The organism is Verruconatronum alginivorum (genome assembly GCF_056590205.1).
Map to the genome: position 1 here is coordinate 1153428 of NZ_JBWPVQ010000001.1, position 57671 is coordinate 1211098.

At 56.9% G+C, this 57671-nt stretch carries 49 protein-coding genes (2 of these 49 cut by a window edge); 8 read left to right on the plus strand and 41 right to left on the minus strand.

Annotated features, from left to right (window positions below):
* The 4 genes from ACWUI2_RS03920 to ACWUI2_RS03935 all read left to right on the plus strand — a co-directional run.
* Window positions 1–33 carry the 3' portion of a sodium-dependent transporter gene (locus ACWUI2_RS03920; protein ID WP_486981558.1) on the plus strand. Its footprint begins 1338 nt before the window's first position, so the window shows 33 of its 1371 coding nt (coding positions 1339–1371); its start codon lies off the left edge, out of view; its stop codon occupies window positions 31–33.
* Between the two features lie 343 nt (window positions 34–376).
* The gene (gene htpG, locus ACWUI2_RS03925; RefSeq protein ID WP_486981559.1) at window positions 377–2233 is read left to right on the plus strand and encodes a molecular chaperone HtpG; all 1857 of its coding nucleotides are present in this window, start codon (window positions 377–379) and stop codon (window positions 2231–2233) included.
* A 301-nt stretch (window positions 2234–2534) separates the two neighbouring features.
* Window positions 2535–4565, plus strand: a complete 2031-nt coding sequence (locus tag ACWUI2_RS03930) for a sodium-translocating pyrophosphatase (RefSeq protein WP_486981560.1) — start codon at window positions 2535–2537, stop codon at window positions 4563–4565.
* A gap of 111 nt (window positions 4566–4676) precedes the next feature.
* Complete coding sequence (locus ACWUI2_RS03935; protein ID WP_486981561.1) at window positions 4677–4865, plus strand: hypothetical protein; 189 nt, start codon at window positions 4677–4679, stop codon at window positions 4863–4865.
* A 3-nt stretch (window positions 4866–4868) separates the two neighbouring features.
* On the opposite strand, the gene ACWUI2_RS03940 is transcribed toward ACWUI2_RS03935, so the two are convergent.
* Window positions 4869–5573 (minus strand): glycosyltransferase, encoded by a 705-nt coding sequence (locus tag ACWUI2_RS03940; RefSeq protein ID WP_486981562.1) that lies wholly within the window; start codon window positions 5571–5573, stop codon window positions 4869–4871.
* 1576 nt (window positions 5574–7149) lie between these two features.
* Here ACWUI2_RS03940 and glpK point away from each other — a divergent pair.
* Both glpK and ACWUI2_RS03950 read left to right on the plus strand, forming a co-directional pair.
* Entirely contained in the window at window positions 7150–8640 is a 1491-nt protein-coding gene (glpK, locus tag ACWUI2_RS03945) for a glycerol kinase GlpK (RefSeq protein ID WP_486981563.1), read from the plus strand.
* Window positions 8641–8742: 102 nt separating this feature from the next.
* Window positions 8743–9036 (plus strand): Dabb family protein, encoded by a 294-nt coding sequence (locus ACWUI2_RS03950; protein WP_486981564.1) that lies wholly within the window; start codon window positions 8743–8745, stop codon window positions 9034–9036.
* Between the two features lie 284 nt (window positions 9037–9320).
* On the opposite strand, the gene ACWUI2_RS03955 is transcribed toward ACWUI2_RS03950, so the two are convergent.
* The 4 genes from ACWUI2_RS03955 to ACWUI2_RS03970 form a co-directional block, all read right to left on the minus strand.
* A complete protein-coding gene (locus tag ACWUI2_RS03955) occupies window positions 9321–11282 on the minus strand; it encodes a polysaccharide biosynthesis protein (RefSeq protein WP_486981565.1) in 1962 nt (653 codons plus the stop codon).
* 279 nt (window positions 11283–11561) lie between these two features.
* The gene (locus ACWUI2_RS03960) at window positions 11562–14147 is read right to left on the minus strand and encodes a DUF4838 domain-containing protein (RefSeq protein ID WP_486981566.1); all 2586 of its coding nucleotides are present in this window, start codon (window positions 14145–14147) and stop codon (window positions 11562–11564) included.
* A gap of 121 nt (window positions 14148–14268) precedes the next feature.
* A complete protein-coding gene (locus tag ACWUI2_RS03965) occupies window positions 14269–15339 on the minus strand; it encodes an IS630 family transposase (protein ID WP_486981567.1) in 1071 nt (356 codons plus the stop codon).
* Between the two features lie 291 nt (window positions 15340–15630).
* Window positions 15631–16794, minus strand: coding sequence for a DegT/DnrJ/EryC1/StrS family aminotransferase (locus ACWUI2_RS03970; protein ID WP_486981568.1), 1164 nt, complete (start codon window positions 16792–16794; stop codon window positions 15631–15633).
* A gap of 203 nt (window positions 16795–16997) precedes the next feature.
* Here ACWUI2_RS03970 and ACWUI2_RS03975 point away from each other — a divergent pair, with 203 nt between their 5' ends.
* Window positions 16998–17714 (plus strand): exosortase-associated EpsI family protein, encoded by a 717-nt coding sequence (locus ACWUI2_RS03975; protein ID WP_486981569.1) that lies wholly within the window; start codon window positions 16998–17000, stop codon window positions 17712–17714.
* A 392-nt stretch (window positions 17715–18106) separates the two neighbouring features.
* On the opposite strand, the gene ACWUI2_RS03980 is transcribed toward ACWUI2_RS03975, so the two are convergent.
* The 4 genes from ACWUI2_RS03980 to ACWUI2_RS03995 all read right to left on the minus strand — a co-directional run bounded on the left by ACWUI2_RS03980 (window position 18107) and on the right by ACWUI2_RS03995 (window position 21298).
* Window positions 18107–18751, minus strand: coding sequence for an acetyltransferase (locus tag ACWUI2_RS03980; RefSeq protein WP_486981570.1), 645 nt, complete (start codon window positions 18749–18751; stop codon window positions 18107–18109).
* A 92-nt stretch (window positions 18752–18843) separates the two neighbouring features.
* Complete coding sequence (locus tag ACWUI2_RS03985) at window positions 18844–19590, minus strand: SDR family NAD(P)-dependent oxidoreductase (protein WP_486981571.1); 747 nt, start codon at window positions 19588–19590, stop codon at window positions 18844–18846.
* A gap of 20 nt (window positions 19591–19610) precedes the next feature.
* Window positions 19611–19850 carry a phosphopantetheine-binding protein gene (locus tag ACWUI2_RS03990; RefSeq protein ID WP_486981572.1) on the minus strand — a complete coding sequence of 80 codons (240 nt, stop codon included), beginning with the start codon at window positions 19848–19850 and terminating at the stop codon, window positions 19611–19613.
* A gap of 422 nt (window positions 19851–20272) precedes the next feature.
* Window positions 20273–21298, minus strand: a complete 1026-nt coding sequence (locus ACWUI2_RS03995) for a 3-oxoacyl-ACP synthase III family protein (protein WP_486981573.1) — start codon at window positions 21296–21298, stop codon at window positions 20273–20275.
* 64 nt (window positions 21299–21362) lie between these two features.
* Here ACWUI2_RS03995 and ACWUI2_RS04000 point away from each other — a divergent pair, with 64 nt between their 5' ends.
* Complete coding sequence (locus ACWUI2_RS04000; RefSeq protein ID WP_486981574.1) at window positions 21363–21575, plus strand: hypothetical protein; 213 nt, start codon at window positions 21363–21365, stop codon at window positions 21573–21575.
* A 148-nt stretch (window positions 21576–21723) separates the two neighbouring features.
* On the opposite strand, the gene ACWUI2_RS04005 is transcribed toward ACWUI2_RS04000, so the two are convergent.
* The 32 genes from ACWUI2_RS04005 to ACWUI2_RS04160 all read right to left on the minus strand — a co-directional run.
* Window positions 21724–23133, minus strand: a complete 1410-nt coding sequence (locus ACWUI2_RS04005; RefSeq protein ID WP_486981575.1) for an ANL family adenylate-forming protein — start codon at window positions 23131–23133, stop codon at window positions 21724–21726.
* Between the two features lie 228 nt (window positions 23134–23361).
* Window positions 23362–24195, minus strand: a complete 834-nt coding sequence (locus tag ACWUI2_RS04010) for an SDR family NAD(P)-dependent oxidoreductase (protein ID WP_486981576.1) — start codon at window positions 24193–24195, stop codon at window positions 23362–23364.
* Complete coding sequence (locus ACWUI2_RS04015; RefSeq protein WP_486981577.1) at window positions 24192–24617, minus strand: four helix bundle protein; 426 nt, start codon at window positions 24615–24617, stop codon at window positions 24192–24194. Before ACWUI2_RS04015 ends, ACWUI2_RS04010 begins: the two co-directional genes overlap by 4 nt.
* 184 nt (window positions 24618–24801) lie before the next feature.
* Complete coding sequence (locus tag ACWUI2_RS04020; protein ID WP_486981578.1) at window positions 24802–25104, minus strand: hypothetical protein; 303 nt, start codon at window positions 25102–25104, stop codon at window positions 24802–24804.
* 235 nt (window positions 25105–25339) lie between these two features.
* Complete coding sequence (locus ACWUI2_RS04025; protein ID WP_486981579.1) at window positions 25340–25957, minus strand: sugar transferase; 618 nt, start codon at window positions 25955–25957, stop codon at window positions 25340–25342.
* 216 nt (window positions 25958–26173) lie between these two features.
* The gene (wecB, locus tag ACWUI2_RS04030) at window positions 26174–27271 is read right to left on the minus strand and encodes a non-hydrolyzing UDP-N-acetylglucosamine 2-epimerase (RefSeq protein WP_486981580.1); all 1098 of its coding nucleotides are present in this window, start codon (window positions 27269–27271) and stop codon (window positions 26174–26176) included.
* 303 nt (window positions 27272–27574) lie between these two features.
* Window positions 27575–27874 (minus strand): type II toxin-antitoxin system RelE/ParE family toxin, encoded by a 300-nt coding sequence (locus tag ACWUI2_RS04035; RefSeq protein WP_486981581.1) that lies wholly within the window; start codon window positions 27872–27874, stop codon window positions 27575–27577.
* On the minus strand, window positions 27871–28089 hold the full coding sequence (locus tag ACWUI2_RS04040; RefSeq protein WP_486981582.1) for an addiction module protein: 219 nt from the start codon (window positions 28087–28089) through the stop codon (window positions 27871–27873). Before ACWUI2_RS04040 ends, ACWUI2_RS04035 begins: the two co-directional genes overlap by 4 nt.
* A 453-nt stretch (window positions 28090–28542) precedes the next feature.
* Window positions 28543–28977, minus strand: a complete 435-nt coding sequence (locus tag ACWUI2_RS04045; RefSeq protein WP_486981583.1) for a type II toxin-antitoxin system VapC family toxin — start codon at window positions 28975–28977, stop codon at window positions 28543–28545.
* The gene (locus tag ACWUI2_RS04050) at window positions 28974–29210 is read right to left on the minus strand and encodes a type II toxin-antitoxin system Phd/YefM family antitoxin (protein WP_486981584.1); all 237 of its coding nucleotides are present in this window, start codon (window positions 29208–29210) and stop codon (window positions 28974–28976) included. Before ACWUI2_RS04050 ends, ACWUI2_RS04045 begins: the two co-directional genes overlap by 4 nt.
* 248 nt (window positions 29211–29458) lie before the next feature.
* The gene (locus ACWUI2_RS04055) at window positions 29459–29758 is read right to left on the minus strand and encodes a type II toxin-antitoxin system RelE/ParE family toxin (RefSeq protein WP_486981585.1); all 300 of its coding nucleotides are present in this window, start codon (window positions 29756–29758) and stop codon (window positions 29459–29461) included.
* Window positions 29755–29985: an addiction module protein gene (locus tag ACWUI2_RS04060; protein WP_486981586.1), complete on the minus strand. Its 231-nt coding sequence runs from the start codon at window positions 29983–29985 to the stop codon at window positions 29755–29757. Before ACWUI2_RS04060 ends, ACWUI2_RS04055 begins: the two co-directional genes overlap by 4 nt.
* 598 nt (window positions 29986–30583) lie before the next feature.
* A complete protein-coding gene (locus ACWUI2_RS04065; RefSeq protein ID WP_486981587.1) occupies window positions 30584–30865 on the minus strand; it encodes a nucleotidyltransferase family protein in 282 nt (93 codons plus the stop codon).
* Window positions 30866–31518: 653 nt separating this feature from the next.
* Complete coding sequence (locus ACWUI2_RS04070; RefSeq protein ID WP_486981588.1) at window positions 31519–31785, minus strand: type II toxin-antitoxin system RelE/ParE family toxin; 267 nt, start codon at window positions 31783–31785, stop codon at window positions 31519–31521.
* A gap of 27 nt (window positions 31786–31812) precedes the next feature.
* Complete coding sequence (locus ACWUI2_RS04075; RefSeq protein WP_486981589.1) at window positions 31813–32163, minus strand: addiction module protein; 351 nt, start codon at window positions 32161–32163, stop codon at window positions 31813–31815.
* 421 nt (window positions 32164–32584) lie between these two features.
* Complete coding sequence (locus ACWUI2_RS04080) at window positions 32585–33181, minus strand: glycosyltransferase (protein ID WP_486981590.1); 597 nt, start codon at window positions 33179–33181, stop codon at window positions 32585–32587.
* Between the two features lie 145 nt (window positions 33182–33326).
* Window positions 33327–33608 (minus strand): hypothetical protein, encoded by a 282-nt coding sequence (locus ACWUI2_RS04085; protein ID WP_486981591.1) that lies wholly within the window; start codon window positions 33606–33608, stop codon window positions 33327–33329.
* Window positions 33609–33909: 301 nt separating this feature from the next.
* Complete coding sequence (locus ACWUI2_RS04090) at window positions 33910–34059, minus strand: hypothetical protein (protein ID WP_486981592.1); 150 nt, start codon at window positions 34057–34059, stop codon at window positions 33910–33912.
* Window positions 34060–34102: 43 nt separating this feature from the next.
* On the minus strand, window positions 34103–35131 hold the full coding sequence (locus ACWUI2_RS04095) for an HlyD family secretion protein (RefSeq protein WP_486981593.1): 1029 nt from the start codon (window positions 35129–35131) through the stop codon (window positions 34103–34105).
* A 43-nt stretch (window positions 35132–35174) separates the two neighbouring features.
* Window positions 35175–35747 carry a four helix bundle protein gene (locus tag ACWUI2_RS04100; RefSeq protein WP_486981594.1) on the minus strand — a complete coding sequence of 191 codons (573 nt, stop codon included), beginning with the start codon at window positions 35745–35747 and terminating at the stop codon, window positions 35175–35177.
* Window positions 35748–35985: 238 nt separating this feature from the next.
* The gene (locus tag ACWUI2_RS04105; RefSeq protein ID WP_486981595.1) at window positions 35986–36672 is read right to left on the minus strand and encodes a DUF4956 domain-containing protein; all 687 of its coding nucleotides are present in this window, start codon (window positions 36670–36672) and stop codon (window positions 35986–35988) included.
* Complete coding sequence (locus ACWUI2_RS04110; RefSeq protein ID WP_486981596.1) at window positions 36669–37547, minus strand: VTC domain-containing protein; 879 nt, start codon at window positions 37545–37547, stop codon at window positions 36669–36671. The genes ACWUI2_RS04105 and ACWUI2_RS04110 overlap by 4 nt, the downstream gene beginning before the upstream one ends.
* 336 nt (window positions 37548–37883) lie before the next feature.
* The gene (locus tag ACWUI2_RS04115; protein WP_486981597.1) at window positions 37884–45320 is read right to left on the minus strand and encodes a CotH kinase family protein; all 7437 of its coding nucleotides are present in this window, start codon (window positions 45318–45320) and stop codon (window positions 37884–37886) included.
* A 47-nt stretch (window positions 45321–45367) separates the two neighbouring features.
* A complete protein-coding gene (locus ACWUI2_RS04120; protein ID WP_486981598.1) occupies window positions 45368–50296 on the minus strand; it encodes a CotH kinase family protein in 4929 nt (1642 codons plus the stop codon).
* 344 nt (window positions 50297–50640) lie between these two features.
* Complete coding sequence (locus ACWUI2_RS04125) at window positions 50641–51243, minus strand: acetyltransferase (RefSeq protein WP_486985038.1); 603 nt, start codon at window positions 51241–51243, stop codon at window positions 50641–50643.
* Between the two features lie 38 nt (window positions 51244–51281).
* Window positions 51282–51941, minus strand: coding sequence for a sugar transferase (locus ACWUI2_RS04130; RefSeq protein WP_486981599.1), 660 nt, complete (start codon window positions 51939–51941; stop codon window positions 51282–51284).
* A gap of 8 nt (window positions 51942–51949) precedes the next feature.
* Window positions 51950–53209, minus strand: coding sequence for a glycosyltransferase family 4 protein (locus tag ACWUI2_RS04135; RefSeq protein WP_486981600.1), 1260 nt, complete (start codon window positions 53207–53209; stop codon window positions 51950–51952).
* Window positions 53210–53242: 33 nt separating this feature from the next.
* A complete protein-coding gene (locus ACWUI2_RS04140; RefSeq protein ID WP_486981601.1) occupies window positions 53243–55426 on the minus strand; it encodes an alginate lyase family protein in 2184 nt (727 codons plus the stop codon).
* 157 nt (window positions 55427–55583) lie between these two features.
* The gene (locus ACWUI2_RS04145) at window positions 55584–55979 is read right to left on the minus strand and encodes a type II toxin-antitoxin system VapC family toxin (RefSeq protein WP_486981602.1); all 396 of its coding nucleotides are present in this window, start codon (window positions 55977–55979) and stop codon (window positions 55584–55586) included.
* Entirely contained in the window at window positions 55976–56335 is a 360-nt protein-coding gene (locus ACWUI2_RS04150; protein ID WP_486981603.1) for an AbrB/MazE/SpoVT family DNA-binding domain-containing protein, read from the minus strand. Before ACWUI2_RS04150 ends, ACWUI2_RS04145 begins: the two co-directional genes overlap by 4 nt.
* 2 nt (window positions 56336–56337) lie before the next feature.
* Complete coding sequence (locus tag ACWUI2_RS04155) at window positions 56338–56616, minus strand: four helix bundle protein (RefSeq protein ID WP_486981604.1); 279 nt, start codon at window positions 56614–56616, stop codon at window positions 56338–56340.
* Between the two features lie 140 nt (window positions 56617–56756).
* Window positions 56757–57671, minus strand: the end of a protein-coding gene (locus tag ACWUI2_RS04160; protein ID WP_486981605.1) for a bi-domain-containing oxidoreductase. The gene runs 1365 nt beyond the window's last position; the window shows 915 of its 2280 coding nt (coding positions 1366–2280); its start codon lies beyond the right edge, outside the window; it ends in the stop codon at window positions 56757–56759.

The following is a 57671-nucleotide window of genomic DNA, read 5'->3' on the forward strand; positions in this document are numbered from 1 at the left end:
CTAATCGTCCTCTTGACCCAGCTCTTCGGGTGACTTCGTTGGGAAAAAATGGTCCAATCGGCTCGTAGCCCCGTCTCCGCTCTCCTCCGCTTCGGGTGTAATCAGAAAATGGTGGGATCACCGGCGTGTCATTGCGAGGAGGCTCCGCCGACGAAGCAATCCACGCAACAGCGACCCGCGCCCCCTTTCCCGGAACGTGGATTGCCGCGTCAGTCGTTTCTCCTTCCTCGCAATGACAGACGGTTGTCTGTTTCTCCCACCACTTTCAATCGCGCTCTCCGCTTCTCCGAGCCCCCCTTCGCCCTTGAATTTCCCTCGCCGGGGAGCTATTCTTGTCGGCTTTTATTGATTGATGTATCGATCCTAAGAACAAGACATGTCCATATCACAAACCGAAAAACATTCGTTCCAAGCGGAAGTCCAGCAATTGCTGGATATCGTCGTCCATTCCCTCTACACGGATCGTGAGATCTTCATCCGCGAACTCGTCTCCAACGCCTCCGACGCCTTGGAGAAGTTGCGCCACACCCAGATCACCGAAAAGGAGGTCTTCGACGACAAGTTGCCGCTGGAAATCACCATCTCCACCGATGAAAACGCTGGCACCGTCACCATCCAGGACTTCGGCATCGGCATGACCCGCGACGAGTTGGTGCAAAACCTCGGCACCATCGCCCACTCCGGTTCCCGGGCCTTCCTCAAGGCATTGAGCGAAGGCGGTCAACAAAACGCCAACCTGATCGGTAAATTCGGGGTCGGTTTTTACAGCGTGTTCATGGTGGCCAAACGGGTCCGCGTCTTCACCCGTTCCTGGCAGCCCGACGCCCGGGGGTATTGCTGGACCAGCGAAGGCCAGGGGAATTACGAAATCGAAGAGGTCGATGGCCAGCGCCGCGGGTCGAAAATCATCGTCGAACTCCGCGACGACCAAAAGGAGTTCGCCAAGGAATTCCGGGTCAAAGGAATCCTCGAACGTTACTCCAGCTTCGTTCAATTCCCGATCCAACTCAACGGCGAGCAAACCAACAAGGTCCAGGCGCTTTGGGCTCGGAGCAAAAGCGAAATCAAGGAAGAGGAATACGAGGAATTCTACAAATTCTTCTGCAAGGCCTTCGACAAACCGCGCCACCGGCTCCACTTCAGCGCCGACGCCCCCCTGGCAATCAATTGCCTCCTTTTCGTTCCCCAGGAAAACCGCGAAAAGTTCGGCTTCGGTCGGCTCGAACCGGAAGTTTCGCTCTATTGCCGGAAAATCCTGATCGATTCCCAACCGAAGGAGCTGCTCCCCGACTGGCTTCGTTTTCTAAAAGGTGTGATCGACAGCGAAGACCTGCCGCTGAACATCTCTCGCGAAACCATGCAGGACAGCGCCCTGGTCCAAAAACTCAACCGGCTGATTACCCGTCGCTTCCTCAAGTTTTTGGAAGAAGAAAGCACCCGCAACCCGGATGATTACCAGAAGTTTTTCACCGAATTCGGCTTCTTCCTGAAAGAAGGGGCCGCCACCGACTTTTCCCACAAGGAACAACTGACCAAACTCCTCCGCTTCGAATCGAGCCTGACCGAGCCGGGCAAATTCACCAGCCTCGCGGACTACGTCTCGCGGATGAAGGACGGGCAAACCGAGATCTATTACCTGATCGCACCTTCCCGCGAAGCGATCGAGAACGGTCCCTACCTCGAAGCCTTCAAATTGCGCAACCTCGAAGTCCTCTTTTTATACGAGCCGGTCGATGAGTTCGTGATGAACAGCATCCACGAGTTCGACGGAAAAAAAATGGTTTCGGCCGACCGCGAGGATTTGAAGCTCGAGGACATTCCGCTCCCGGATGACGACGAGCCACTGCCGGAAAAGGCGGTCACCGAGATCAGCCGTTGGCTCCGCGAGGTCCTCGGCGACCGGGTCGGCGAGGTCAGCGCCAGCAACCGCCTCGTCGAGAGCCCCGCCCTGGTCCTCAACACCGACCAATCGGTCTCGCCGATGATGCGGCGGATGATGCGCTCAATGAACCCGGAAGGCCCTCCGGCGGTCAAAGTGAACTTGCAAATCAACCCGCGCCACCGTCTGACCAAGAACCTGGTCGCCCTGCGCGAAACGAACGAATCCTTGGCCAAACTGGTCGCGGAACAGGTCTTCGACAACGCGATGATCGCAGCCGGTCTCCTCGACGACCCCCGCCAAATGGTCTCCCGTATCCAGCGGATCCTCGAATCGGTGACCAGGAAGGACTGAAGCAGAAACGTCGTCCTCCAGGTGAAAGCCGGAGCCCGCCGGCCACGGCCGGGCGGGCTCCTCGCTCCTGGAACTCCGGAGCCAACCGCGACCGCGGCTGAAGCGCGCGGCTCCTTTCGAGCGTCGTCCTTCAGGCGAAGGGGTTGGAGTGTGCGGCTTCTTCATGATCGGCGCATAATCGGCGCCACCCGCGGAAATAAGATTGCCTTAACGGCTTCATTCAATCAGCCTCTAATCGCGTAGGCGGGTGGTGTTCCGTCGCTTCGGACAACCCGCGGATCGTCAACTCTCCTAAAAAACCATGGAAACTGGACTTCCGCTGATCACTCCCCTTATTGGCCTTTTCGGCCTCGGGGTCGCTTTCTTCATCTTCACCCGCATCATGAAACTCCCGGGAGGGGATGGCCGGGTCGCCGAGATCGCCCACATGATCCACCGGGGAGCTCTCGTTTTCATGCAACGGGAGTTCAAACTCCTCGTGATCTTCATGATCGTCATCGGGATCCTGATCGGAGTCCTCCTCGATTGGTTCGAGGCTTTCGCCTTCTTCCTCGGGGCCGCCTGTTCCTTCGTCGCCGGTTTCGTCGGCATGTACGCCGCAACCAAGGCCAACGTCCGGACCGCCGTCGCCGCCCATTCCCACGGAGGCGCCGCCGCCCTCACCACCGCCTTCTTCGGCGGCGCGGTCATGGGTCTGACCATCGCCGCGATGGGATTGATCGGCATCGGCATTCTCTTCGTCTTTTTCGGCACGCCGGAAAAAGCCTACGTCATCCACGCCTTCGCCATGGGCGCATCGCTGGTGGCGATTTTCTTCCGCGTCGGGGGGGGGATTTTCACCAAAGCCGCCGACGTCGGGGCCGATCTGGTCGGTAAAGTCGAGGCCGGAATCCCCGAAGACGACCCCCGCAACCCCGGGGTGATCGCCGACAACGTGGGGGACAACGTCGGCGACGTCGCCGGGATGGGCTCCGATTTGTTCGAATCCTACTGCAACGCGATGATCGCCACCCTGGCCATCGCCGCGACCTTCGCCTCAGTCGAGGTCCAAGCCTTGACCCGCCGGACCGTTGAAGACCTTCCCGCCTTCCAAAACAACCTGATGTATCTCCCGCTCGCCCTCGCCACCGCAGGTATTCTCTGCGCGATGGTCGGCATCCTGGTGGTCAAAACTTTTTCCGGCAAGGAACCGGCCCGAGCCCTCCGCACCGGCACCATGGGAGCCGCCGCGCTGCTGGTCGCGGTCTCGTTTTTCGTGATCCATTTCCTCGGAGGTATCTGGCAGATCTGGGCCTGCGTTTTCGCCGGATCCCTCGGCGGAATCATCGTCGGTCTCGTCACCGAATACTACACCGGCGGCAAACCGGTCCGGGTCATCGCCGAATCCTCCGAAACCGGCGTCGCCACCGTCATGATCACCGGACTCGCGGTCGGATTGCAATCGGTCGCGATCCCATTGCTGACCATCGCCGGAATCATTTTCGTGGCCAACGCCTTCGCCGGACTTTACGGGGTCGGCATCGCCGCGGTAGGGATGTTGGCCACCATCGGGATCACCATGGCGATCGACGCCTACGGGCCGGTGGCCGACAACGCCGGGGGCATCGCCGAGATGTCCGGCATGGGGAAAGAAACCCGGGCAATCACCGACCGCCTCGACGAAGTCGGCAACACCACCGCCGCCATCGGCAAAGGGTTCGCGGTCAGCGCCGCCGGCCTCGCCGCCCTCGCCTTGATCGCCGCTTACGTCAATATCGTCCAGGAACACCACGAAGGATTCATTCTCGATCTCTCCGAACCGCTGGTCCTGATCGGTATTTTCATCGGCGGCATGACCGCTTTTCTCAACGGCTCGATCACCATGAACGCGGTCGGCTCGGCCGCCCACGACATGATCGAGGAGATCCGCCGTCAATTCCGCGAGATCCCGGGCCTGCTCGAGGGAACCGGCAAACCGGACTCCGCCCGTTGCGTCGACATCGCGACCAGCGCCGCCTTGAAGAAGATGATGCTTCCCGCCAGCCTCGCGGTTTTCACCCCGGCCATCGTCGGCTTCGTGCTCGGCCCCGCCGCCCTCGGGGGTCTATTGGTCGGCGGCCTGATCAGTTGCATCGCTCTCGCCCTCTTCATGGCAAATTCCGGAGGCGCTTGGGACAACGCCAAGAAATACGTCGAACACGGCTACCACGGGGGCAAAGGCTCCGCCTCCCACAAAGCGTGTGTGGTCGGTGACACCGTTGGCGATCCCTTGAAAGACACATCGGGCCCGTCGATGAACATTCTCATCAACACCATGGCCATCGTCAGCCTCGTCATCGCCCCGATCCTTTGAAGAAAATTATGAATCATGGGTTATGAGTTATGAAGGAGATGCGGAAAGAAAGGGTGCGAAAGAGCGTTCCCCGTTTCATCATTCATAATTCCTGATCCATAATTCTCGTCCATGCGTATCCCTTGGAAACCGTTTCTTCTGACCGTCTTTTGGGTCTTGATCCTCCTGAAATGCATCTGGGCCCACTGGGCGGTGGCTCGCTGGGAGATGCCGTTCAATTCCGCCTGGGTCTGGGCTCCGACCCTTTTCGCCGCACTGGTCTGCACTTATTTCTTTATCAAGGGCGGCGAGACGGAATGATTCCTATCCCTCCCGCCGATACCAATAGGCACAGCGCTCCCGATTTTTGAGAGAACCGGGTAACGCGAGCAGGATCAAGAGGCGGACCATCTGCCAGAAATTATAGTTGTCGATCTTCCGCGAAGAGGTCCGCAAGCGGGCCTCGGTGATCACCTTGAACCGCAGTTTATGCTTCCGGCACCATCGTTTCAACCGCTGGGAAAAAGCGATCTCCTCCCCGGCATACCACTCCTCGTCGAATCCTCCGGTTTCGCGCCAGGCTTCCCGGCGGCAATAAACATACGATCCGGCCGCCCACCCCATCCTCCGCGAAATCGTGTTCCAAAACCCGAGCCCCAATGTCACGTGCCAATCAAGATCGCTCCGGTCAAACTCGACCAAGGCACCGCCCGCGCCGGTCCTTCCCGCGGCGATCTCCCGCAAGGTCGCCGCCAGCAGCGCGACAGGTAACTCGCTGTCGGCATCAATGAAGACAAACCAATCTCCGATGGCCGCCCCGGCCGCCGCGTTCCGGGCCCGGGCGATTTGGTTGTGCGGCTCGAACACCACCTTGGCCCCCACCGCTTCCGCCCGCTCGGCGGTGGCATCCGCGGAATTATTATCGCAGACGACGATCTCATACCGGACGATCCCCGCCCCCTCCGCCGCCGCCCGGATCGAGGCAACCGCTCGCTCGATATTCCGCGCTTCGTTGAACGCGGGAATCAAAAAACTAAGATGATGATCGGTTCTCAATTTCAAAAACGGATAGCATGGCGGCAGGCCGGTGAAAAGACGGAAGGAAAGAATTTGAACCGCGGATGGGCGCTGATCGACGCAGATGGGGAACAGGGAAGGAACTAGACTAACCGCAAACGGAGGGCACTTCGTGCATGGAGAATGGTACGATCGACGATGCTGAATTGGAACCACGGAAAGAAAGGCATAATACACAGAAAGGGGAGGTTCTGTTGCGAATCTTCCACGACGATTCAACCGGCTCCGAAATCTCGATGAAGGATGCGCTTCATGCGCTTTTACGCCAACGGCGTTTCGCCCTCCAGCCCAGGGTTGCCGCGCACATGCGGGGCTACCCTGGGTCTTGGTGGTGCGGGTCGATCTACCCCGAAGGGGTTGCGCCCGGGATCGCGTGCGATGGCGGATTGATTGCGGGCGAAACCGCATTGCGGTTCGTGGCGTCGGGGTATCAATTCCCAGGGTAGGCCTCGTTTCACTCGGCTCAACCCTGGGCTGGAGGACGTAAGCCCGTTGGGCTATGGAAATCCGGTTCTGGAGTGGGTCGCCGCAAAGTGGGTGAGGCGTCTCGCCTCAGTGTGTGGTGCTCGTGCTGTGGCTGCGGATCGGGTGGCTGATGAACCGCCCGCCGCCGGAACGCCCCCGCCACTTTGAGGAAAGATCCGACGCCTACGCCAACGGCGTTTCGCCCTCCAGCCCAGGGTTGCCGCGCATGGGCTGGAGGACGTAAGCCCGTTGGGCTATGGAAATCCGGTTCTGGAGTGGGTCGCCGCAAAGTGGGTGAGGCGTCTCGCCTCAGTGTATGGTGCTCCTGCTGTGGCTGCGGATCGGGTGGCTGATGAACCGCACGGAGCCGGAACGGCCCCGCAACTTTGAGGAAAGATCCGACGCCTACGCCAACGGCGTTTCGCCCTCCAGCCCAGGGTTGCCGCGCGCATGCGGGGCTACCCTGGGTCTTGGTGGTGCGGGTCGATCTACCCCGAAGGGGTTGCGCCCGGGATCGCGTGCGATGGCGGATTGATTCCGGGCGGAACCGCATTGCGGTTCGTGGCGTCGGGGTATCAATTCCCAGGGTAGGCCTCGTTTCACTCGGCTCAACCCTGGGCTGGAGGACGTAAGCCCGTTGGGCTATGGAAATCCGGTTCTAAAGTGGGTCGCCGCAAAGTGGGTGAGGCGTTTCGCCTCAGTGTGTGGTGCTCCTGCTGTGGCTGCGGATCGGGTGGCTGATGAACCGCCCGCCGCCGGGACGGCCCCGCCACCTTGAGGAAAGATCCGACGCCTACGCCAACGGCGTTTCGCCCTCCAGCCCAGGGTTGCCGCGCAAGGGCTGGAGGACGTAAGCCCGTTGGGCTATGGAAATCCGGTTCTGGAGTGGGTCGCCGCAAAGTGGGTGAGGCGTCCCGCCTCAGTGTGTAGTGCCGTGCTTCGGCTGTGCATCGGGTGGCTGAAGAACCGCACGGAGCCGGGACGGCCCCACTTATCGCCCTCCATCTTCATCCGTGACTATCCGTGCCATCCGTGCTTCAATTATTCCGATCTTCTTTCGCCTATGATTCTCGCACTCGACCAAGGAACCAGCAGCTCCCGGGCGCTTTTGTTCGATCATGCCGGCAACATCGTCGCCCTCGCCCAAAAGGAATTCCCCCAATACTTCCCGAAATCCGGTTGGGTCGAACACGATCCCGAAGAGATTTGGAAGTCGCAATCCGAGGTCGCCCTCGAAGTCCTCGAAATGGCCGGCGTTGATCCCGCCGGGATCGCGGCGGTCGGTCTCACCAACCAGCGGGAAACCGCCGTGCTCTGGGATCGGACCACCGGGCGACCGGTCCACCGGGCGATCGTCTGGCAGGACCGGCGCACCTCCGCTTTATGCGATCAGCTGAAAGCCGCCGGTTTGGAGGATTTATTCCGGCAAAAGACCGGACTCCTGATCGACCCGTATTTCTCGGGGACAAAAATCCGTTGGATGCTCGATCAAGTGCCCGGCCTCCGGGATAAAGCGGCGTCCGGCGACCTTGCCTTCGGAACCGTCGATTCGTGGCTCGCCTGGAAATTGACCGGAGGCAAACTACACATCACCGACGCCACCAATGCCTCCCGCACCCTCCTTTACAACATCCATTCCCGGGAATGGGATGACGAACTTCTCGCCGCCCTCGACATTCCCCGGGCCATCCTCCCCGAAGTCCGTTCCAGCAGCGAAGTCTACGCCCAAATTTCCGGCTTGGATCCACTTAATGGCATCCCCCTGGCCGGAATGGCCGGCGATCAACACGCCGCCCTTTTCGGCCAAGCGTGCACCCGATCGGGCATGGCCAAGAACACCTATGGCACGGGCTGTTTCGTCTTAATGAACACCGGCAACCAGCCGGTCCTTTCCCGGCACGGTCTCGTCACCACGGTCGCCTGGCAGATCGGAAACGAAACCGAATACGCCCTTGAAGGAAGTATATTTATCGCCGGAGCCTTGGTGCAATGGCTGCGGGACGGGCTCGGAATCATCCAGACCGCCCCGGAGGTCGAGACGTTGGCCCGCCAGGTCGACGATACCGGCGGGGTCTCCGTGGTGCCCGCCTTCGCCGGATTGGGGGCTCCCCATTGGGATCCCTACGCCCGCGGCCTGATCATCGGCATCACCCGCGGCACCGGCCGGGCCCACATCGCGCGGGCCTCGCTCGAAGCGATCGCCTGGCAGGTCGCGGAAGTCCTCGAAGCGATGCAGGCCGATTCGGGCATCACGCTCACCGAGCTGCGCGTCGACGGCGGGGCTTGCGCCAATGACCTCCTCATGCAATTCCAAGCCGATTTCCTCGGCCATCCGGTTCTCCGCCCCACCACCACCGAGACCACCGCCCTTGGCGCCGCCTTTCTCGCCGGCCTGGCGGTCGGTTTCTGGAAAAACCGCGACGAAATCGCCGCCCAATGGACGCTTGACCGCCGCTTCGAACCATCCCGACCGCCCGAAACCGTCGAAGCCGACCGCCGTCGCTGGCTCGCCGCCGTGGAACGGTCGAAGAGAATTATGAATGATGAAGTATGAATGATGAAAGGAGGAGACACCCACTGACTGGACCATTTCCAGACCAAACTTCTTCCTCATTTTCCTTCATAATTCATCATTCCTGATTCATAATTCTCTTCAATGATCACACATGTCGTTGTTTTCTGGACGGATGGGGATAAGCAGAAGCAGCAGAAGCTTCTAGAAGGCGCCGCGATGCTGGCGGAGATTCCCGGCATGATCGAATACCGTCGCGGGGTGGCGATTCCGAGCGAACGTCCCGTCGTCGATGGCAGTTTCGCGGTCGCGATCTCAATGACGTTCGCCGACCAGGAAGCGGCCGACACTTATCAAAAGCATCCGCTTCATCAAGCGTTCGTAAACGATTATGTGAAGCCCCTGACCTCCCGTTTGATCGTCTACGACTTCGGGTAAGCCGGGATGGCTATCCGAAGAGGCTTCGAACGCCGGAGTTGCCCGGGGAACAACATGGAATGAAACTTCCTCGCCACTGGGAGGGATGGCATCCTGCCGTCCGCCGTCGGCGTCGTTTCAAGATAAGGTCGGCTGGAAGCCAACCCTCCGATTTAACACTGCGACCCGCATGAACAGTGAATTTTCTTCCAGAGGGGATCGGTGTGAAAAAGTTCTCCTCTTGGGAGGAAGGTGCGTCGTCGTGCGGATGCAGCAACAGACAGGAATGTCTGTTTCACGATGGACTACGACTTCGCCAGCGCCGCCGCTTTTTCGGCGGTTACGTCCATGGTCGGAGTCGCAGCCGCCACGCCGGACTTCTCCGCCGAGGTCGTGAAATACGGCATATATTCCGGCACCGCTTGCTGAAGCATTAGCTTCAATTCGGTGACATCCGCCATGGAAAGCTGGGATTCAATTTTCCCCATTAGCTTCCGAACATTGGAAAGAGAGCTCGGAGTCGATTTCAACCGCATCACTTTGGCGTGATGGGTGCGGTCCATGTTCTCCGAATTATACGACAACTCCTCGAACATTTTTTCGCCCGGGCGGAGCCCGACGAACTCGATCGCGATATCTTCGTCCGGCTGGAAACCGCTCAATTCGATCATCTGGCGGGCCAAATCGACGATCTTGATCGGTTCCCCCATATCGAGGACGAAAATCTCGCCCCCTTCCCCTTGGGTGGCGCTTTGCAACACCAAACCGACCGCCTCCGGAATCGTCATGAAATACCGGGTCACATCGGGATGGGTGACCCGGACCGGACCGCCCGCCGCGATCTGTTTTTTGAACGTCGGAATGACGCTGCCGGACGATCCGAGCACATTACCGAACCGGACCGCCATGAATTTGGTCGCCCCGGGATTCGCCGCCTGGAACGATTGAAGAAAAATTTCCGCCAACCTCTTGGTCGCCCCCATCACGTTGGTCGGGTTGATCGCCTTGTCGGTCGAGATCAGGACGAACCGCTCGACCCGGAATTCGACGGCCAACTCGGCGACGGCCATCGTCCCCATCACGTTGTTGCGGATCGCCTCCCCCGGCTGACTCTCCATCAGCGGCACGTGTTTGTGGGCCGCCGCGTGGAAAATGACCTCCGGCCGGTGGTCCCGGAAGATCAGGGCCATACGAGAACGATCGGTCACGTCGGCGACCAGCGGCACGATCAAATCACCATATCCGAGCTCGACCAACTCCTGCTCGATCTGAAACATCTGCACTTCCGACTGTTCGACCAACAACAGTTTTGACGGCCCGTATTGGGCGATCTGACGACACAATTCGCTGCCGATGCTTCCGCCGGCGCCGGTCACCATCACCGCCTTGCCGCGAATCAGCTCCTGGATCTGATCGGTCTCCAATTTCACCGACTCGCGTCCCAGAAGGTCCTGAATTTCCACCGAACGCAGCTGGGTGAGCCGGACTTTTCCGGTCGCCAATTGATCGAGCGAAGGAACGGTTTCGAACTTGATCCGCGCTTCCTGGAGGAATTTCACCACCTCGTTCATCCGGGATCCGCTTGCACTCGGCATGGCGATGATTGCCTCGTCGAGATGGAGCGATTTCTTCCGCTCGGCCAACACTTCAAGCGGACCAACCACCGGAATCCCATGAATCCGCGAATGCCATTTCGCGGGATTGTCGTCGAAAAACGCGACCGGCTTCAACCCGAGCCCCCGCTTCACCATCAATTCCTGCGCCAACCGGGCTCCGACATCACCGGCCCCGATGATCCCGACCCGACAGGCGTTCCGGCTGGTGGAGGTGACGTTCATCCGTAACAACTCCTGCCGATACAACCGGAAACCGAGGCGCAACCCGGCCACCCCGAGGAACGAAACCAGGAAATCGGCCAGGATCACTCCGCGCGGCGGCGCCACCGGGACCCCTTCGGTCCATCGGACCAATCCGACCACCACCGAAGCCGAGGCGAGCGCCAGGAAGACCCGTTGCAAATCCGGCGTGCTAAAATAAGTCAACAAGCCGGCGAATTGACGGAAAACGAAGAGAAAAACCAACTTCAACAGGACGACCCAACAAATGATAAAGGGAATGCTCGCCCGGATTTCCGCGGGAACCGAGAAATCGAACCGAAGTTGAAACGCCAGCCAAAGAGACCCACTCAATACCAAGGTATAAGAGATCGCCAGGACCGCGAATCGCGATCCAGAGACTGCGCGCAACTGGGATAGGAGGTGGGCCATCGAACCAGGTAGGACTTATTCGCTGCCTCAATGTGCGGACCTGCGCACGTCGGACGGGAGAAAAATCGACTGGGAGTGTAAAAAATCCATTAAGTGTGGGTTGACTGTTTTCCTACCGGTTCCCCTCAAATGCAAGGAAAAACCTTACTGAGGCAGGTTCCCAGACAGCCGCCCGCTCGACTTGGTTTCAAAGATTTCGAAACTTTTTCCCCGTAGCGATGAAGCCACGCCTTCATCGACCTCCCGGAGCCACCGGATCGAATCTTCGGGGAAGATTCGCTACAGACGCCGGACCTCGACCAAATCAAAGAAAACTTCATCCCCGGGCGCCTGGTCCCACACGGCCAGCGTCACCTGGCCGCGAACTGCCCCTTCCGGTGCGTTCGCCATCACCAACAACTCCTGCCATTCCGCATTTTCCCCCGGCATCAACTGGTCGATCCAGAGATATCTTCCGTCGAGTCGCCGACCCGACCCATCCCGCCAGACCAATTCGATCTCCACCCGACTCCCGGCACTCACCTTTCCTTTCGCCCATACGGACACCCGATAGACCGTCCCGCCAGACGCCAGAAACGGTTGCGACAACGCTTCATACATTTGCCCACTGGCCCGCACACTGAACTCTCCGGCGCGCACCTCACTCGCGTTCAGGGCAAACCCCGACGGCGCAGCCCCCGGCGTCGCCGGTTCGTCGCCGGTCAGATACGTCCCGACCGGCGCGTCATCACTGAAGTGACGGGTCCAAAAAAACGGCGTGTATTCATCCTCCCCATCGAGCTCCTCCGCCGTCAGCCCACTCCACTCCAAATCTTCCCGGAAATCACCGTTCATCATCAGGTTCTCCAGTAAATTCTCCCGTAGCATCGGGCTTTCGCCCGATGAATCTTCATTCGACGAGCTCGCCGAGCGCCCCGCCGCCGCCAAGGCCAATGCCGCCCGGCTTTCCGGAAACCAGCGTTCCACTTCGGCCGTCAATCGCTGAAACCCTTCCTCAACATTGGGATCCCCTTCTTCCACCGCCAATCGCCCGCCTCGCTCGACCCATCGGGCCAATTTCATCCCCGGGATAAACCGGGCCCCGACCTCCATCCGCCCGCGCGGCCGATGAATCGGCTTAGCCAGGATCACGTCCTCGTAATGTCGCTCCAACTCCTCCCGCAACCGGACCAATGCCGACAATTGCTCCACGACTTCCTCCAATCCCGCCTCCTCCAAGACCACCGCCCCATCCCGAATCCGGTGATACAGTTCGCTGTAAAGCTCGGTCACCCGGAACGCTTCCGACACCAACGCCACCCGCTCCCGGACCCGCTCGTCCCTCGCCAATCGCCCGGCCTCCGCCAGGATCTCCCGCAATTCGGCGCAGACTTCCGGCGGAAAAAGCTCCAACTGACCGAAATCGTAATAAAACTTCAGCCAAAACACCGGTTTTCCCTGCTCCATCCAGATCGCCTCGCAACGGTCAAAAAAGCGCCGCATCGGTTCCGCCGCTTCCCCGAAGAAATCCCGGTAGAACGTCGCCAACAATTCCTCCCGATCAATCGCCGGATTCCACAACAGCTGCGACGCGAGCCAGGCTTTCGGACCATCCAGGGTCCAGTTCGAATAAATTTCCGCGTAAAACCCGTCGATCCCCGCATCGGCCGCATGCGCCAGCGACTCCGCCGTCACCGCCGTGAAGATTCTCGGGATCACAAAACTGGTGCCGTAATAATAGTCGTAGATCCCCAGCCGCTCCGGACCGGCCTCCGCCCAACGAGTCATCAAATCCCGATCCTGCTCCCGGAATGGTTCGTGAAACCACATCCCCCGGTCGGCGGTCAGATACGGCAGCACCTGCCGATGAACTGGAAACGAAGGCACGTTTTCCGCCCAATGGTAGGCGAGCGTCCCAATGAACTTGTCCGGATGGGTCTTTTCCAACTCCTCCGCCACCCGGTTCATAAAGACGAACACCAGGTCCGAGTAATCGGGCCGTCCCCGGAAGCGGCGCTCCGGATCGACCCATTGTTGGCAATCGGGGCACTGGCAAATGTGATGGGTGTCGGTCATTCCGAGGGCAAAGGTGATCCGGTCGGGGTTCTCGTCGAAAAACTCCGCCGCCTTCCGGGCCGCGAACTTCGCCGCGTCCGGATTGCCGAAACAGGGCTGGTGGTTCAATCCCCGCAATCCAGCCTCCGGACGCACCCGCTCGCCACCGAGCAGAATGAAAAAATCGGGACGCAGATCGTAGACCGCCTCGGTGAAGATTCGGTGCATGCTGTGGTGAAACCGATAACGCTCCCGCATCAGATTGCGGGTATCCCATTCGCTTTCGGTGAACCGGGTGGCATTGCTCCAGCGGCGCGACCGAAACGCCGGTTCCTCCACCCGGTCGATCCGGGGCAAAGGCCCCCTCCACTCCGGGACATGTTCCCCGATCTCCGTCGGCCAAAACCATTGCACGCCCCCGTATTCCTGGAGAAACCGGGCCACGGCGAAGCGCGAACCGGCCGGCGATGCCCCGCGCAGGAACACCCGTTTACCATCGCCCCTCAAAAGGAATCCGTCCGGATCAAGTCCCTCGGGCAACGGCGCCTTCCGCTCCGCCGCCCGGGTTTCACCCACAAAAAAAGTCACCTCCGGCCGGACGGGATCAACCGGCCACGGTCGCCACGCTCCGAACCGGTGGTAACGCAACCGCGGCCCAACCACCGTCGGCTCGGCCGAAACCGCGACCTCCCCGCCGGTCATTTTCCCCCAATAATGAGCCAGCTCCTCCGCCGCCCACACCTCCTCCGGCGCCGGATCCGTCGGAACAAATACCACCGCGGAAAGGGAAGAAAGAAAAGAAAGAGAGAAAATCTGCAAAACGGAAATCATGTCACGGAGCATTTAACCACGGAAAGGAAGCCAAAATACACGGAAAAAAGAAGTCTAACCGCAAAGGCGGCGTTCTTGCGCCTTCATCGAAATTCCCGGCGAGGAAGACTAGTATTTAAAATTATAAGTTCACGTATTTACTCTCTGGGGTTTTCTGGCTGACGCGGACCTTTGTCCAAACGAAAGGCATTGCGTCCTGATTGTAAGCAGCGATAAATCGCTCAATTGCTTCGCTGAGGCTGCGGACGTTCCGGAAACTGGCTCCCCTCAAGGCGCCTCGGCTCAAAATACTGAACCAAGCTTCAATCTGATTGATCCAAGAGGCATGGGTCGGAGTGAAGTGAAAATGGACATGGGGGTGTTTCTGACGCCAAGGATGATCCTCTTTGAGCTTGTGGACGCTGAGGTTGTCGAGAACCAGATGGATCTCCTTTCCCGGATACTGCGCCACGGCCATGTCGAGAAAGTGCAGGAACTCGTCCCTTCTTTTCTTCGGAAAGCATTTGCCCAAGACTTGGCCCGTGGCGACGTCCAGGGCGGCGAACAAGTTTGTGGTCCCGTGCCGCTTGTATTCGTGGGCAAATCCCGTGAGGGAACGGCCGTCGGGCATTTTCAGCCAGCCCTGCTGTCTTTCAAGCGCCTGAATGCACGGCTTTTCGTCGATTGACAAGACGACCGCATTGACTGGAGGGCCGAGGTAAAGACCAATGATATCGGCGCTCTTCGCGGCAAATTCCGGATCGGTCGAAACGCACCAAGAGCGGCGGCGCTGCAGGTTGATTCCAAGCGCACGCAGTTCTTTCCACACCGCATCCGGCCTTATTCCCAGCGACTCTCCCAGCAACCGCCCGTTCCAACGGGCATAACCCGACGGAGGGTCTTCATCCAGCTTGGCGAGAATCTTCGTCCGTATTTCTTCGCGCCTATGTGGTCCAGGCGGCCGACCCGGCCTGAAGTCATCATGCAGCCCCTCCATGCCTTCGCTCTCGAAACGGACTCGCCATTTGCTCACCGTGGCCGGCCGAATCTCCAGCTCCGAAGCGATTTGCAGGTTGCTCTTCCCGGCACTGGCCTTCAACACGATTCGAGCGCGATCCGCATATCTACGCTGGACACGGGGGCCACTCACCAGTGATTCCAGCTCCTTGCGCTCGGAATCCGATAAGGTAATTTTCGCCGATGGTCTTGCCATGGCGCAATTGGTAGTTAATTCGCTGACTTTTTCAAGTAAATACTAGCTCCGACGCAGTCGAATCTCCGTGGAAGATTCGCTACGGAGAAAGTTTCAACGTTCAACTTCCAGCGAAATACCAAAACTCTCCCCTTCCCCCCTTTGAACGTTGAAAGTTGAACGTTGGACGTTTCCCCTTCCCCCCTTTTCCCGTGTATTATGCCTTTCTTTCCGTGGTGAAAACACAGAGCGCCAGTTTCCATCTGCGCCTATCTGCGCCCATCTGCGGTCCCCTCTTCCTCCCTATCCGAATCAACCGCTCTTCCCCGCCGCTTCGCGGATCCGGTCGATGACGAATTGCTGCTCATCCGATGTCATCAAGGTCGAACTCGGCAAACAGAGACCATTCCGGTTGAGGTCCTCCGCGACGGAACCACCAACGACTTCGCAGTCGCGGAAAAGCTTTTGAGTATGGAGCGGCTTCCAGACCGGACGCGCCTCCACATTGGCCGAATCGAGATAACCGATCAGTTCCCTCGCCGACATCCCGAATTTTTCCTCGTCGACCAAAAAACAGCTCAACCAGTTGGTGTGCCGTCCCCAAGGCGCCTGCGGCATCAATGAAATCCCCGGCAGATCCGCCAACCCATCCCGGTAACGGAACGCAATCGCCCGCCGCTGCTCCACCCGCTCCTCCAACACCTCCAACTGCCCCCGGGCAATCCCCGCCAAAACATTGCTCATCCGGTAGTTGTAGCCAACCTCGGAGTGAAGGTAATCCAAGCCCGGATCGCGTGCCTGGGTGCTCCAATACCGTGCCTTATCGGCCAACTCCTTTTTCCGCGCAATCAGCACGCCCCCCCCGGTGCAGGTGATGATTTTATTGCCGTTCAACGAGAACACTCCGATATCTCCGAACGTGCCGGGAATGCCGTCTTTATAGGTCGCTCCAAGCGATTCCGCAGCGTCTTCCAAAAGAGGGACCCCGTATCGCCGGCAGACTTCGACAATCGGATCGAGATCAGCGCTCTGCCCGAACAGATGGACGACCGTCACCACCTGCGGCATCGGCACCCCCCGCCTGACGCGATCCTGCAACAACTCTTCCAACAGGTTCGGATCCATGTTCCAGGACCCCCGCTCGCTGTCGACGAAGACCGGGAGCCCGTGCTCGTAAAGCACCGGATTGCACCCCGCCGCGAAGGTCAAGGTCGGGACGACCACCTCTCCACCCGGCTTCAACCCAAGTAACTTAAGGCCGAGGTGGATCGCCGCCGTCCCGCTGGCCAACGCCACCGCGTAACGCCCGGTATAGCGTTGGACTTCCTCTTCAAGCGCCGTCAGATTCGGGCCGACCGTCGACATCCAGTTGGTGTCGAAAGCCTCCTGAACATAGGCCATCTCGCCTCCTCCCATGTGGGGTACGGAAAGCAGGATACGGGTCGGATTTCGCGGCGGAGCAGAAATTGATCGCATGGCAAAGCGGAAATAAACCACAGAAATTTGCTTAAAACACAAAGGAAATCGAGAGACGTAGCGAATCTTCCACGAAGATCCGACGGTGCTTCGGAGTGACCGTCCCCTTTTGCTCAGAATCGATGAAGGCGTGGCTTCATCGCTACGTTGGATCGATTTTTCTTGGAACATTTCGGCTGCCGGGCAGACTGAAACCGATTGTGATGAAGAAAACCGCTCTTTACCTCGTCTCCTCGATCCTGCTGATCGCCGTGCTTTTGCAGGCTTACTCCCTGACGCTCCACTCAGAGATCAGGAAGAGCGGCGATTTGGAGGACCTCATTTCCCGCCATCTTCCCGGATGGACCGTAGAAGACCTTCCACTGGGCCAAACGGAAGAGGTGATCAACGCAGTGGAGGGGCGCCTCCGATTCGACGATGTCATCTCCCGCATCTACACCCAAGGAAACACCCAGGTCGGAGTCTACATCGCCTATTGGGAACCGGGAAAGATACCCGTAAGATTAGTCGGAGTTCACACCCCGGATACTTGCTGGGTGCAAAATGGCTGGACCTGCACCGCCCGAGAATCCAACGTCGCGAAAAATGTCGGAGGCTCTCTTCTGAAACCAGGGGAATGGGGAATTTTCGAAACTGAATATCACCTCCAACACGTCCTCTTCTGGCACTTGGTCGGCTCTCGCGTCCACACCTACGAGCAACAGGGAATGCACTCGTTGACTGCAGCGTTCCAGGACATCGCCCAATACGGTCTGAATCAGCGCCAAGAACAATTCTTCATCCGCATTTCCAGCAACCGCCCTTTCACTGAATTCTGGGACGACCCCGGTTTCGAACGACTGATGAAGGATATCGCCGCCCTCGGACTCAAAATCGAGGAACCTGAATCGGCGGAAACAGTGGCACAACTCGGTTCTTAACCGCAGATTGCGCAGATAACCGCAAATGGGGACAGGAGGCACTGTGGGTTTAACCACGGAAAGAAAGGCATAAAACACGGAAGGGGGAGAGAGGAGGGGAAAACTTCCAACGTTCAACTTCCAACGCTCAACGCTCAACGCTCAATGGGGGAGAGAGAAGGGATTTGGGTTTTTCTCTAGACGTTTCGTCGTAGCGAATCTTCCACAAGGATTCGACCGGTATCTGAGGGAAAATCGATGAAGGCGCGGCTTCATCGCTACGGGTTTCCCAACCAAGAACCAGGAACGCCGAATGCCTCTTCATCGCTACCGGAATCCAGCCATCCAGTATCCAGTATCCAGTATCCAGCATCCTTCTTCCTTCGCGTTCTTCGCGTCCTTTGCGGTTAAACTCACCTGACCTTCAGGGGCACCGCCGGAGCGCCGAAGACGGTTTGACCGGCCTCGACATCCCGTACCACCACGCTCCCGGCCCCAATTACCGCTCCGTCGCCGACCGTAATTCCCGGTAACAGACTGGCCCGACTTCCGAAAAAAACTTCGCTCCCGATCTTGGAGGCCCCCGTCAAATCGCAAAACGCACTCGTTTGCGACCAGTCTCCCACCACCGAATCATGACCCACGGCAGTCGCCACGTTCAACGTCACAAAACGGCCCAAGGCAATGTCGCAGGTCAGAACCACGTTCGGACATAAAATCGATCCTTCCCCGATTTCCACTTTCCGGCCGATAACCACGGATGGATGAATCAAAGTAGCTGGACGCAACCCTTTCCGCAAAAGCGCCGTGGCCAATTCCGCCTTCAGATGCGGCTTCCCCACGGCACATAAAAAATACTCCTCCCCCTCCGGTTGATAATCGCGGATTCCGCTGATCACTGGTTTCGGATGCAACTCGGGATCGTAGATATCAAGATTGTCATCCAAGAAACCTTTAAAACGCCACTCGCCGTGAAACCCCCACGTTTGACGCGCCCACGTAAAAACTTCCCGGCCGAATCCCCCTGCTCCGGCAATAATTAGGTTCTTTATCGGCATTCAGAAAAGAATTTACCAAATCCTCTTTCACGACGCACGCAGAAAGGTGTCAATGAATTGTGAGATTCTCTCAGCGCCACACTGTTAGCAAGTTACCTGACCGTGAACCCGCCGTCCACCACCAATGTCGTTCCGGTGATCCAGCGCGCATCGTTCGACAGCAAAAAAATAACTGCAGAGGCCACGTCCTCCGGTCGTCCGAATCCAAGCGGATACTCCTCCTCATGCTTCCGCATCGACTCATCTCCTACCGCCTCTCCAGCCTCGGCCGCCATCGCAGTTCGCACCATGCCCGGTGCCACGCAATTTACCCGGATCCGCTGGCCGGCGACCTCCAACGCGAGACAACGAGCGCTCGCCTCCAACGCCCCTTTGGTCGCGCTATAAACCGCGTGGGCTTTGGTCCCGCACCGTGCCGCGATCGACGATATAAATACAATCGATCCTCCCCGGGACAGCCGCTTCTTCCGAAGAATCCCCTGTGTCAACAAGACTGGAGCCTCGTAATTGAGGGCATTCGACTCCCTCAAAGTCTCCTCCCGGATAAACGAGAACGGCTGCAAACGAAGCATCCCGGCTCCGTGCACCACCCCGTCGCAAGTTTCCAACGAATCAATTAATGCGGTCCGCTCCTCCGCCAGGGTCAAGTCCGCCACTTGCCGCCGATGCCCGGATCCGTTCAACTCCGCCAGCAACCCATCGAGAGCGTTGGCCCGTCGGCCAACCGCCACCACGACGGCCCCCTGCTTCGCTGCCAGAATCGCCGTCGCCCGCCCCAGGCCGGACGAGGCCCCGGTGACCAAAATCGTTTTCCCGGACAAATCAGCGAACGTTCCCATCGAACAAACCGGACGCCCGGTCAACCGGCCTTCTTTTCCGCCACCACCAAGGCGAACAAATCACCAAGGGTCCGCTGCTCCGCAAGAGCGTTGGCCGAAATTGAAACCTCATATTCGGCGTCGATCATCGCCAAAGTGGTCAACACCGCCAATGAGTCCCACTGCGGCAAATCCTTTATCACCGTATCCGCCCTCATTGTTCCTGGCTCCAATCCTTCGATCGACTCTTCGAAATTCGAAATAAAATCCTCTATCGACATAAGTTTCTCAGTATTGAACACCTTAATTCCAAAATGTTCTAAAATCGATGGGAAAAAGTAGCCTCACCGCAAAGTGCGCGAAGGAAAGACTCAGGCACCGGATTTTGAACCGCAGATGGGCGCAGATTAACACAGATGAAGCAGGGGAACTGGTTTTTTGACCACGGAAAGAAAGGCCAAAGACACGGAAGATTCGTGTGAATTAGTAGTGGATTCTGGGGGCTCGGAATGGATTTAACCGCGAAGGGCGCAAAGGTAGCGATGAAGCCACGCCTTCATCGACCTTTTCTCCCGGCACGGTCGAATCTTCGGGGAAGATTCGCTACAGACCCCGTGTCTGATGCCTTTCTTTCCATGGTTAATATTTTCCCGAGCATCCGCGCCCATCTGCGCACATCTGCGGTTCAACTCTCCTTTTCCCCTCAAACTTCCACAATTTCACAACACTCAAGCCGCTCCAAGGTTACGTAACTCGAGGCCCACGACAACCCGACGCCGAAGCCGGACAACACCAAATCAACCTTTCCCTCCTTCAATCGATCGCTCAAACAATCGCAGAGGGTTCCGGGGATTGAGGCACAACTCTGATTCCCGAAACGTTCCACCGTGGCGCACGGCGCCTTCTCCAACGGCACCTTCAACCGCCGGGCGATATTAGAAATGATGTATTTGTTTGCCTGATGAAACACGAGGAAGTCGACTTCCTCCACCGTTTTCCCCGCATACTCCAGGATCTCCCGGATCGCCGGGGGCTCCACCTTGATCGAGAAATTAAAGACCTCCGCTCCATTCATCCGCAACTGCTCCCGCGAACGGACGTTTCCTTCCGCATCGGCCTCCTCCCGACGGGTCTCCTCGGTCGACGGCTCCCGGAAGGCCCCGGCGGGTACGATCAGATGCTGGTACCCCTTTCCATCACTCTTCAGGCTGAACCAACTCTCCCGCCCCTCTTCAACCCGTTCCACCAAAGTTGCGCTCCCGGCGTCCCCGAACAAAGGGGCCAACGCCCGGTCCCGCGGATTGACGCAACGGCTGATCGTGTCACCCGCCAGGACCAACACCTTCCGGCAACCCCCGGTCTCGATCATCATCCCGGCTAGCCAGAGAGCATAGACATACCCGGAACATCCCAAATTGACATCGAACGCCGCGCAGTCTTCCTTCAATCCCAGCCGCCCGTGCAACACACAGGCGGTCGCCGGCTGAAAGTAATCGGGTGTCTGCGTGACCATGATCACTGCATCAATCTCCTCCCGGTCAATCCCGCAGCCTTCGAGCAACCGCTCCGCCGCCCGCTGGCAAAGATCCCCGGCGGTGACCTCCCCCGACACCACCCGCCGCTCATTCAGGCCGATCGTCTTCTTAATCCGTTCAATTTGTTCGACGTTTCCGCCGTAAAGATCGACCTCATCATCGATCGACTTCCGTGTCGCGGGAACCGCTGTCACGATCCCCCGGATACAACTTTTCCTAAAATGAGCTCTTGGCATACGCTGAACAGACTAACCACAAATGGACACTAATAAACACGAATCGGGGGAAGAAGAAGTTACTGGATCCTGGATTCTGGATGCCGGATTCGTAGCGATGAAGCCACGCCTTCATCGAAACTTCTGGATGCTGGATGCGGGGGAGGGATTCTGGATGGCGGATGCCGGTGTAGCGAATCTTCCTCGAAGATTCGACGACGGCAGAGTCAGCCTACTGACCCGGGGTTTTCGATGAAGGCGTGGCTTCATCGCTACGAGACCACCATCCCTTCCCCCTTCTGTGTTTTATGCCTTCTTTCCGTGGTTTAAAATCCGGTGCCTCAGCCATTATCTGCGCCAATCTGCGCCCATCTGCGGTTAAATCTCATCTGCGGTTCGTTTAGCTAGATCTTTCGCTTAAACCTTCCGGTCATTTCAATCTCCTTCACCACCCGGACTTTGACCGGCACCTTGAAGACGGGCAACCGCTGCCGGCAATATTTCTTCACCGCCCGCACCATCTCCCTCTCATCCGCACCTTGCGCGATCACGAACTCGGCCGCCACCACCTGCCCCAGGATCGGATTCGCCTCCCCGAAGACCCGGCAATCGCGCACGTCCTCCAACTCACCGATCACCCCCTCCACTTCGCCCGGAATCACCTTTTCACCGCCAACATTGATCATCGACTCTCGCCGCCCCACCACGCGAAAGAAGCCTTCGCCATCCTCTTCCACCCAATCTCCGGTCCGATACCAGCCGTCGGCGGTCAACTGGTCCGACTCATGATTGATGTATCCGAGGATTCGTGACGGCGTCTTCAGCCACAACTCCCCATCGACGATCTTCGACTCGACCTTCGGGTCATCGATCCGGATCCAGAGCGGATCCCCCACCTTGTTCACCGTCCGGACCGCGTTGGTCTCGCTGGTCCCGAATTTTTGCTGAAAATCGACGCCAGGCAATGCCTCCTTCAACCGCCCCAAAACCGCCGCCGGCATCCGCTCCGCCCCGAAACCGACGATCTTCAAACTACTCAAATCCCGATCGCGGTGCGCTCCCGAAAGCAGCATCAGGTTCAGGAAACTCGGCGTCGCCGGAAGCACCTCGACCCTCGCCTCCTCGATCAACCGGCAAACCGCCTCCGGCGTCCGCTCTCCAGGCACCACCAAACAGGAGCCGGAGGCGATCCCCCGCAGGAAAATGTCGATTCCCCCGATGTGATCCAACCCCATGAACGCTAAAACCCGCAACCCCCTGGTCGGCCCGATCCGGTACGATCTCATCAATGTATCCAAATCATGGATCATTCCCTTCGCCCGCCCGGTCGATCCGCTGCTAAAAAGAACCAAGCCCGCTCGCTCGCGAAGCAAACTTCGAATGGCGAAGTTCGATTTCCGAACTTCTCTTCCATCTTCGCACGTTAAACCTTCTCCCTCTTCTCTCTCAACTCTGAACGTTGAACGTTGAACGTTGAACGTTGAACGTTCTCCCTCTTCCCCCCGCTCCCCCTTCCCTCGCACTTCAAATTCCGCCCCCGCCTCGGTCATCCGGGCTTCGACCTCCTTCGGATCGGTTCCGGTCAGCGGCACGACGACATTTCGATTCGCCGCCAGGGCCAAAAACCACGTTGTCGCCTCGAACCCGTAATTGCCGGTGATCGCGACCACCGCCCCGGAACCGATCCCTTCCTTCCGCAACAGCTCCCGGCACTGCTCGATCGCGGCCCGCAGCTCCGCGTAACTCCGGGTCCGGCCCTCCCGGATCATGAACGGGGCATCGCCTCGCCCCGTGATCGACTCAAGCAAACTCATGGATGCTGGATTCTCGGGAAAGATCTGACCGCAAAGGGCGCGAAGGGGATTTCTGGAAAAAGCGGGACACACCCCACCGCTCTGGCGAGCGGTCCCCCCCTCTCAAGAGGGGAACGGTAGAAAAGATCCCCTCTTGAGAGGGGGGGACCATGCGCAAGCATGGTGGGGTGTGTGAGTTTCGGGAAAGAAGAGCCTTCATCATTCATCCCTCATCATTCATACTTCTCTTCACGCCCCCCCGAGGTAGATGACTTGGCCGGTGACGAAGTCGCTCCGTTCACTCACGAAGAAATCGACCACGTTCACCACGTCCTCAAAGGTGCCAAACCGCCGGACCGCCTGGCGCTGCAACAGGGCGTCCATCTTCTCTTTCGGCACGCTTCGGATCAGGTCGGTCGGGACGGGGGTCGGGCCGACCGCGTTCACCGTGATTCCGGCTTCGCCGACTTCCTTGGCCAGGACCTGGGTCATATTCTCCACCGCCGCCTTGCTGGCGGCATACATCGCCTCGCCTTCCAGCCGGTAGGGGGTGGCCACCGTGCTGAAATTGACAATTCTCCCCCGCCCCTTGCGGGTCATTACTTTGACCGCCTCGCGGCAAAAGAGGAAAGAGCCGATGAAATTGGTGTCGAAAATCGATTTGGCGGTGCGCAAGGGAGTCAGCGCGAAGCTGTTCATCGAAGCGATCCCGGCGTTGTTGATCAGGACGTCGAGGCCGCCCCACTCCCGGGACACCGTTTTCACCATGTGAACCACCGCCCGTTCGTCGGCGACGTCGAGGGCGAAATGACGGTATTGCTCATGGTCGATCGAAGATTCCCCCCGCGAACACCCCGCCACCCGGTGCCCGAGAGAAAGATAATACTCCGCCAACTCCCGCCCAATTCCCTTGCGCGTGCCAGTGATGATGAAAACTCGAGAAGCTGGTTTCTGGATACTGGGGTCTGGATTCTGGATACCGGATGCTGGATACCGGATGCTGGATACCGGATACTGGATGCTGGATGCTGGATGCTGGATGCTCGGTTTCTGGATACTGGGGTCTGGATTAGGATTGCTCATGACAGTTCTTCAGTGCCGGGCCGACTGGATGGAAACGCGTTATGGCTTGCCTCGACAGACGCAAGAAAACGGTTAATGCGACGACCAAGAGAATTTGCGCGTTGGATAAAGGCGTCAGCCTCATCCGCCATACCGGGGTAACAATCGAGGATATATTCGAGCCATTCGATCGTCTCGTCGCAGCTTGCCAACGAAAAGGTCAGATACTTGATATAATCCCCTTTATAACGTCGCCGACCGTATCCCTCGACGATATTCGCAGAAATAGACTTGGACGCCCGCCGGATTTGGCTTCCCGTCTCGTAAAGCTCGAATTTTGGGAGTTTTAGAGAGAAATGATGAACATCAACCCCCAAAACATGGGCCACCTTATGGATTTCCAGCCGCCTATATCCCGTTTCGCCCGTCCTTTTGCCAACCATAATTTATCCTAAGACATTAAGTTCGCACCGCTCACCAACCATCGCCCATGATCTCTTCCAACATCCAGCATCCCTCACCCAGCATCCCTCCCAGAATCCAGCATCCAGAAACTTCGATGAAGGCGCGGCTTCATCGCTACGGGGATCCAGTATCCAGCATCCAGCATCCGGTATCCAGTATCCCTCACTCCCCATCCAGCAGCTCCTCCAGATACTCTCCCAGGCTCGCTACGGTGCGGAAGGGACTGCGGCTTCGGCTCATCGCGCGTTCGTCGGCGATAATCACATCCCGACCGAACTCGTCGGCGATCTCCCCTTCCAGATCAGCGATGAGATGGACCAAGGCCAAGCTATCCAAGGCGCCTCCCTGACCGAACAAAACCGTCTCGACCGTCGCCTCCTGCAACTCCGGCTTCTCCAGTTCCTCCGCCAGCACACGCACGGCGGATATAACCAACGTCTCCAACTTTTCTCGGTTCACGGACATATCACAAAACGCTCAACCACAAATGGACACGAATCAACACGAATCAGGGGGGAAGTTTCTGGATTCTGGATTCTGGATGCTGGATTCTGGTTCGTAGCGATGAAGCCACGCCTTCATCGAATTCCCCGGATCCGCAAGCTGACTCCAACGGCGTCGAATCTTCGTGGAAGATTCGCTACAGCATACCTCCCCCGGCATCCAGCATCCGGCATCCCTCCCCCGGAATCCCTCCCCCTCATCCTTTATTCTTCTTGCTTCCCTTGAACTCGGGCATGGTCGCCTCCCCTTCGGCGCTAATTCCTTCGCGCCGGATCGTTTTCCAAACGGTCAGGAAGAGTATCTTCAAATCGAGCGCGAACGAAACATGGTCGACATACCAGACATCCAGGCGGAACTTCTCCTCCCAGGAAATCGCGTTGCGCCCGTTCACCTGCGCCCAGCCGGTTATCCCCGGTCGCACCTCGTGCCGCCGCGCCTGCTCGGGCGAGTATCGGTCCAGGTAGTACATCCGTAAGGGACGCGGACCGACGAAACTCATTTCCCCGCGGATCACATTAAGGAGTTCGGGCAACTCGTCGAGACTGCTTCCCCGTAGGAACCGTCCAAACCGAGTCAGCCGGACCACGTCGGGCAACAGTTTCCCATCCGGTCCCCGTTCGTCGGTCATCGATCGAAACTTGACGATATGAAACGGCTTCCCTTTCCACCCCGGCCGTTCCTGCCGGAACAAAACCGGCGCCCCGAGCTTCACCCGCACCAGCACCGCCACCACCAAGAGCACCGGCGCAAGCACGACCAGCAACCCCAAGGCCGCTATCCAATCAAAAGCACGTTTGCCTGCCGCTTTATACATACTGGTTTCTGAATTCGTAGCGATGAAGCCACGCCTTCATCGAAGTTTCCGACCCTGGTCGAATCTTCGGGGAAGACTCGCTACGGAAGAATGGAAGAAAACGTTCAATGTCCAACGTTCAACGTTTATAAAAAATAGCAAAAACCATGTTCGCCTTTGGACCTTAGACATTCTTCCCAGCCTCTTCCTTTCTCCTCTTTGGAAGTTGAACGTTTCTCATCTTTGGCCGCGCCGGAGGACCTCCACGATTCGCTCGCCGGTTTTGCCATCCCACAACGGAGGAATTTTCCCTTGCTTCCACTCCCCGGCGAACAACCGCTTCATCGCGGGCGGAATGTTCTTCGGATCGGTTCCGACCAGTTCGTTCGTTCCCATCGTGACCGTCTCGGGACGCTCGGTGTTGTCGCGGAGCGTCAAACACGGAATACCGAGCACCGTCGTCTCCTCGGTGATGCCCCCGGAATCGGTGATCACCCCAAACGCCCGACTAACCAGGTAATTGAACTCCAGATACGGAAGCGGCTCCACGAAATGAAGATTCGGGGCCGAGATCCCGATCCGCTCCAGGATCCGCGCGGTCCGGGGATGCACCGGGAAAACCAGCGGCAAACCGTTCGAATGATCGATGATCGCCCCAAGAAGATCCCGCAATTTCTCCTCCTGGTCAACGTTCGCCGGACGGTGGAGCGTGAGCACGAAAAACTTCCGGTCTTCCAACCCCAACCGCTCCCAGCACTCCGGGGCGACAAATCGCTGCTTTTGCTTCAGCAAGGTGTCGATCATGGTGTTGCCCACAAAGAAAATCCGGTCCGAAGACACCCCGGCGGCGGCCAGGTTCTGGTTGGCGGTCTCGCTGGTAGTGAAGAAGAAATCGGTCAAGGCGTCGGTGGCGATCCGGTTGACCTCTTCCGGCATCGAAATGTCGCCGGAGCGGATCCCGGCTTCGACGTGGGCCACCCTTACCCCCATTTTCTTGGCGGTGATCGAGCAGGCCATGGTGGAGGTGACGTCGCCGACCACGAGGCAGAGGTCGCTCTTTTTCTCCGTCAGTAACTTTTCGTAGGCGATCAGGATCCCGGCGGTCTGTTCGGCCTGGCTGCCGCCACCCACCCCGAAATTGACATCCGGGTGGGGAATCCCGAGCTGCTCAAAAAAGCTGTCCGACATGTTCTTGTCGTAATGCTGACCGGTATGGATCAGCCGATATTCGAGCGGGGCTCCCGCTTCGCGGGCTTTTTGCAACGCCTCGATGATCGGGGCGATCTTCATGAAATTCGGCCGCGCGCCGGCGATGATGTCGATAAGTTTGGTCATGAGAGAATAAAGCGTCGATCTTACCACGGATGGACGCCCCGGAAAGAGGAAAACTTAACCGCAGATGGGCGCAGATTAACGCAGATGAAGAGCTAAGGGACTGCTCCGGAGCCCGGAACTAACCGCAAAGGACGCAAAGGGCGCGAAGGAAGAAGGAAGGGAAGAAAACGTCCGACTTCCAACGTTCAAGGCTCAAAGGGTTAGAGGGGAAGTATTTGGGTGTTTCTCTGGACGTTGGACGTTGAACGTCGGACGTTTCTCCGTAGCGAATCTTCCGCGAAGATTCGAAGAGACGGGAGGTGTTTATTCGCTTTCCAGATGCTGGCGGATCCATGAGGGAGCTCGTCGGCAAGCGACAATGGCCTGAATCTTCACAATCTCGATCTCAATTGTGTAAAAAATTGCAAATGGAAACCGCTTTGAAAGGGTACGGTGATACTCGTTGTGAACTTTGCGATGGATGCCACCGAAAAATTTGAGCGATTCGATATCAGCGAAGAGACTGGTCAGAAAGTAGTCGCCCAAACCGTCTTCTTGACGCTCGTAAAAACGATACCCATCGATCAGGTCACGCTTCGCAAGATCAAGAATTTCGATCTTCACTCGATCGAGTCCCGAATCTCTCGTTTCGCAACTTCCCAATCTACGTAGTGAGCCTTCCCTTCACGAACGAGCAAGTCCCGGGCGTCCAGGAGATCTTTTTGCCACTGCGGCACCGTCACCTGGGCTTCATCGGAGCTCAGGTCATCCCAAAGAGCCTCCATCGTAATCAGCTTCTCCCGGAGGGACATTCGGTGGATTTCTTCACGAGCAATCATTAAGCGAATTTACAAGAATATACTCCCGCTTCAAGCGGAGAACGGAGAGGACATGGAACATTCAACCGCAGATGGGCGCAGATTAACGCAGATGAAGAGCTAAGGGACTGCTCCGGAGCCAGGACTAACCATAAAGGACGCAAAGAGCGCGAAGAAGGGAGGAGAGGAAGAAAACGTTCAACTTCCAACGCTCAAGGGAAGACGCAGAAATGGTCTAACCACGGAAAGAAAGGCATAACACACGGAAGATTAGTGCGAATTAGTGTTTATTAGTGGTTAAAAATGCTGTGCCTCAGCCATCGCCACATCCGTGCCAGCGTGGAAGATTCGCTACACCAGTATCCGGCATCCAGCATCCAAGACCCAGAATCCGTGTCTTATGCCCTCGTTTCCGTGGTCTCAAAAGCTCAGAATTCAGCTCCCCCGCTTCGAACGAAAATCGGGTTCTTCAATTCAGTTTAACAAATTGCGGCCGGTGATTCCAAAAGCCTTGCAGGCTGACAAAAGATGCCGGTCATTAGTGAAAAATTCGAGGCAGCCATGTCTTTTAGCACAAGCGAGATGGATGGCGTCCGCCGCCCGTAAAAAGATCGCAGATGACAGTTCCTGGTAATGCCGGTCCACCGACTCCCAAAGTTCGGCGTTCACCGGTAGCCAACGCCAGACCCCTGCGGCCAGGTCGGCATGATATTGTCGACATACTATCTCAAACTCCTGTTTCTTGAGATTTCCCTCGCGCAGGTTCCGGTGAAGTACCGCCATCAATTCAGCCCGTCCGAGATCACAACAGGAGATGACCCCAGAGTTTCTGGCATGGGCTCGCACAATGTCGTGACCAGGTTCCCGTAGGTAACATTTTGCCAAATACGCGGTATCGTAGTAGATCAACGTCTATCTTCCTCCAAAAGCCGCCCCGAGTCGATTCCCACTTCAGGCAATTGGTCAAATCCAGCGACCTCTCTCCTCTCGGAAAAAGGGGTTCTGGTGACATCTTCAATAGGCAGCAGACGAGCAATCGGACGACCACGATCCAGAACGACCAACGCCTCATGCGATACGGCCGCCTCGCGCACCCACTTTCCCGTGTGCATGTGGAGTTCCCGGATCGAAATCGCCTTCATAAGTGCACAATGTGTGACAAGAGGTTTTTGTCAAGGCGATGGAGGAACTGAAGCACGGAATTTCCGAACCGCAGATGGGCGCAGATGGGCGCGGATAATACAGAGAACTAACCGCGAAGGGCGCAAAGGAAGAAGGAGGCTGGATGCTGGATACTGGATGCTGGATCCCCGTAGCGATGAAGCCACGCCTTCATCGAAATTTCCAGCGAGGAAGACTGACTCTGACGATCTACTTCCGCCTCTCAGCTTTACTCTTCAGCGCGGCGTTCTTCCCAATATCCTGGTTTTCGACTCAAATGCATCACAGCCCATATGGTAATTTCGTCATCGCTCGCCGTGAAATAGACACCAAACGGAAATCCGTGAACGAGAGAGCGCCGCACATCATCCTCTACCACCCGCCACGCTTGCGGATTCCGCCGAATTGCTCCTACGGCGTGCTCTATTTCCTCGACAAATCTCGCCCCCAGTTTCGGATGAATGCCACTGTAACGGCGAATCGCGCCTAAGTATTCATCCAACGCGTCGGGATGAAAAGCGAAGGTCATTCCTCAAGAACCTGTCTTCCCCGCCGAAGCGCCACATCCCCAGGAACCAAAGAATTTCCGGCGGCGATTTCCTGCCGTCGACGGTAAACCTCCTGCAGTTGCGCCCTTTCAATTTGAGGAGTTAAATCAACCTCCATGGTTTCGATCAGCTTTTCCACGAGGTTAGCAAGTGCCGCCGGGGGCAAGTCGCGGGCCTCCTCATAAATTTTTTCCACTGACACAGCCATAACTCGAAAATCAGCAAAACCCTCTGTGTTGTCAAGCGGTGTGCAAGAGTGGACAGAACTGGATTCTTAATCCCTGGACCTCCGGCGCTCTCACCGCCTCAGCTTCCAAAGCCGGTCGAATCAAAAGGGACTGAGCACCGCATTTTGAATCGCAGATTGGCACGGATAATACGGAATCGAGAAGGGCGCAGAGAGCGCTAAGGAAGAAGGATGCTGGATACTGGATGCTGGTGGCCAGATAGTGGTGATGCTGGTGTAGCGAATCTTCCACGAAGATTCGACCCGCGCCAGAGTTAGCCTGCGGATCCGGGGAATTCGATGAAGGCGTGGCTTCATCGCTACAACCAGAATCCAGCATCCCCCTCCCCCCTTCCGTGTCTTATGCCTTCCTTTCCGTGGTCCCAAAAACTCAGAATTCACCTCCCTTTCTTCGCGCTCTTCGCGTCCTTTGCGGTTAGTTCTTCCCGAGAATCCAGTCCCCATCCGGCGCCCTACCTGTGGTTAAGCCGTTCCCGATTCCGGACTTCTCGTCTCTTCGCGGTCATCCTTCAACTCGATATCAGGGCCATAACCAGCGTCCAACAAACGTTTGGCGATCTCAGGCCGCATATAGGGTTTCGCACGTTGATGCAATGGCCCGAACGAAGATCGGGTTCCTCAATGAGCGCTCGGTCAAGAGATCAACCCGCCGCCCAAAGAGCGTTTCCAGCGCTTCAGCAAATGAGGCGTATTGATCCGCATAACCGGGAGATCGAGGTTCCGAAAACCGGACGATGAAATCAATATCACTGTCATCATGAAAATTCCCTCGAACTGCCGAACCAAAAACCTGGAGTTCGGCGACGCCATGACGCCGACACAACTCGGTCAGTGCTTTCATACGGGATTGAAGGAGTGAATTCATGACGCCCTACTGCCTTACTGGAAAACGGAGCGCATAGCGAACGCCAAAGAGGCATTGAAAACTAGATTTCCGAGGCCGCTCAGAAACGCTTTTGCCAACTTGCCCGCAAAAAAGGAACTGAAGCACGGAATTTCAACCGCAGATGGGCGCAGATAGACGCAGATAAAACGGAGAATCTAACCGCAAAGAGCGCGAAGAGAAGAAGGATCCTGGATGCTGGATGCTGGTTACTGGATTCGGGAGGTGGGAAACTGGTGGCCGGATACTGGTGATGCTGATGGAGCGAATCTTCCTCGGAGATTCGCTACGAAAAAACGTTCAACGTTCAACGCTCGACTTTCAACGTCCAGAGAAATACCCAAATTCTTTCCCCTTCCCCTCTTTGAACGTTGGACGTTGAAAGTTGGACGTTTTCCCCTCCACTCTTCCCTTCCGTGTTGATCTAACCGCAAAGAGCGTAAAGGATGCGGGATGCCGGATCCCCGTAGCGATGAAGGGGCCTTCGGCGTCCTTTTCAGTTCTTGGTTCCTGGTTCTTGGTTGAAGAAATCCGTAGCGATGAAGCCGCGCCTTCATCGAGATTTTCAGGGAGGAAGACTGACTCTGACGATCTGCTTCCGCCTCTCAGCTTTACTCTTCAGCGCGGCGTTCTTCCCAATATCCTGGTTTCCGACTCAAATGCATCACAGCCCAGATGATAATTTCGTCATCGCTCGCCGTGAAATAGACACCAAACGGAAATCCGTGAACGAGATAGCGCCGCACATCATCCTCTACCACCCGCCATGCTTGCGGATTCCGCCGAAGTGCTCCTACGGCGTGCTCTATTTCCTCGACAAATCTCGCCCCCAGTTTCGGATGAATGCCACTGTAACGGCGAATCGCGCCTGTATTCATCCAACGCGTCGGGATGAAAAGCGAAGGTCATTCCTCAAGAACCTGTCTTCCCCGCCGAAGCGCCACATCCCCAGGAACCAAAGAATCTCCGGCGGCGATTTCCTGCCGTCGACGGTAAACCTCCTGCAGTTGCGCCCTTTCAATTTGAGGAGTTAAATCAACTTCCATGGTTTCGATCAGCTTTTCCATGAGGTTAGCAAGTGCCGCCGGGGGCAAATCGCGGGCCTCCTCATAAATTTTTTCCACTGACACAGCCATAACTCGAAAATCGACAAAACCCTCTGTGTTGTCAAGCGGTGTGCAAGAGTGGACAGAACTGGATTCAAAAGGGACATTCAACCGCGGATGGGCGCGGATAATACAGAGATTGAACCGCAAAGGGCGCGAAGGGAAGAGGCCTTCGGCGTTCCTTGTTCGTGGTTCTTAGTTCTTGGTTAGGAAATCCGTAGCGATGAAGCCACGCCTTTATCGAAATCCCGGAGAGGTAGACCGACTCTGACGAAACGGTCGAATCTTCGGGAAAGATTCGCTACGGAGGAACGTGCAATGTTCAACGTCCAAAGAAAATCTTCTCTCTCCCTCTTTGAGCGTTGTAAGTTGAACGTTGGACGTTTTCCCCTTCTGCCCCTTCCCCCCTTTGAGCGTTGAACGTTGGAAGTTGAACGTTGGGCGTTTCCCCCCTCCCTCCTTCCGTGTCTTATGCCTTTCTTTCCGTGGTTAACTCCCCTCTTTGCGCTCTTAGCGTCCTTGCCGATTAAAATCGTCCCGAGCATCCCCGAGCATCCGTGCCCATCTGCGGTTAAACAATCTTTTCCAGAAACTCCGCCAATTGCGGATAGGTCTTTTCGCGATCCAGCTCTCGCTCGGCGAACGCACGGGCTTTGCGGCCTTCTCTCTGACCTTTTCCGGGGTCGCGGCAATACTCTTCCATTATGTCTGCCAGTGCCCCCGCATCCCCCGCCGGATACCAGCTTCCGGCGTCGCAACTCTCAAGAATCTCCTTCACCTCTCCGGACAAACTGTTGATCACCGGCAATCCGGCGCTCATGTATTCACTCATTTTATACGGGAAGGCGATCCAGGAGTCGTCAAAGATCGGATTGAGCGCCACATCCGACTCCGCCAACAACCCCTTCAGTTCCTCCGCCCGCAGATATCCATGAAAGACCACCTGCTCGCCCAACCGATTTTTATCCACAAAGTCCCTTAAAACCTTCTCCTTCGGTCCGGCCCCCGCCAGATGAAGCTCAAACGGCACGCCACGATCGCTCAAGCGCCTGACCGCCTCAAAGACCGTTTCTAAATCATAACTCCGCCCCATCGCCCCGATGTAAACGAAGCGCGGCGGGCTTTGCCCGGTTCGTCGTTCTTGGTGCTTGGTTCGTGGTTCTTCCAAATTTCGAATGGCGAAGTTCGAATTCCGAATTTTCCCCTCTTCACCATCGTTGAACGCCTGTCCAGTACTTGCCGGGGTCGAACGGCTGTTCCGCACTTGCCGGGGTTCAATATCTCCCCCTTCGCACTCTTCGCGCCCTTTGCGGTTAACTTCTCCGCTCGTTTCCCCCTTTGAACGTTGAACGTTGAACGTTTTCCCCTCCGCTGATCTCTTCTCCCACATAAGTCAGATGCATCCGGGCTTGGCTTCCGGCTTGCTCCGGCAAACGGAGAAAGGTTTTCGCCACCGCCACGACCGCGTCGGCTTTCCGATAGACCTCCGCCGCCTCGACGAACCACGGTTTTAACAAAAACCGGCCGACCGCCTCGCCTCCCGGCACCAGACGTAAAAAGGTTTCCGGCCAGGCATCGACGATGTCGACCGCCACCGGGCAACCCCACTTTTCCCTCAGCCGGTATGCCTCGCGGAAGATGCCGAGGGGGGGAGGCTGACCACCATCAAATCGGGTTTTTCCAATTCCCCTGCCGTCACCGCCTCAATCGCCTCCCGGTAAAAATTACTCGCAAAGGCCCGGTGACTCCGTAACCGCGCCCACTCGACATGACGGCGATACGGTGGAGTTGACACTAGCCGAACCGCATAGGAAACCCTGGAGTGTGGCGGCATTCCGCCGCTATGGACCCGAGCGACATGTCGCCCGCTCGCCGCATTCCCCTCTCCCGCGCCTTTTAGAATTCGCCGCTGCTTGGGAAGTCCGACGACCACCAGACCAACTCGTGCCCCCGTCGTGCCAGCACCGGACAAAGCGTCCCGTAGCGGAGCGGCGTCGTCCCTGCCACGGGCAATTCCTCGAACGGATTGACGATCCAAATACGCATGCCCCGAAGGGAGTCTGATCGATTCTCGATCCCAGGCGACACCTTACCGGGATAACACCACGTCCACCAACTCGCCCGGACGAAGGTAGAGTTCCTCAGGCAAAGCCAGGGCCAAGGGGAGTCCCGATTCATAACGCTCCCCGTAGGGCGTACGGAACGCCTCCGCCAATGGTTCGATCTGGGATCCCACGGCAACGATCTCAGAGCGTGCCCGTCGTTTGCCGGAATTTCTCGAAATGATTTCGACTTCCATCCCCACCGTCGGCTCGACGGTCAATGGCTGCCGCACATAAGCGACGATCCGCTCCGCCCGCGGCGACTGGATCGTCAGAAGCACTTCCCCCTCCCGGATATGCTCTCCATTGCGGTAAAAGACCATCCCCACCGTTCCGGTCAGAGGGGACACCAAATCGACCGGTCGCAACTGTGCCTCCGCCAAGGCGAGCCGTTCCCGGTGCAGAGCCAAAGTTGCCTGCAACGCGTCCGGAGCAAAATCCCGATCTTCCCCCTGATAAATCCTCAGCGCTCCCAGCGAATGCTCCATTTGGGCCACCAACCGCTCTTTCTGGCTCACCGTTTCCCGCAAAACCGCCACCCGGTTCTCCGCCCGCTCGAATTGCTCATCCGAGACAAATTGATTCCGATGCAACCCCCGGAGCCGCTCCATTTCCCGCCCCGCCTGGGCCAATTCGATTCGGTTGATCGCGAGATCGGCCGACTCTTCCAACCAATCCAGTTTCAATGATTCCAGTTGAAGCGCGTTTCGTTGCTGGTCGAGCACCGGATCGAGCCATCCAAGCCGGGTCAGCTCGATCTCCGCTTTCAGAACCGCCAGGGAGGCATGAAGAACGTCCGGCGGGGTTGTGATGACCTGGCCGATCACCGCGCCGGCTTCAACTTCCTGGAACCGCGATACCAGCAATTGCGCGATAGTCCCCGAGCCGGGGCTCACCACCTTGCTGGTGACCGCCTCGACCTCCCCCGCGATCGCCTGCGGAGCCGCCTGTTCCTGCCAAAGAAAAACGACCGCCACCATCGCCCCCCCGCAAGCGAGAACCGGCAGAGCCTGCATCCGAAATGACTGCCAGCGTCGTTTAAACGGTATTGGAATCGGTTTATACATGAAACGCTACGGGCTGCGCCCGGTTCTGTCGGGCTGCGCCCGGTTCTGTCGGGCTGCGCCCGGTTCCTGGTTCCTGGTTCCTGGTGCTTGGTGCTTGGTTCCTGGTTCCTGGTTCCTGGTGCTTGGTTCCTGGTGCCTGGTGCTTGGTGCTTGGTTCCTGGTTCCTGGTGCTTGGTTCCTGGTTCCTGGTGCTTGGTGCTTGGTTGTGATTGAGGAGGTAGCGGATGAAACCGCCGATTTTGTTGCGGGTGGCTCCTGCTTGTTGGTAAAGGGTTTCAAACTCCTCCTGGGTCAAATATTGTTGATCAAGCGCGACGTATAGTTGGCTTTGCACCTCGCTGCAAGAGCGTTGAGCGTAACGAAGAAACCTTACGAACTCAGTGTTGCTTCCGCCATCGAATCCTTCGGCTATATTGTGCATGGACGAACCAGCGGCACGACGGATTTGGTCCTTCAAGCCGAAGTCTGATGCAAACTCCCCCGTCTTGCTTGCGGCGTAAACAGCCGCAGTTAACTCCCGCGCCATCTTCCACCCCTCAATATCCTCGAATTTTCGTAAACTCATACAATCTTCGTTCGGGCTGCGCCCGGTTCTTGGTGCTTAGTTCTTAGTTCTTGGTTCTTGGTGCTTGGTGCTTGGTGCTTGGTGCTTGGTGCTTGGTGCTTAGTTCTTAGTTCTCAAACCATGTATCAATTTCATCCAAATCGCTTAACCAAAAACCAGGAACAAGGAACTGCCGAAGGCTACAACTACGAACAAAGAACAGCCGAAGGCTACAACAACGAACCGCGCCTCCGGCGCGCTAAATTTCCGATTGCTCCTGTGCCATCAAGCCGGTGACCCGGTTCGCCCCTTCCAGCTTGCGGACTTCGGAAAAGAGTTCGTCCAACCGCGACGGATCGCGCAACAAAAGGCGATAGGACAAATCCGATCCTTCGTCGTTGCCGTTCGACCGCTGGCTGGCGCATTCGGCGACCCGGCTGTGGCGCCGCAACAACGCCTGCAACTCCGGCAAGTCCGCTAACGGACGCGCCCAGTGCAGGTTCAAAATCACGTCGTAACGATGGCGCGTCCCGAATGAGGAATACCACAAATACAACAGGATCAATGCCGCGATCCCCAGGCCCACCACCGCCGTTCCGTATCGCTGCGTGCCGCAGGCCATTCCGAGGGTGATCGCCGTCAGGATATAACAGGTGTCAAGCGTGTCCCGGAGGATATTCCGGAAACGGACGATGGCAAAAAGCGCCATCAACCCGAATGCCGTCACGATATTGTTCGAAAGCACCATCATCACCATTGCGACCAGGAACGGGATCAGCACCAGCGAATTCACATAAGTCCGCGAATAGGAAAGCCCGCTGTGGGTAATCATGTAAACCCACGCGATGATCTGTCCGCTGACGAACGCCAGCAGAAGGGCGAGAAACACCGCCGTGAAATTCACCGGTTCCACGGTGGCGTCGATTCGAAAAAGTTCTTCTATCATACGACAGTGTCAGGAATGTATCCGTTGAACATGGTGGTGGTCTTCCGCACTTTACGCTCCCGGGCACCGCGCGCCACCGTCGGCCCCAAACCGGGCGCGTGACCGACCGGAGTCCGAAGAAACGTTTGATGGATCCTGTCCTCCTCTTCCATGATCACCACGCCGTCGACATACTTCGCCGCCGACGTTTGGCGAAGACCGAAGACCCGCACCAACTCCCCGAACCAGTTCGGAAATCGACCGGTGAATTTCAGCTCCAAAACCACGCTGTCACCAAAGACCATCACCGGATCTTTCATCTCGGCCGACAAGCGGGCGGTCGGATCCGGACAACTCCGCACCCGGCGGTCGAAGGTGACCCGGACCGAATTGTCTCCATCCGCCGGCAACCAGGCCTCCCGGACGTAGGCCACATGGACCCGCGGTTTGGCTTCCAACCGGTTCAAATGCCCCACGAAATTCTGCACCGCGACCAATTGCCGCGGATCGCCGGAGGCCATCTGGCTCGCATCCGGGAGATGGCCCGCCAAAAGCGCATCCACCGCCTCGCGCTTCACCGCGCCTCGCTCTTTGCTGATGGTGTTGTCCATCCGTTTTTTGATCTCGAAATAAACCGGCGCGCCCGGACGGTTTTCGTAAAAACGCAGCCTCAGTTTAAACCGGTTCTTATTGCCATTGATGGTGCTCTGGTGGAGGGCGAAATCGTCGGAATCGAGATACAGACTGTGAACCGGGTAGGAAAGATCCGGCTGAGTCGCTCCGAACTCGTCGACCTCCAAATAGGATCGCACGAAATCCCGCGCCGCCAGCGCCAACGGTTCCGGGATAATGTATTTCAGCTCAAAACGCTGTTGTTGAAGTCGATCCGCAGCCATGTCACGAAATTGTCACAAATTTGTAACAGCCCATCCTGAGACGGATCGAATAACGGTCAAGGAAAAGCAGCCTTCGGCGGGGAGCCTTCGGCGTGCTTGGTGCTTGGTTCTTGGTTCTTGGTTGGGGTCCGACCGCAGATGGCCGCAGTTTGTAGCGATGAAGCCGCGCCTTCATCGATTCCCCAACGTGGAAGACTGACTCCGACGAAACGGTCGAATCTTCGGGGAAGATTCGCTACCTGCCTCCCTTTACGGGTTTTATGCCTCTCTTTCCGTGGTTCCAGAACTCCAGTCTTCATCTGCGCCTATCCGCGCCCATCTGCGGTTATAAAATCTCTACTCTTCGATCTTCACCACCCTCAGGCGCAGGAAACGGTTTCCGGCCTGGGAGACGTCGACCGAATCGACCACTCGCATTCGGTCGCCATCGGTGTTCGGCCCTGAATCGACCCGGGAATCGTACAATACCTCCGACCAGTCCGACAAATCGTCCGAGGCTTCCACGATGTAGGCGATGTCCGCCTTCATCGGGTCGCGGACGAACCGGATCGATAAGAATGTCTCCTCGAAGGCGATCTCCGGCAGCCCGGCCCGGCCCGACTCGAGGGGGTTGATTTCCAAGCCATAACGCAGCAGGTTGGGAATTCCTTCCTCGCGTGGATCCGCCAAGGGATCGGAGAGAGTCGGATTCTCCCTATCAGCCGGATTCGGGAATACACGGCTCAACCACGCGACATAGTTGTCCCCAATGCCAAAGCGAACCTCCATGACCCGCCCGGTCATCGGACCTGCGGCGAACGACGCGGTCTCTTCAGCCGCGCTCAGCGCAAATGAAACCGGGCCGTTGTAAAGACGGTATGATTGGCCGCCATGCTCGATCTCCCCTTCGGTATCGCGCAGATATACCCGAACAGTCGCCCCAGAGATGGTTTCGCCGAAATCGGCATTGGAATCGGTAAAGAACCCGCCCCGGAAGAAATCGCCATCAACAATCTCTTCCCGGTCGATATGGAGATCGATGGTGTTCATCGCATTAAACGGGAAAACAAACGGGGTCTCGCCACTGAGGCGCAGCACCGAGTTTCGACTGGCACTCCGCTGATGATACTGTGGCGATCCAATTTCGGAGAAAACGAAACTGTAGTGCAGCCCGTCAATGGACTTCGCGGTTAGAACGGTTTGTTCCGGCGCCACCCGGCCGATGCCCGACAAACGACCGACCGTACCACTCCCCTTGAGGACTGTCTCCGCCGCAAGGGTCACGTCCGAGCCAAGAACTCCATCAAGCCAGAGGCTCCCGCGCGAAATCTCAAAACCTCCATCGTATCCGGATCCGTCTCCGCTCAGCCTGAGGGTTCCGCCCCCGGACTTCTTGAGGGAAGCGCCGCCCGTCAACGATCCGGCAAGTTCCATCGTGTTTCGGGTTCCGTCGACATGCAGACTAGTCGGACCGGTGACGATCACGTCGTTGGCCACCACTACGGCGTTACCATTGCTGCCCGGATCGTAGCGAAGCGCCCCCAGGATACCCTCTTCCTCCCCCTCGGGAACCTCACCAGCTCGGCTTTCACTGTTCAGGAATAATTTTCCCCCAAAAATGTGAACCCGGGGGTCCTCGGGTGTGCCGGTCGATATCAACCGTAATTGCCCGCCGGGATTGACAAAAACTCCGCTAGTCTGGCCCGGAGTCGCCGGCTCGGTCACCGAAAGGACCCCCCTGTTGATGATGGTCGCCCCGGTAAAATCCTTGCCGGAACCGGTCAGAGTGACCACCCCGGCGCCTTCCTTGATCAAGCCGCCCGGGCCGCTCCAACCTTCACGCAGGCGTAAGGCACCGAACTCAGGATCGCCCGCGACGTTGTCGACGCGCACCCGCAGGTCGGAGGCGAGTTGTGTTCCGGCTTCCACTTGGAACTCGACTAAACCGTCGCCATCGCCCGCGATCGTCAAAGAGGCGGGCGCGGCGGAACCGGAGGCAAAGGTCAGGGTGTTACCGGTTGAGCGGTCCCGGATCCGGTTGCGCCACGGGCTGTCGCCGTTGTCGACGATCAAGGCGCCGACTGTCACCGGGGCCCGGAGATTGACGTTGCGGTCATCCGCCGCCGGTTGATTGACACGGGCTTTGGCTCCGGCCGCGTTCGGATACGCGGTGGTGCTCCAGTTCGCGGGGTCGGTCCAGTCGGCGGTATCGCCGGGCAGAAAAATTGCTTCCTCTTCCTCCAGGTCGAGCAGAATTGGATCCAGGCCGCTGGCCGCGTCGTGAGTCCCGGGAGCCCCGGAAGCAAAGGTGCGCACTGCCAGCAGGCTGCCATCCTCCAGCGAACGTTCCTCGATGCGGCGCAGTCCGCCGGAGAGGTTATTGGGAAGAAGCGTTCCCCACCAACCGGGATTGGTTGCGACGACATTTTCGTAGAAAGAGGCGTAACGGTTGTCCACCTCGGCCCCGGTGGTTTCCACCGGCGTGGCCGATAAGGGGCGCCCGTTCCCCTCTTCGTTGTCGTAAAGCAGCACGAAGTTTTTCGGGCCGGTTTCCGATTCGCCGATAATGCCGGTCGCTTGTTCAGTGGCCCCACCAAGGGCGACCACCTCCACCGAACCGAGGAAGGTCAGTTGGTAGGCAACGTCCTCGCCTCCCGCTCCGTCGTTCAATAACAGCCGCATCCAAACCGTATTACCTGCCGCAAACCGGTCATTCCCCGTTGGCTCGGTGACGAACCACCCCGTATAACTGCCCAACTCGTCGGTCGTGAACTCATGGTGACGGCTGCCGAGGTCTCCCGAACGGAACCGAGGGGCGTTGGTCGTCCGCACCCAATCGGACTCGCGCCCGGTCACGAAAATCGCGTTGCCCGCGCCGTTTTGTTCCGGAGGGTCTTCCGCACCTACCACCCGATTTCCATAACGGTAGGTCGCGTTCGCCTCCAATCCTTCGATGGTGACGCGGTAGGCGAAAGGAAGACGGTTCAGGTTTTCGCCTTCGGCATCGCGTCCGCCCTGAATCAGGAGCGGCATCACCACTTCCGTCAAGCGAAGTCCCCGAACAGGATCCCCGCTCGCGCCCTCCAGGCCGTCGGCTTCCGCCACCAACACAAACGATCCCGAGCCTTCGTAAATCACGTCGTCAAAAACGGCCACCCCGTCGACTGCCGTGACCGTCGTCGGCCCCGACAGGTGCCCGTTGCCTTGCAGCACGAGAGTAACCGGGCCATTGAAACCGGTCACCGGAAAACCATCCGCATCCACGACGCGAACCACGACAGCAGGCAGCTTTTGCCCGCTCTTGATCGAGGCGAGATTGATGCTCTCTTTGACCAGGCGGGCCGGTGTAGAGACCGCCCCGGAGGTCACCATAATGTCGTCGAGGCGCAACTGAGCGCGCGCTCCGGATGTCCCACCGACATGGTAATACTTCCAGCGTAACTGCACATAGGGTTGGTTCTCCACCTCAACGGGTAAACGGACCGGTCCGAGCACCCGGCTATGCCCCGCCAGTGAATTGCGAACGTATTCAACCGGTTCGTCCTCCGCATCCAAAACACTTAGAAACGGCCCATGATCCCCGACGCGATATTGCAGGCGCAAAGCATACGACCGTGCGTTTGGCGTCACCGTCCCCCCGGTCCAGACGACTTGGATATTTTCCTGCCCCATCGTATTAAGCGCCACGAGCGCGGCTCCGAGGTCCCGTCCCCGCCCGGTATTGATGAAAGCGATTCCCTCTTCCCCAAGACCATTAATCCGCGTCCGACTCGTCGCCGCATAAGGAAAATCGATGTCCGCGGCATCCGCCGCATCCTCCCCCGGAATCCGGTAGGCAAAATCCAGTGGCGCAGCCAGGGACGGATCATTCTGATCACTCTGCAAAAAGAGCATGTGATCAGGGAAACTTCCCGCCGACTGCCCCGGCGACCATTCATTGAAGGTGAACGTGCCCGACCCAACCGCAAACGGTGCCGGGTAAACCAGCGCCCGGAACGAAACCGAAACCGGCGGATTGAACCCATCCTCCGCCTCCACTGTCACGACAGTTTCCCCCTGGTAGAGGCCGCTCAGGCTCAGCAGCCCTTCCTCCACCGAAACCGAGACGATTCCAGCGTCCGACGACACCGCTGTAAAACTCAATGCATCCCCGTCCGGATCACTAATAAGTGCCTCCAAATCGAGCACCAGCGACCCGCTTCCCGCGATCACCCTTTGCACATCCGGAACGTTCACCACCTGTGGCGGCTGGTTGGTCCCCTCCAGCGGCAACCCTTCCAGCGTGAGATTATCAAAACGGTTGTTGCCGGCTTCGCCCCCGGCGCCTTGCTCAAACAGTATCCTGACTGCGAAGTCGGCGTTGTCGGAAACCCCCGCAATAGCCCCGAAGTCAAACGTGTAGACCAGCGGCGCCGCATTCTCCAACGAAATAGTCGTGAACGCCGTAAACGTTTGCCCGTCGAGCGAGTAACTCACTTCCTGCAGGCCCGCTCCCTGACCCGAGCGCCGCGCCTCATAACGAAGCACGATCTCCTCATAGCCGGTCGTCGGAAGGGAAATCTTGACCGTCGACCCCAACGGATTGTTTACCCGCAGGTGCGCGCCGGCCGGCTCATCCAGACGGCTGTTCACACCCGCAAAATCCTGACCGCTTCCAAAAAGCACTTCCGTCGACGCACCCGGCGTCACGGTCAACTCCCCTCCTCCCAGCGTGAAGTCCGGCAGCATGCTCTCCTGGTTAAAACTCCAGTAATGCAACAAAACCGCCGGAGGAACCTCCTCGAACACCGCTTCCAGCGCCATATCGCCCTCCAGGTTCAAAACCAGAACAGGCTCCGTCGATTCGTGCCCCACCCAACCAACAAACCGATAACCCGGCTCAGCGATCGCTTCGACCGTCACCGGAACCTCTTGGAAATACGTTCCCGTCCATGGATACGGAAATTCTTTATCAGGAAGACCGGGAGTAGCCTCATTTATAAGGATACTATTCACCCGAACCAACCCCGCCTCCTGGAAATTAGTATTTATCGTCACCTCCGCCATTCCGGGTAATTCGAAAGCGTTTAAAATATGCGCACGGACGTAAACCGGTCGCTCGTGCGCGAAGCTATACATATCCTCTTGGCTTGAAGTAGACAGCTGCCAGCGACTATTGTGTTCGCTCCGGTATGGCTGGATACGCGTTTCGAACTCATTCAGAAGTTCAATTACCCGAGCGGGTCGAAACGTAGTATTGATGTTGTCGGCCAGAATATTAATAAATGTGCCTCGAAATTCAGGACTCTTGAGCACGAGCGCCCGGAAAAGTTGATTCACCAAGGTCGTTGCGACCCCATCAACTCCATGTGAGCCCGGCGTCAGGTGAACCACTCTTCCCAAAGAGTCAACATCGTAACCCGTGCTCGAAAACCCAAACCCCCAATCCGTGTCAAATAAGAACCACCGCCAGCGTCCGTCATGTCCGACTGCAGCATCTGGAGGAGGGTTTTCGGTTCGTTTTCGCCACAGGTCATTGTTTCCAAATGGCCAGTCACGATTATTGATGTAGATTTGAACAGCATAATACAGAGCCAGATTCTCTGTGTCTACTCTCTGGCGTATCCACTCATAGCGCGTTGAGTTTAACAGTTCATGCGCCTCCGCATAATTCACCGTGGTGACAAAATGGTTCCTATCCGCTGGAATACCTGTATCAATCACCGCCGTTCGACCGGTCAGAATAACCACATCTTTTTCATCCAACCCATAGTGGGAGGAAAGATACTTAGCGTCCAAACGTTCGCGAATGTTAATCAGCCCCCAGTATTCGCCGTTGATAAAATGAACCGCCGGCCGATAGGCCTGCGAGTCCAACGGAAGATGACGCACCAGATCCTGCATAAATGCATCTCGGTAGTAAGCCGAAGACCAATCATTGCCTGAATTCCTAAGCATCAGCCGATCGAAACTGGTCAAGTCTTCTTTTGATTGGCCCCTCTTTTCGAGGCCTGGGAAAATTGGGTAATTAAAGGCGCTTTGTTCGCTGTAATCACGACGCGCATACAACCGAAGCGACTTAAGTCGAAATGCCCGACTGAAGCCACCGTGAACTCGCAAACCCACACCTTGTTCCAACATGATCGTTCCCTCAGGGGAAAATATTTCCAAGTGAGCCGGACGCTCCCATGCACTGCCCCGGTTGCGAAAGTTTGCGGGACGAGCGCTTGTATAGGACGAAGTTGGACTGTTCAACCTCCAATCATCGCTCGTCTTTCCAGGAACATAAATTCCAGTCTCGTAATCAAAAAGATGGTCCTCGCTGGTGGTTAGCGAAATAACTGGCAAAGAATAACGAGATGACATTCCTGGTGAAACGAAAAATGTGCCTGTCACCGTTGGACTTGGGATGAATCCCTCTCTATAAACCCTCGCACGAACCACTGTGCCCTTGAAAGAATTTTGTAAAGGTTCCGTCGTGGAATAGGTGAATTGTGTATTAATCAGTGCCAGAGCATTTGGATCAGAAGATCGATTAGACACTTCAATAGGTGCCGAGTAGGAGTAAGTCTTAATACTCCGTTCGAGAAAGGGACCTAAATCCACATCCCCAACGTTCCGAGGGTAGTGGTTCTTGTAAGTGTAGGTCATCCCATCAAAATTCGCCGGATCTGGTTCCGATCCATCGAGAGTGTAGAGAATCATTGCTTTCGGGGCAGAATTACTCAGGACCAATTGAAAGCTTTCATCATAAAAGCCCCCTTTATGGGAAAACGTCGGCGATTCCAAACGGTCTATGAAGGCCTCCGTAGTGTTTGCCGCACCGGGTGTCGGCTCCGCAAAAAAGAACCACGAAGAAGTTGCGCCGGGAACACGACCGACAGAAATGTCCCGTGGAATGGAATTTGGTTGCAGCTCGTCGATCAACACCTGATCCGGGCGAGTAAGCAAAACTTCCTCCCCATCAGCATCTATGCCGAAATTTGTGTGGTGTCGCGTAGCGATACTTCGGAAGTGATGACCGGGAATGGGCCCTTCGACGGTGCCATTCGGCCGTTCCCAACGAACGGCTAAATTGTCGTGGCCTGATCGCGCTTTCATCACGGCTGAGATGTAGTAACGGTGCCCCGCGACTAATTCGACAGCGAGAGATTGCTGGCTCTGATACTTGTCCCATTGGCGGGAATTCGTCCATGCTGGCACTTCCGCAATCTGTATCGCATTCGCGGGATCGGCGTCAATACTCAGGAAAAGCGCCGCTGCATAGTTTCCGGCGATCCAAAAGCGATAGATTCCGGACTCTGGAGGAATCAGGTGACCGTGCATCCGTTGCCCGTAATCATTAGAAAAACCCGTCGGCGCCTCAAAGCTTGCCACTACCAAATTATGGCTGTACGGATGATTTGGATAACTGGAATGGTTGATCAAACTGTCAACGTCTGGCCCCAAAATGTTCATGAAAACTTCCCGCGTTAGGCCGATATGAGGTCCTACCTCAACTCGATCTTTCCCCGAAGCCCAGACCAGCAGGTAATCGCCGGCCGCGATGGAAGTCCCTTCCGGAAACGTCCACTTGAATGGATTCCCGTAGCTGTCGGACAATCCCCAACCCGACAAGTCTACCGCATCGGCCCCGGCATTATACAACTCGATCCAATCTTCGAAGTCACCGTCCTCGTCCGCGATCGTGCTGCCGTTCGAAGCCATCACCTCGTTGATCCGCACACCCGCCGATAACGCAACGGCCCCCAACAAAACGACTGTCGCGGCCGGGACGAGGCAACGCAAAAGAATATGAGAAAAAATTGAATTCATCAGTTGAGAGACAATCAAGGGTTCGATGGCCGGTTTAGGGCCACGGCTCAGTATTCGATTCTCAGCCGCAGGAAACGCCGGCTGCCGGCGGTCGCTGAGGGAACGGGATCAACCACCTCCATCAGGTCGCCATGGGTGTTTTCGCGCGGGTCCCCGCTCGAATCATAGAGAACCTCGCTCCAATCGACCAAGTCCGGCGAAGCTTCCACAAGGTAAACAATGTCCGTTTTGGCCGGATCACGGTAAAAAACCAACGATAATTGCCCTTCTTCCAGGCGTGGCTGGGGAAGCAATGCTCTTCCACTCTGTTCTGGGCCGAGCTCCAACGCGTAACGCAGAAGGTTTGGGATCCCTTCACCACGCGGATCCGCCCACGGACCGCTGACAGCGGGATCCTCCCGATCAGCCGCATCGGCGAAGGCGCGCGAACGCCAGCTAGCAAAACTCTCGCCCGCAGGCGCCGCGCTCACGATGATGTCATCGAGGCGCAACTGGGCGCGAGGGCCGCTTGTCCCCGAAAGGTAATGATATCGCCATTGCAACTGCACGTAAGCTTCACCCTCCAGAGATTCAGGCAAACGGACCGGGCCCAGCAGTTCCGACCCCGGGTCCTCCGCGCGCACATACTCCACCGGTTCACCCCCACTTAAAACGTCACTCCACTCTGCGGCGTGCCCCACACGATACTGCAGCCGCAACGAATATATCCGGTTGTTGGGAACAATAGTCCCCCCGATCCAGCTCACATCGATCGCGGTCGCACCCCGCGTGTCCAGAGCCAGCACCGCCGCTCCGAGATCCCGACCGCGACCGGTATTGATAAATGAAATACCGTCCGCACCGAGGCCGTTGATCCGCGTCCGGCTCGTCGCCGCGTATGGGAAATCGACGTCCGCGGCGTTCGCCGCATCCTCCGCCGGGATCCGGTAGGCATACTCCAGCGGCGTCTCCAGCCCCGGGTCGGAGACGTCGCTTTGCACAAAGAGCATGTGCTCCGGGTAACTCCCGGTCAGCTCCCCGGGCGCCCATTCGTTAAAGAGGTAGTTCCCCGACGCCAGGGGGAACGGCGCCGGGTAAATCAGCACCCGGAACGTCAGCGGGACCGGCGGATTGAAACCGTCCTCCGCCTCAACCGTCACCGCCGCCTCGCCCTGCGACAAACCGCTCAGGGTGAGATCCGCTCCATCGACGGAGACGCTCAGGATCGCCGGGTTCGTTGAAAACGCCATAAAGGTCAGCGGATCCCCGTCCGGATCGCTGAAGAGCGCGTTTAGATCCAGCGTCAGCGGGCTTCCTTCCGCGACGACTTTTTGAACGTCCGGCGTCTCCACGACTTGCGGCGGCTGGTTCGTCCCTGCCAGTGCCTGGCCCTCCAGGGTGATGTTGTCGAAGCGGTTGTTGCCCTCTTCACCTCCGTCGCCACGGGCGAAACCGATCCGCACGCCGAAGTCGGGATTGTCCGCCGCTCCCTCCACTTCACTGAAGTCGAGGACGTATATCAGCGGGGAGTCGTTGTGGAGCGTGACCGTTTCGAACGGAGTAAAATCCGATCCATCGAGCGTGTAGCCGACTTCCTGCAGACCGGCTCCCTGCCCGGAGCGGCGCGACTCATAGCGAAGAACGATCTCCTCGTAGCCGGTCGTCGGCAGCGACAGGTTCACCGTCGCGCCCAGCGGGTTGTTCACCCGCAGATGAGCGCCGGCCGACTCGTCGAGGCGGCTGTTCTCCCCCGAAAACCCCTGGCCCGTGGCGAAGAGAATCGCCGTCGCAGGCCCCGGCGTCACCGAGAACTCTCCGCCCCCAAGGCTGTAATCCGGGACCAATGTCTCGTCGTTGAAGCTCCAGTAATGGAGCAGCACCGGCTCGGGGACAGGTTCAAACAGGGCCTCCACATGCGTATCTCCCGCAAGGCTCAGCGAAATCACAGGCTCCATGGAGTAAAACTCCGGTCCCCCGCTCGCCAACGATTCCACAGCTTCGGAATCGTTCACCATCCATCCGACAAACCGATGACCGGGCTCAGCCACCGCCTCCAACTCCACCGGAACGTTCTGGAAATAAACACCCGTCCAGGGATAGGGCACAGACGCAACGCCGGGGGTGTCCCCCGTAATTATCATACTATTAATTCGGATGTAGCCATGACCACCGTCGGACGCATATAAAGTAACCTCCGCCTCAGCCGGAATGTGAAAATAGTCCCGAATTTGCTCACGTTGCCTGGCCGGTTGTTCATACGCCTGACTAATATAGTTCTGGACATTACTATTAAATTCCAATCGCCTGCCCCAACGCTGTTCATCTTCCGGAAGATAAGGCGCGAGCGAGGCAAAAACCTCATTGGCAATCCTCTCGACCCGGTCTGGGGCAAATGTAACATTGATATGATCGGCAAATCGATTGACGAATCTTCTCCTGAATGAGCCATTATCGAGCATATTATTAAAATGATCGATACTCTCGGCCCTGATATTTAAATAGCTATCTGATCGAATTGAAGCAGCGTCAAAGTCCTGAACATACATCCGCCACCTCCCGTCGCCAAAATGGGAGTCCGAAGGATCCCGAACCCTCCAAAAACTATATTCATAATGGGTGTCACCAAAATAGATTTTCGGAATAAGATGATCCACATAGCTCCGAACGCACAACATACTTTCAAGCAATGCAAACTGGTCATCGTCGGCCATATTTCCGAGGATTATAAGATCCAGCATTTCCTGAAAAAGCGCCATATCGGATGGAATTCCAACATCGAGACTGAAGGAGTTTGCGCGTCCTTCCACGATTATAATATTATCCGGATCAAGATTATACTGAAAGGCCAGATGGTGTTGATCAAAACGATCACGAACGTTCGTGAGCCCCCAAAACTCACCGTTAACAAAGCAAATCGCCGCCCTATTACGCACAACCCCCTCAAAGAATGGCTGCATCAACCGATTGATCAGCGGATCGATAAACACTCGCGGTTGCGATCCACGCCTGCGCAACAGGATTCTTTTGTAAAGATCGTTTGCGGGGTCAGTTGCGAACGCCACCCTTTCATCAAAGAAAGCGTGCCGAAACGTATCGAGCCTGTCATACTCGCTCCGTGCATACAGCCTAAGGTTTTTATGCGGGTTGATTCTGCTACCGGCACCATGGACCCTAAAGCCGATTCCTTGATTAATTACTGCCTCTGGCAGGCCTGTTTCGAAAATCTCCAGCCGCGCTGGATATTCTGTCCGCCGGCGATAGTTTCCGCGCGTTACCAAAAGGCCGGGGGCATCCGGATTCTGGAGACGCCATTCGTCGTAATCGACTCCGGGAGTATAGATGCCATGATGATAGTCGAATAGGAGGTCCTCCTGAATTTGGAGACTTACGAGAAGCGTATTGTAGGGATTTCCTGTGGGGAATACAAAGTAACTGTGACCAGTTGGTTCCAAGGACAGACTCAGGTCGCTAACCGCCAATGCCTGAACGACAATTCCCTTACGGACAGGACTCGACGGAAAATAAACCGGATCAGGGCCCTCCGCCGGGGGGTGAAACCGCGGACTCGGGTCGGCCGTGGACGCGATCTGAGTAATCTTGTCCGGTTCGGCAGATCGATCATAAATCGAAATCGGATCGGTGTAAATGTGGCTGCGGTATGAGTGCTCCAAAAAATCCCCGAATGGAACACCCGGTTCGTACGGATAATGATTCTTGTAAAGATAGGTAGACCCATCGACGTTCTCCGGATCCGGGGTCGAGCCATCTAGCGTGTAGATGATCGTCGCCGCGGGGTCAGGATGAGAGAGAACAAGTTCAAAAGAATGATCGTAGAAGCCCCCTGCGTGCGAGAACTCAACCGGTTCAGTGAGGCTTGCATACGCACGCGTATCGTTAACCGAACCGGGAGTCGGTTCAGCGAAGTAAAACCATTCTACGCCTTCGACCCGACCCACCGAGACGTCTCTCGGGATGAAAATGGGCTGCAATTCGTCGACCCTGGTTCCTGTGGGCGCGGTGAAAATGACCTCTTCACCGGCGGCGGAGATGGAAAAGTTGGTGTGCAAAGGACCGAGCATCGCTCGCCGATAGAGCGAATAGGCCAGATTGGCGGAAGCATGACGATCAAGAATGACCACGTCCGCCAGAGCACCGTCGAAGCCCTGCCAACCAGTGCCTCCACTGACTCCGCCGAAGCGGTCGAGCCGCAGATTACCTGTCCAAACTCCCTCTCCCACGGGTCGTCCGTTTCGATAAATCGTGACGACCGTCCCCTTTCGGCTCACAACAATGTGCTCCCATTCGGAGGTCTGAAAGGCCTCTGTGAGATCGATGTTCACGGTCGGATTTCCAAACCCAATGCGAGTCGGACTCCAGTGATAGATTGACCTTTGGTGCAACGAGGAACTATTCATAGCCCGCCAGGCTTCCGCCCTCCGGGTCCGAAACCAGTAGGAAACAGTGAAGTCGTTCTGCAGCGGAATCTCTTTTGACAAGTCCACCCATCCATTTTGTTGGAAATCCAGAGCGTCCCCAATCGAATCGTCATTAGTGAAGGCAACGTCGCCAACCAGAGTTCCATTGTTTCGAGTCGGCGACCGGTCAAAAACCAACTCGCCACCACCCTCATCGAAGCGCCAGAACCCAAGGCCGAAGGAATCCCCGGCCCGGTCCTTTCCCGAGGCCCATACCAACAGGTATTCGCCCGCGTCGATCGACGTTCCTTCCGGGAAGGTCCACTTAAACGGGTTGTCGTAATTATCCGAAAGTCCCCACCCGGTCAGATCGATCGCGTCCTCGCCGTAATTGTGGAGCTCGATCCAATCCTCGTAGTCGCCGTCCTCGTCGGCAATCGTCGATCCGTTCGAGGCCATGACCTCGTTAATGCGGACCTGGCTGTGAAGTGAATGTCCGAGGAAGGCGATAGCTGAAACAATTACGCAAACGACGCGGATGGAACGGTGGCGAAAGAGAAACGGAAGAATGCGATTGTTCATTGGGTTTTGACTGAGTGCAATGCAGGGAGCCCCTTGCGGAAGAAAATCATAATCCGCGGGTGTGGGAGAGTGAGACGCGGGTTTGGACGAAGCAAGGAATCTTTTTTGGGGGCCTTCGGCTGTTATTGGTTCTTAGTTCGTAGTTCTTGGTTCCAAAGACTCCGACGGGGTCGAATCTTCGCCGAAGATTCACTACACCCAGCCACCAGCGTCCAACCTCCCTCTTCGTGATCTTCATCCATACCCATTTGCGGTTAAGAGATCTTTTCCAGAAACTCCGCGGGTTGTGGATAGGTTTTTCGCGGTCCAGTTCTCTCTCAGCGAAAGCCCGAAAAAACGCGGATTTATTCGGACGCCGCTTCGTCGGAAGCCGTCCGCAAGATTCGGGCGGGAACACCGACCACGGTGGCGCCGTCGGGCACATCTTTCACGACCACCGCCCCGGCGCCAACGACGGCGTCCCGACCAATCGTCACTCCGGGTATGACCGAACTGCCGATTCCGAGAAACGCTCCCTCCTTAACGGTCACGTTTCCAGCTAAATGGCAACCAGGCGCGACATGAACGAAATTCCCGAGAACGCAATCATGGTCCACTGAAGCCTGGGTATTGATAATGCAATGGTCCCCAATCCTGGCATCCACCTGAACCGTTGCCCCGGCGAACACCACAGTTCCCTGCCCGCATGCGGCGGATGGCTCCACAAACGCGGTAGGATGCACCAAGGAACACCAATTGATTCGCCGCCACCGCCAGGCTTCGTACATCCGGCTTCGGGACCCATTATCGCCTATGGCAATGATGCATGTCCATCCGGTGTAACAGTGCAGATCATCCAGCGTGCTGAAAACCGGACTTCTGAACAGGGTTGTCCCAACCTTTCTGGGGTCGTCGTCAAGAATACCCGCAACCCCGATGCCACATGCCCGGGCCGTCGAAATGACCACTTTCGCGTGGCCGCCCGCTCCCAATATGACGATCTCGTTCAATTTATTCCTTCCCTTCTGTCGCGATCGAGCTCGCAACTGCCTGTTTGATCAACCGACGTACCTTGGTATTTCGGCATCGTGGCATCCCCGGCAGCACTGATCCCTTCCCGCTTGATCGTTTTCCAAATCGTCAGAAAAAGGATCCTCAAGTCGAGGGAAAACGAAACATTGTCCGCATACCAAACATCGTGCCGGAATTTCTCCTCCCACGAAATGGCGTTTCTCCCGTTGATTTGCGCCCAGCCGGTAATACCGGGCCGAACCGTGTGACGGCGAGTTTGTTCCGGAGAGTATAACGGGAGGTATTCCGGCAATAATGGCCGGGGACCGACCAAGCTCATTTCCCCCTTTACGACATTGAGCAGTTCGGGGAGCTCATCCAAACTGGTGCTTCGCAAGAAACGACCCAAGGGCACCAACCGCTCCGCATCCGGCCGAAGATTTCCATCCGGATCACGGGCATCGGTCATTGTTCGAAACTTGGCGATGTGGAATATTTCTCCGGCCAAACCCGGCCGTGCCTGGCGGTATAGAACCGGACTACCGATGCGCCAGCGAACCAACAGAGCAACGCCGACCAATATGGGACCGATCAGCAACAATCCGCAACCAGCCACCATGAAATCAAATGCGCGCTTCCCGAACCGCCTATACATTTCGTCTTTCAAACTTGAACATTGGTGGAGTTCAAGGCGGGTGCCTGCCGTTCAGCAGTCTTCTCCAGAACCGAGCAGAATTCTTCGCCGAGGACATCCCGGCTAAACTGTTTTTCAGCGAGTGTTCTCGCATTTAATCTCATTTGCCTTCTTTTCTCGGGGACTTTGGCAAGTTCGATCAACGCGGCAGCAAATGCCTGCGGATCTCCCGGAGGAACGGCAATCCCGCATTCATTTTCCCGGATTAAATCAGCGAGCCAACCCGGATAATTGTTGAGCACCGGCAGACCGGATGCGATGTAATCGAAGAACTTGTTCGGAGAAGTCCCATAGTAAAACGCGGGGACGTTCGCCAAGATCATCAGGCCCAAATCGGCAGAGACCAATATTTTGTTTAATTCAGTTTTCGGAACCGGATCCAGAAAAAGACAGTTTTCCAAACCATCATGCTTCGCCCGTCGAACCAGCTCTGGCTTTAATTTTCCGTCCCCAATGAAAACAAGCTTGATGTCGGACCGGCCGCGTTGTTTAAGAACCGCCGCGGCGTCGAGCACCGCCTCCAAGCCGTTTGCCATACCATGAGCTCCCGTGAAGACAGCCACGAAATCGTTCGTCTGTATGCCAGGCAAATCCAGATCCTCCCGTCTGCCAGGTGTGAAGAGCACTAAGTCACAACCATTTGGAATCATGGCAACGGATTTTCCAGCCGGGGCGCGCCGCCGGATTCCTTCCACAATGCCCGGTGATAGGCCAATACAGGAGTCTGCCTTCCGATAACCGAGCCACTCCAACAGGCTCATGGCTCCGAGCACCAATGGGTTCTTAATGACGCCCATCTCTCTCGGCAGTTCCGGCCAAAGATCCCTCACTTCAAACACGAAGGCCTTTTTCCGGAAGAACTTCATGACAATTCCAGGAATCCCAGCTGTTAGCGGGGTGCTAGTTGCAAACAGCAGGTCATAGTCTTCCTTCATGGCAATCCTCACACTCCGCAAAGCATACTGGAGGAACACGCGTGCCCGTTTCACAAAACTGTCCTGATTTGAATAAGGAAGCTCGAACGCCACCACTTCGATTCCATCCACCTTGCCCTGTTTGACTCCCTGAATAAATTCGCCTTCAAAACCGAAATTAGCACCGGCATAGGCGCCGCACACGATCTTTACCTGATGGCCTCGCTCAATCAAACGGCGTGCCATCTCGTAGGAACGGGTTCCCAGACTTCCGCGGGGAGTCGAAAAATGTTGATGGAAATAAAGAATCTTCATGAGTCACACCACAGGCTTTGGCTGAAATGAACATCAACCATTCACCGCACCACCACTTTCGCGAGAGTTTTCGGTGAAAACGGATGCATTCCGTTCGTGTTCGTGCTCGATGGTAAATTTTCTCTTGCTATCCAGGATCGTGATTTCCACGCTGCCGTTTTCGCTGGAGACACCACAAGTGTGAGGCGAGAAAACTGAAACGAAAAAAACTGCCGTTCCGGTGAGGGCGGCACGAACGCTGGTTGCCGGTTCCACATACTGGTAAAAGGGCGAACGCCATCCATAGGCCGAATCTCTTTCCGCCCGATGGATTGCCAGAGAGAGATCCGCCGGCGCACCCGCCAGAGCCCCGCCCAGCAACTTGACGTTCATCGTTCCAGCTTCGGTCCGGATAGAAATACGTTCTTGGTCCGTGGAGACTCCATCCGGCAATAACCAGTGCAGATGGTATTCGTGCGGCCCCGAGCTAATACAACGGTCAAAAACCGCCCAAGAGTCATCTCCGAGACTAACTACCGCGCGCCGGTAATGCACAGGGACGGCCAACTTCTCATAACCATCGTGGGAACCTTCGATTTCCCGGAGTCCCGCTTGCTGAAATCGTTCCACTCGCCCCCGGACCCACGGAAGCCAGAGGAACTTGCCGATTTTCGTCATCTGGTCCCGGCCGTCCACCGTCACGCAGTTGTGGTAAATGGTTCTCTTCAGGGCTCCGTCCCAAACACCTGTTGCATTGTAGCTGAAACTCCCGGGATCGCCCGCGATATTTTCCCCGCGCCACCAGATATCCACATGAAGAAGATCCGCCTCCCCCGGCCGGTGCCGGAAGGGGCCGCAACGGGTAAAAACAAAACTCTCCCGGTCGCGGAGCACATAATACCCTCCTTCTGTTCCGACGAATCCCATTTCCCGACTCGGGTTTGAAATAGGTAATTCGGTGAATCCGGTGCCCGCGAGCCAAAGCACGGCTTCGTCCCATGACCCACCCTCGAAGAACCGCACCCTTTTGAAAACTGCGCCACCGAGTGCAACTACAGGGCGAAAGTCGAGATAGTCAGCATCGTCAAGGGGAAGAATGCGGGAGCCATCGTTTGCTCCATACAAAGGAACCCGTCCACTGTTGCCATCCTGACAGGCCCTCAGAAAATCGACCGCCAAGGCCACTCGTTCACGGGTAGCCCCCCCGAGCGGTGTCCCAGCCAGCGTTCCCAGCCTGTCTGCCCAGGCGTAATCATGGACCATCAAACGATGATAGATCATCGAGTGCTGAGCGAAGGATCCGTCCCGGTAAATCAATTTTCCAGCTAGGCTTTCGAGGGTTCGTTGTCCCCTCTTTTTCCAGGCCGCCGCCCGCTTCAACTCCGAAAAGAGAATTCCGACAGTCCAGAGTCCCATCGCTTCACTGATGCCGTGATTATTCTTCTGGCTGACCGCGTAAGAGAGATTGGCAGCCACGCGGTCGCCCGATTCCGCGACCGCCTTGAGCATTAATTTCACTCGCTCCCCCGAAGTCGCCGGCGATTCAAGAAACCCGTAGAGCGCAAAGCACCAAGCCATTAGGCGAAAGCTGATCTCCTGGCCGCATTTCCAATGGACGCCGCGGTTGGGCGGATTGTTTTCCATCCAATCCTCAAACAAGGCCCAAAACGCTTTGGGATATTTTTCGTCGCCGGTCCGCCAATAGGCACGGACCAAGATGTAGGCCCAGCCGAACCGGCTCAATTCCCAGATATTCTTGATGTCCCCGAACCCAAAGTCTCCGAGGTCGCTCCAATGGCGGTCCACCGGAGCGATCTCGCCGGTGAAGTGGTTTTTGTGCCAATTCGGAGGAAATCCGACCTCTTTTTCGGTCTTGGAGTAAAATCGAAATTCTCCCGCGAGAATCGCGTCGGCCTCGGTCACGGGCGAAATCTCCTTATCCCATTGAGCGAACAACGGCTGGAATTTTTCTCGATCCTGAGGAGAGAAGAAAAACTTCGGCGCATCTTTCGACCGCCGGTATTCAAGGTACTTTTCCGGATCGCCAAGCCCCACCACCAGACTCCCGTCTCCCGCTCTCCGCTCTCCGCTCTCCACATTAACCTCCTCCCACGCCTTTGCCGGACAGCGCCACCGGAACCAGCCACTCTTCAGTTTCAGCGCATACCAGACCCGGAACAGGCACCACCCGATGCCCATGTAGCGGAGGAGGTAGTAAATCAGACGAAGTTTTTTCATGAAGAAGGAAAATCGGGTGGCAGGAGACGGAGGGCGGTGGGTTAACCGAAAAGGCCGCTAAGGGCGCAAAACCAAGACAGGAATAATGCTCTGGATCTGCTTACTCTCTTCTTCGCGATCCTTGCGACCTTAAGCGACGCAGGAGCGGGCGGTTGGATCACGGCTCGACAACCTTGGGAAGTCCCTTGAGCGCGGCCGCTTTCTTCTGAAACCGCTTGTCAAACGTAGCAAATTTCTCAGCGGCGTCCCGGCAGGAAGCAAGGTGCAAGGCATCCGCGAAATCGATTCCGGACTCATAGAGAACGAATGTCTGCTCCACATTGTCAGGATCCTCCAGATGCACCCCTTTTGTCAGGCTCAGTTTGCGGAAAGCGAAAGCTATTGTTTCCGGCGAAATCCCATAAGCACTCCGCAAAACCCACTCCGTTTCCAGCAGCACCGTTTTACCAATAAAAACCTCGGCTTTCTCAAATAATTTCCTGGATCGACGTGTCTGCGCCGGATCATCGGCGGCGAAAAGTCTCACCAGGAGGTTCGTGTCGACACCAATCATTTTCGCCGGGCCTCGGAACGAATCGCCTCCTCCATCTCATCCAAAGAAATCCTTCGGCCCGTATAGCCAACACAACCGACAATCTCACTAATGTCGCCTGATCGGTCATGCGATTTCATCGGAGAGAGAAGAATCCCCTCGCTCGTTTCGCGCACCTGGAACTCCGTTCCAGGTGTCCACCGGTGCGCCTCCCGGATCCTCCGGGGAAGAACCACCTGGCCTTTGGTGGAAAGTTTCGTTGTTGCCATAAAGGTAAGACTAAAGGTAAGACACCTCTTGTCAATCCTGACTTCTTCCTTCGCGATCCCCGACACGAACGGGATCTCCGCCCTCCGCTCTCCGCCCTCCGCTCCCATCTCTACCCCAGGGATCGACTGAAACTCAGGATCATTTTGGAAAGTTTCTCGAGTTCGGCCAGGAGGCGGTCGCGTTGCTGTTGGTTCACGTAACCTTCCCGGCTAAAGAAAGCGATCATGCTCGCATCTTCAAAAACTGAACGCCTGGCATAGTTGAGGAAATTCTTAAATTCCGCGTTCGACGTGCTTCCTGAACCTTCCGCAATGTTGTTAGAGATACTCAGCGCTGCACCACGAAGCTGTTCAGCAAAACGATACAGCTTCTTCTGTTCGAGTTCCATCGCCAAGGAACATAAATCACTTCCCACATCACAAGCCCGCTGCCAAATCTCCAAATTCTCAAACCGAAACATAAACTTTTCCCTGCTTTCAACTCCCCTCAGCTCTCCGCCCTCAGCTCTCCGCCCTCAGCTCTCCGCCCTCAGCTCTCCGCCCTCAGCTCTCCGACCTCAGCTCTCCGACCGGTCGTCACCCATTCTCCGCTCAGCATCGACTCGACGGCGGCGAAACCGGCCTCGGTGGTATTCAAAATTTCCGCGAGCGGAATCAGCGGTTCGCCACCTTCGCGAACTCGTTTAGCGAAAAGCTGGAATTGCTCCCGGTGCCCTTTGTCCTGCCGGCTCTTCATCTTCGAAAAGCCCCGGAACCCAAACCCTTGAAGAACTCGGAAATTGTCCAAGATGAGGTTCCGCCCTTGTGAATACACCTCAACCCGCTCCTTCGGGCAGGACTTATGGCCGTTCGCCAGATAGTTCACCACCGCATGGGACCCATTCTCGTATTTCAACAGAATCGACGCATTATCCGTCCGCGCCGAAACGTTCTTACCCATCCCGGACGCACAGACCGAGACAATAGAGCTCCCGGTCAGGAACGTGATCAAGTCGATGAAATGGCACGCCTCACCGATAATCCGTCCTCCCCCCACCGCAGGATCGTGCACCCATGAATCCGACGGAATCTCACCCGCGTTAAAAGTCGCCACCACGTTGATCGGTCCAGGACTCGCCCCCAACAATTCCTTCATCTTCCGTACAAAAGGAGAAAAGCGCCGGTTGAAGCCAACCGTGAGCGAAGGGCGGAGAGCGAAGGGCTGAGGGCCGGGAGACGAAGAAGCTGGGAGCTGAGGGCTGGGGGCTAAGAGTTCTTCACTCTCTGCTCTCCGCTCTCCGCCCTTTGCTTCCCCTGTCTCCGCTCTCCGCTCGCCGCTCCATGCCCTCAGTTCCTCCAGTTCACTGCGGTTTAGACAAAGTGGTTTTTCTACCAAAACGTGTTTCCCGGCGCGGAGCGCCTGGACGGCCATTCTGGCGTGTAGGTTATGACGGGTCGTGATGAT

Coding starts and splice junctions, on each gene's coding strand:
- htpG (WP_486981559.1), top strand. CDS start 377: ATGTCCATATCACAAACCGAAAAACATTCGTTCCAAGCGGAAGTCCAG.
- ACWUI2_RS03930 (WP_486981560.1), top strand. CDS start 2,535: ATGGAAACTGGACTTCCGCTGATCACTCCCCTTATTGGCCTTTTCGGC.
- ACWUI2_RS03935 (WP_486981561.1), top strand. CDS start 4,677: ATGCGTATCCCTTGGAAACCGTTTCTTCTGACCGTCTTTTGGGTCTTG.
- glpK (WP_486981563.1), top strand. CDS start 7,150: ATGATTCTCGCACTCGACCAAGGAACCAGCAGCTCCCGGGCGCTTTTG.
- ACWUI2_RS03950 (WP_486981564.1), top strand. CDS start 8,743: ATGATCACACATGTCGTTGTTTTCTGGACGGATGGGGATAAGCAGAAG.
- ACWUI2_RS03955 (WP_486981565.1), bottom strand. CDS start 11,282: ATGGCCCACCTCCTATCCCAGTTGCGCGCAGTCTCTGGATCGCGATTC.
- ACWUI2_RS03960 (WP_486981566.1), bottom strand. CDS start 14,147: ATGATTTCCGTTTTGCAGATTTTCTCTCTTTCTTTTCTTTCTTCCCTT.
- ACWUI2_RS03965 (WP_486981567.1), bottom strand. CDS start 15,339: ATGGCAAGACCATCGGCGAAAATTACCTTATCGGATTCCGAGCGCAAG.
- ACWUI2_RS03970 (WP_486981568.1), bottom strand. CDS start 16,794: ATGCGATCAATTTCTGCTCCGCCGCGAAATCCGACCCGTATCCTGCTT.
- ACWUI2_RS03975 (WP_486981569.1), top strand. CDS start 16,998: ATGAAGAAAACCGCTCTTTACCTCGTCTCCTCGATCCTGCTGATCGCC.
- ACWUI2_RS03980 (WP_486981570.1), bottom strand. CDS start 18,751: ATGCCGATAAAGAACCTAATTATTGCCGGAGCAGGGGGATTCGGCCGG.
- ACWUI2_RS03985 (WP_486981571.1), bottom strand. CDS start 19,590: ATGGGAACGTTCGCTGATTTGTCCGGGAAAACGATTTTGGTCACCGGG.
- ACWUI2_RS03990 (WP_486981572.1), bottom strand. CDS start 19,850: ATGTCGATAGAGGATTTTATTTCGAATTTCGAAGAGTCGATCGAAGGA.
- ACWUI2_RS04000 (WP_486981574.1), top strand. CDS start 21,363: ATGGACACTAATAAACACGAATCGGGGGAAGAAGAAGTTACTGGATCC.
- ACWUI2_RS04005 (WP_486981575.1), bottom strand. CDS start 23,133: ATGAGTTTGCTTGAGTCGATCACGGGGCGAGGCGATGCCCCGTTCATG.
- ACWUI2_RS04010 (WP_486981576.1), bottom strand. CDS start 24,195: ATGAGCAATCCTAATCCAGACCCCAGTATCCAGAAACCGAGCATCCAG.
- ACWUI2_RS04015 (WP_486981577.1), bottom strand. CDS start 24,617: ATGGTTGGCAAAAGGACGGGCGAAACGGGATATAGGCGGCTGGAAATC.
- ACWUI2_RS04020 (WP_486981578.1), bottom strand. CDS start 25,104: ATGTCCGTGAACCGAGAAAAGTTGGAGACGTTGGTTATATCCGCCGTG.
- ACWUI2_RS04025 (WP_486981579.1), bottom strand. CDS start 25,957: ATGTATAAAGCGGCAGGCAAACGTGCTTTTGATTGGATAGCGGCCTTG.
- wecB (WP_486981580.1), bottom strand. CDS start 27,271: ATGACCAAACTTATCGACATCATCGCCGGCGCGCGGCCGAATTTCATG.
- ACWUI2_RS04040 (WP_486981582.1), bottom strand. CDS start 28,089: ATGATTGCTCGTGAAGAAATCCACCGAATGTCCCTCCGGGAGAAGCTG.
- ACWUI2_RS04050 (WP_486981584.1), bottom strand. CDS start 29,210: ATGAAGGCGATTTCGATCCGGGAACTCCACATGCACACGGGAAAGTGG.
- ACWUI2_RS04055 (WP_486981585.1), bottom strand. CDS start 29,758: ATGACCTTCGCTTTTCATCCCGACGCGTTGGATGAATACTTAGGCGCG.
- ACWUI2_RS04060 (WP_486981586.1), bottom strand. CDS start 29,985: ATGGCTGTGTCAGTGGAAAAAATTTATGAGGAGGCCCGCGACTTGCCC.
- ACWUI2_RS04065 (WP_486981587.1), bottom strand. CDS start 30,865: ATGAAAGCACTGACCGAGTTGTGTCGGCGTCATGGCGTCGCCGAACTC.
- ACWUI2_RS04070 (WP_486981588.1), bottom strand. CDS start 31,785: ATGAATACAGGCGCGATTCGCCGTTACAGTGGCATTCATCCGAAACTG.
- ACWUI2_RS04090 (WP_486981592.1), bottom strand. CDS start 34,059: ATGCGTATTTGGATCGTCAATCCGTTCGAGGAATTGCCCGTGGCAGGG.
- ACWUI2_RS04095 (WP_486981593.1), bottom strand. CDS start 35,131: ATGCAGGCTCTGCCGGTTCTCGCTTGCGGGGGGGCGATGGTGGCGGTC.
- ACWUI2_RS04100 (WP_486981594.1), bottom strand. CDS start 35,747: ATGAGTTTACGAAAATTCGAGGATATTGAGGGGTGGAAGATGGCGCGG.
- ACWUI2_RS04105 (WP_486981595.1), bottom strand. CDS start 36,672: ATGATAGAAGAACTTTTTCGAATCGACGCCACCGTGGAACCGGTGAAT.
- ACWUI2_RS04110 (WP_486981596.1), bottom strand. CDS start 37,547: ATGGCTGCGGATCGACTTCAACAACAGCGTTTTGAGCTGAAATACATT.
- ACWUI2_RS04115 (WP_486981597.1), bottom strand. CDS start 45,320: ATGAATTCAATTTTTTCTCATATTCTTTTGCGTTGCCTCGTCCCGGCC.
- ACWUI2_RS04120 (WP_486981598.1), bottom strand. CDS start 50,296: ATGAACAATCGCATTCTTCCGTTTCTCTTTCGCCACCGTTCCATCCGC.
- ACWUI2_RS04130 (WP_486981599.1), bottom strand. CDS start 51,941: ATGTATAGGCGGTTCGGGAAGCGCGCATTTGATTTCATGGTGGCTGGT.
- ACWUI2_RS04135 (WP_486981600.1), bottom strand. CDS start 53,209: ATGAAGATTCTTTATTTCCATCAACATTTTTCGACTCCCCGCGGAAGT.
- ACWUI2_RS04140 (WP_486981601.1), bottom strand. CDS start 55,426: ATGAAAAAACTTCGTCTGATTTACTACCTCCTCCGCTACATGGGCATC.
- ACWUI2_RS04145 (WP_486981602.1), bottom strand. CDS start 55,979: ATGATTGGTGTCGACACGAACCTCCTGGTGAGACTTTTCGCCGCCGAT.
- ACWUI2_RS04150 (WP_486981603.1), bottom strand. CDS start 56,335: ATGGGAGCGGAGGGCGGAGAGCGGAGGGCGGAGATCCCGTTCGTGTCG.
- ACWUI2_RS04155 (WP_486981604.1), bottom strand. CDS start 56,616: ATGGAACTCGAACAGAAGAAGCTGTATCGTTTTGCTGAACAGCTTCGT.